Consider the following 57,671-nt stretch of genomic DNA (forward strand, 5'->3'; position numbering starts at 1 on the left):
GATACGGTAGCCACTTGTCTGAAAATTCCACCCCATTGGAGCCATATCAATATGTATCCAAGGATAATTCGTGAAATGTTCCAAAAACTTTCCCGCCGTAATTGCTCCCGCAAACTTCCCCCCAATATTCTTCAAATCAGCAATATCGGATTTCAACATGTCTTTATAATCCTCCCAAAGCGGCATTTCAACCAAACGCTCGTGCACATTAAAACTACTTTCACGCAGCATAGTCTTGACCGAATCTTCTGCATTGCCCATCATTAACATAGCACTCGTACCAATAGTCATCAACGCTGCACCAGTAAGCGTAGCGATATCAATTACCAATTTTGGGTTCAGTGATTGTGCATAACTCAGTGCATCTGCCAACAACATTCTGCCTTCCGCATCCGTGTTCAATACCTCAACTGTCAGTTTGCTGTGCATCAATACCACATCACCAGGCACATATGCATTTTGCCCAGGGCGATTATCCGTAGCAGGAACCAAACCAATCACATTTAGAGGAAGTTTGTTTTTAGCAATGGCATATAATGCACCTACAACCGCAGCACCTCCCCCCATATCGCTTTTCATAAAATCCATCGAATTTTCCGTAGGCTTCAAACTCAATCCACCTGTATCATACACCACTCCTTTTCCAATTAATACAATTGGCTGCTCGTTAACCGCATTATCAGGTTGCCATTTCAAAATAGAAAAAGAAGGTGGGTCAATACTTCCACGATTCACTGCCAAAATACCTCCCATTTCAGCCGCTTCAATTTGAGCCTTATCCCAAACCTCAACTTCAAAACCCACTTCAGCCCCTAAATGCTGCACCAATTCTCCAAATTTTGAAGCAGTGAGGTAAGACAAGGGTTCATTCACCAAATCTCTTGCAAAGAAAACTCCTTCAACTAAGTATTGTAATTCTTCAACTTGTGGTTTAGACAGACTATTCTCCAAAATATATAAATGCTCAAAAAGATTTTTTTCCTTTTCCGAATTCTTTCGATACTTCAAAAACTGGTAACTAGACAATGCTAAACCTTCTGCAAAATACCAAGTAACCATTAATTCTCTACTAAGATTGCATAAATTGACTCCCGACAATTTTAAATCATTAATGCTTTTGCTTAGTTTCGCACCCTGATTTCTCCATTGCTCTTGTGCGTCACAAACATCCGCTTTTGCTTCAATGATTACTATAAAAGTAGAATGCCCAGATTCATTGAGGTGAATGAAGTTTATTTTTTGTTCAATACATTGGTGAATATAGGCTATTTGCTGGGAAGACAAGGATGATTGCTCCCAATCTGTACCTTCATCTGCTAAATAAATACAGGTGAATGGCTTGTAGATAGAAGGCGTACTATATAATTGCATAGTTGCTATTTTGGATAAAAGAAAGCACAAAGTTAAGGAATTAAAGAGATGAAAAAGATAAAATCATTAGGGCAACATTTTTTGAATGACCAGGATATTGCACAACGCATTGTTCACAGCCTGCAATTGGGTGAAAATCCAATGACAACAGTGGTAGAAATCGGGCCAGGAGAAGGTGTTTTAACTCAATATTTATTAGATTTGCCCAATATTGAACTCTATGTAGTAGAATTGGATAGGCGACTTCCTGCATTATTACTCAAAAAATTTCCACAGTTAGAAGACCATATCATTCACGAAGATATTTTAAAAGTTGACTTAGAAACTATTTTTACACACCCATTTTGCGTTATTGGCAATTTTCCGTATAATATCTCAACAGAAATAATTTTCAAGATGATTGAATACCGCCACAAAATACCACAAATGGTCGGTATGTTTCAAAAAGAAGTAGCACAACGTATTGCTGCAAAACCTGGTAGCAAAACTTATGGTGTCACCAGTGTACTTACACAACTTTACTTCGATGTAGAATACCTTTTTGAAGTGTCTAATGATTGTTTTACACCACCTCCTAAGGTGCAATCAGCCGTCATTCGTTTACAGCGTCACACCCGTTTTGATGAAAAATACACCTACAAAAAAGTGAGGCAAATAGTGAAGCTGGCTTTTGGACAAAGAAGGAAAAAACTGAGCAACGCATTGAAGGGAGTTTCCTTTTCGGATACGATATTTTTTGATACCTTAAAAGATAAACGAGCTGAACAATTAAGCGTAGAAGATTTTGTTGAGTTGTCATTATTTTGTCAGTAGCAAAATATGTCTTTTCAACGAATATCATTTTAGCAGATAGCAACTATTAGACAATTTACCCTTAATTTTATTGCGCTATTGAAACGATAAGTTTAAATATGTGTTTGAAGATAAAAGGTTGAATACGAGCATCTATAATTAGATAATTCTATTAAGTAAGAGATGAATTTGCTTTGATAAAGGTTAAATAAAGTATTTTTTTTTTCAACAAAAAAGCAGTTTTTTCGCCATTGGGTGAAAGAATCAAAATCTATTTCGACATTTGTAAGACAGATTTTGCAATATTAAAGTCAATTGATTGCAACTAATTGATGCACTTAGTTGGTCATAAAATAAACAAACAGGCATTCTATCTAAACAGGAAGCCTTATTATTTAACTATATTTGTGGGACTTTCCTACAACAAAAAATAAAATTTAGTCATAGGTTCAATATTAACCAAAAAAGTACACTTATGATAAGACGATTATTACTCTTGTTTTTTATGCCCTTGCTATGTGCAAGTTTCGCTTATGCTCAAACTGGCGAAATCCAGGGCAAAGTTACGGACGCCGAAACAGGCGAAACGATTCCGTTTGTGAATGTATCTATAAATATCAGTGGCAACTTAGTGGGTACAACCACTGATTTTGATGGTATTTATTCGCTCAATTCCATCAGACCAGGTGCTTACACCATTACCTTTTCTTATGTGGGGTTTCAAACCAAACAGGTAGATGGTGTACAAGTGAATGTGGACAAAACAACATTTTTGAATGCAGAATTGGGAACTTCAAGTGAAATACTTGATATTATTGAAGTAGTAGAGTATAAAGTTCCTCTATTGCAGTCCGACCAAACTTCAAGTGGACAAACAGTTACTTCAGAACAGATTAAGTCTATGCCTACTCGAAATGTAAACTCCATTGCAGGTACTGCTGCAGGTGTATTTCAAGCAGATGAAAACAGTGGACTGAATGTAAAAGGTGCACGTGAAGAAGCTACTGACTACTACATCGATGGTATCAAAGTTCGTGGTACAAGTGCGATTCCCGCTACTTCTATTGAGCAGTTGACAGTTGTGACAGGAGGTGTTCCTGCAAGATATGGAGATGCTACAGGAGGGATTATCAACATCACTACCAAAGGCCCTTCTACTACGTTAGCAGGAGGATTAGAAGTAATCACATCTGAAGGATTAGACCCTTATGGTTATCGTTTGGGTAACTTTAGTTTGTCAGGTCCAATATTGAAAGCCAATAAAGGACAAGACGGAGAAAGAGCCATTCTTGGATTTTTCATGTCGGGTGAATACCTCTATGAGAAAGACGATGACCCTTCAGCTATCGGTACATGGAAGGTGAAAGACGATGTTTTGCAAAACATCATCGACAACCCTTTGAGTCGTTCAGAAACAGTCAGTGGTTTCCAAAAAAGTTCAGACTTTGTGACTTTTGATGATTTGGAAAAAATTGATGCCAAAAACAATGTAGCAAAAACGGAATACAGTTTTGCAGGTAAAGTAGATTTTCAACCTGTTGAAAACTTCAACTTTACACTCGGTGGTAACTTCAACTACAATAGTGGAGGTACTGGTCGTCGTTCTGTAGCCTTTAGAGATTTCATGCGACGTTATGAGTTATTCGATGCAGACCACTCTCCTGAAATCGCCAATACCGTTTATCGAGTGTATGGACGATTTACGCAGCGATTTGCCAATAGAGAAGCCGTAGAAGGAGAAGACCAAAAACCATCGGTACTTCAAAATGCGTTTTATTCGCTTCAATTTGACTATACCAAAGCATTACTCAAAGCACAAGACCCAATTTTTGAAGACAGACTCTTTGAATACGGTTATGCAGGACAGTTCAATACTTACAGTGCGCCCAACTATGCCCAAACGGTGAAACAGTTGGCGAATGGCGTATCTATTCAAGGATGGGAGTTGCAAGGTTTCCAAGATACCTTGGTGACTTATACACCTTCGGATATCAACCCTGTGAAGTCCAGACACAATGAGCAGTATTTTCTTTTGGCTGGCGACAACAAAGAACAGTTTTACCAAACTCGTGACCAAATATTATTGAACAATGGTATTTTAAACGGGCCTGTTTCGACTTCTCTTTCTACGACCTACAACCTTTGGTACGCTCCAGGCAATCCTTATGGTGTTTACCAAACAGATGATTCAGATCAATACCGATTGACTTTTAATGGTGCTTTTGACCTTAGAAAAACTGGAGCATCTGATAGAAACAAACATTCTATCCAATTTGGATTTGAATACGAACAGCGTGTTGACAGAAGTTGGTTGATTACACCCAATGATTTGTGGACACTCGCAGACCAGTTGATTGCTGCTCCTCAAAGGGGGTTGGCATTAGACAAGAGTGCTGAATCTACTTATTTGATTATTGATGGTGAGCGTATTCCCTTTAGTGAATACAATGGTATAGACAAAATATTTAACTCCAATGATACCATTACTTATGACATCATCAATACATTGACAAATGACCCCAACAATTATTTTGACCGAACTTTCCGTCAAAGATTGGGTTTTGGGGAAACAGAGTTCATAGATCCCTTCAATGTGACACCTGACCGCTATTCATTGGATATGTTTTCTGCGGATGAATTGTACCGAACAGGTGGGAATTCTGGTGTAGTAGATTATTATGGTTACGATTATTTGGGTAATAAATCTTCTGACCAACCTACTTTCGAAGATTTTTGGCGTGCAACCGATCCTTCAACAGGTATCAGAACACGACCTATTGATGCGCTTCGACCTATCTATATGGCAGGGTACATTCAAGACAAATTCTACCTGAAAGATTTGCTTTTCAATATTGGTTTACGTGTTGACCGTTTTGATGCAAACATTCAAGTTCCTAAAGATAAATTTTCGCCTTTGTATGGTGTGAAACGAGCTGCCGAAGTTACGCAAGTAGGTGGACAAGCTGTTTCACATCCTTCAACTATTGGAGAAGACTTTGTGGTATATGGCAATGCAGATGCTACGGATATAGTAGGATATAGAAATGGAGATCAATGGTATGACGAAAATGGTGAAGCTTTGAAAGACCCACGGGTATTGCTTCAAGGAGGTTCTTCTCCTATTCCGTTTTTGATTGAAGGACAAGCAGGCATTAGAGATGATGATGACTACAATCCTTCATTGGCTTTTGAAGATTATGAGCCACAAGTGACCTTTATGCCTCGTATTTCTTTCTCTTTTGATATTTCTGACGAAGCTATTTTCTTTGCCCACTACGATGTACTTTCTCAACGTCCACAAGACCGTTTCCGTGCTACTCCTGATATTTGGTACTTCTTTGAAGCCAATGCATTGAGTGGTGTATTGGACAACCCTAACTTGAAGCCAGAGAGAACGATTGACTATCAAATTGGTTTCAAACAAAAATTAACCAATTCTTCTGCTCTTACTTTATCTGGTTTTTATAGAGAGTTGAAAGACATGGTGCAAGTACAAAGTGTGCCATTCGCTTATCCAAATGAATATTCCACGTATGCGAATATAGATTTTGGTACGGTAAAAGGTCTGGAGGTTGCTTACGACCTGCGTAGAAGCAAAAACGTACAATTGACTGCAAACTATACTCTGCAATTTGCAGAAGGTACAGGTTCTGGAGATCGTTCACAAGCGAACTTAATTCAGTTTGGACAACCCAACCTACGTGCTATCTTCCCGTTGAGCTATGATTCTCGTCACATGCTCAATTTGAATTTTGACTTCCGTTATGGTGAAGGCAAAAACTACAATGGTCCTAAAATTGGCAACAGTGATATTTTCGCCAATGCAGGTTTGAATCTTATTGTGAGAGGTCGTTCGGGTACACCTTATACCCAACAGGCCAATGCAACACCAGATGCTCAGTTTGGTGTTCAGACTCGCCCTTCAATTGACGGAACTGTCAATGGTGCACGTTTGCCTTGGAGCTTTAGAATGGATGCTCGTTTAGAGAAAGATTTCAAAATCGTGAATGGCAAGAAAGAGGGTAAGTCTGATATTTCTTTGAATGCATATCTTTTAATACAAAATGTATTGGATGCTAAAAATATCATCAATGTGTATGATTATACAGGTAGTCCATTAGATGATGGTTATGTTTCCTCTCCAGATGGTTTACAAACCTTGGATTCTCAAGTAAGCACACAAGCATTCTTGGATCAATACTATATCAAAGTACAAAATCCAAACAATTACAGCATTCCTCGACGTATTCGTTTAGGGCTGATTTTCGGATTTTAGTATATAAGATGTCAGAAATTAGGGGGCTGATTTTGTTAAAAAATCTGACCCCTGATTTCTAATATTTGAAGTTTATAGAAAAAATACAATTTTAAAAAATAAACATGTCCTATGTATAATAAAAAAATCATACTCTTAGTTTTGGCTTTCTGCTATTGCTGGACACTTTCTGCAAAGGAAAACATAGGTATTCCGAGCGTGCCAGCAAATACAGATGCTCCGATTGGAAAGGTAGCGGACTGTAATGCTGCTACGGCTCAGGTTGATTTGAACATCAACAATGTAAGAGCAAGGGTACTGACAGGCGGTGACGTTTGGTGGGATCCTGTTTCTACTCAAAATCACTACGAAGTACCTAGAGTTCCTCCTGGTTCTGATGAGGTTTCTAAAAATTCTCTTTTTGCAGGAGCACTTTGGATTGGAGGTATTGACCAATTCAATCAGTTAAAAATAGCAGCGCAAACGTACCGTCAAAGTGGTAATGACTTTTGGCCTGGGCCTTTGGATTCAAATGGTGAAATTGAAGAAGCTGTTTGTACCCAGTTTGATAGATTCTGGGAAGTAAAAGGTACAGACCTAAATTTATACCTCGGTCGAGTACAGGAAGCAAAAGAAGCAGCTGGCGGTAGCAATAATATTAGTATTCCTCTTGCTCAAATTCCTGCAAGTATTTTGGCATGGCCTGGTAAAAACAATCCGTGGTTTATCGAACAAAATGGGTTTTCTTTGCCTGCCAATAAAAACTTGGCTCCTTTTTGGGACAACGACGGCAATCCTGATGAATATGATCCAACAAAAGGAGATTATCCTGTATTGGATTCAGAAGTAGAAGGAGTTTTTGGTGACCAAATGATTTGGTGGATGTTCAATGATAAAGGTAATGTACATACCGAAACCAATGGTGAAGCCATTGGTTTGGAAGTAAGTGCATTGGCGTTTGCATTTGCGACCAATGATGAGGTGAACAACATGACTTTCTACAAATACAATGTTGATAATAAATCAACCTTTGCAACAGATAGTACCTTTTTTGGACAATGGGTAGATCCTGACTTGGGACAGTTTGACGATGACTTTGTTGGCTGCATTCCTGAGGAAGCATTGGGTATTGTCTATAATGGAGATGCTCAAGATGGTGACTATGGCAACAGCCCTCCTATGTTAGGTGTGGACTTTTTCCGAGGCCCTAAGCGTACCTTTATTAACAATCAAGGAGAAGAGGTTTCGGAAGAAATCGGTATGTCTGCCTTTGTGTATTATAACAACGACTTTACCGTAATTGGTAATCCTGAAAACGCCTCTCACTTCTATGGTTATATGGCAGGTGTTTGGAAAGATGGGCAACCTTTTACATGTGGAGGTAATGCACGTGGTGGAACTGAACTGTGTGACTATATGTTCCCAGGTGATCCAACTGATAGCGAAGGTTGGTCGGAGTGTTCTGAAAACAATTCTCCCGCTGACCGTCGTTTCTTGCAGTCATCTGGGCCGTTCCGTTTGGAGCCAGGTGCAGTCAATGATGTGATTGTTGGAGTAGTTTGGATTGACAAAGGTTTTCAATATCCTTGTCCTTCCTTCGATGCTTTGAAACAAGCTGACCGTAAAGCACAGGCTTTGTTTGACAATAATTTTAAATTGACAGATGGTCCTGATGCTCCTAATATTGCAATTAGAGAATTGGACCAAGAATTGATTTTATCTCTTTGGAACAATGAAACTACTTCAAATAACGCCAATGAAGGATATGAAGAAGCAGACCCTATCTTGGCAAAGCAAGGTTTCCCTGATTCTACGTATATTTTTGAAGGTTATAAAATCTATCAACTCAGCGCACCTACTGTGACTGCGTTGGAAGACCCAGACAATGCTCGTTTGATAGCGATTGTGGATATCAAAAATGGAGTAGATAGATTGATAAACTACAATACAGATGCCAACATTGGAGCATTGATACCAGAAGTAATGGTAGATGGACCTGATCAAGGTATTCGTCATACGTTCCGTATTACCAATGACTTGTTTGCATTGGGGTCTTCAAAACTGAACAACAATAGCAAATATTATTTTACTGCAGTGGCATACTCTTACAATGCACATACGCCTTATGATCCAAACGCACCTGACGAAACTTCTCAACGCATACCTTATTTGGAAGGTCGAAACAACGTGCGGGTTTATACAGGTATTCCACATATTCCTACACCTCAATCCAATGGTATCACCTTGAATGCAGCTTATGGCGATGGGCCTGATGTCATTCAGGTTTCAGGTACTGGAAATGGAGGTAATAGTTTGGAATTGACCCAAGAAAGTATTGACGAGATTTTAGCAAATGGCTTTGCAGTAGATCCAACGTATGTAGGTGGTAGCACTCCAATTGATATCAAAATTTTTGATCCTGCAAGGATTCCCAATGCTGAATTTGAATTGACCATTAATAATGTGGGGTCTCAGACGATTGTAGATGGAAATTCTGGATGGGTTTTGAAGAATTTGACAACAGGAGATTCTGATAACTCTTTGCGTCCAATTAGTCAAAGTAATGAGCAGTTTGTAGGTGAATGGAAAGGAGATATTCTTGAAAGTTCCATTGCAGGTTTTACTGTAAATGTAAATCAAGTACCTGAACCTGGTAGAGATGTAGATGGTGTGTTAGGCGCAACTGTGACTTTTGCAGATGTTCAGAATGTGTGGGTAACATTGGTTTCAGATGATGACAATACTAATTCTATCTTCAACTGGATTCGTTCTGGCACAAGTAAAGATGAGATGAATAGTGTAATCAATGACAATGGTTGGACAAAAACGGAGTTCCATGATGCAAATCAATACTATGAAACCATTGGTGGTGGTATTATCGCTCCTTATTCTTTGACCAATGCCAACAGCGCAGCTCTGGGTGGCTTTAGAGCCAATTCTCCTATTGCTCCTGCCTGTACTGATTGTTATGGTGCGAATCCTGATCCAACTTATACCCTTCCGCAAACTTCGAGCATTGATATTGTATTGACTGCCGATAAAACAAAGTGGACCAAAGCAGTGGTGATTGAAATGGCGCGTGATGCAGCCTTATCACAAGGTAGAGCTACGAAAAACGGAATCAGAAGACATGCAAGTTGGGATGCTCAGGCAAGCGGGAATACACCGAGTTATGTATCTCCTGTAACTAGTATTGAAGCTGGACGCACCTACTATGTCGTCGGTACTTCTGCTTCTTCCATTACTTATCAAAATAGTAGTGATCAAACAATCACTATAAACGCCAATACTTTCTTCAAACCAACTGATATCAATGGAGCTACAAGTATTAATGCCCTAAATGAAGGAGAGTTGTATGATGCTGCAAATATTGGACGTTCTTGGTTTCCTGGATACGCTATCAATGTAGAAACGGGTGAGCGATTGAACATCATGTTTAGTGAGAACTCTTTCTTAGGGAGTGAAAATGGAAAAGACATGATCTGGAATCCTACTTCTACACTGATTACTTCTTCTGGTGCTTTTGGTGCAAATGCAACAAGAGTTGGGGGAGAGCATTATGTGTATGTGATGAACTCTCGATACGACGAAGGAGAACGCTACCGCAGCATGTTGGTAGAATCTGCTCTATCAAACAGCATTAGCATGAAAAAAGCAGTGTATGATGAAGCGATGTGGGTAGCAATTCCTTACTTGACTCCTGGTTTTGATTTGGCAACTTTGGAGAACGGTATCGTTCCTTCAACGGTAAGCATGAAAGTGCGGGTTGCTAAAGCTTACAAAGAAACAACAGCAGCAGAACCATTGAAGTATCGCTTCAATTTTGCGAAATACGCTCCTTTGGTAAATCAAACGGATGTAGCTGCAAAAGCGGTAGATTTGGTGAAAGTGGTTCCGAATCCATACTACGCATTCTCTGCTTACGAAACAAGTCAGTTGGATAACCGTGTAAGAATCACTAACTTGCCTACTCGGGCTAATATTGATATTTTTACCTTAGACGGTTCTTTGGTACAACAAATCAAAGTTGACAACAATGGCGTAGAAACGGGTGTGGGGAATCTTTCTGGTACAGAAAATGTCAATTCTGTTGATTGGGATTTGAAGAACAACAAAGGTATTCCAGTAGCTAGTGGTGTTTATCTTATCCGTATATCAGCTCCTGATTTGGGCGAAGAAACAACCATTAAGTTCTTCTGTATCAACCGCCCATTAGACCTTGATATTTTCTAACAAAGAACAGCAATTAATCATTTATCGAATGAGGAGTTGGAGTAGCTCAACTACCATTATTTTGATGCCGACTCCTCATTTGTTTCTAAAATAAAAAATTCGATATGAAGTATATCAACTATATTATTTTATTCTCTTTATGCGCTATCCTGTTCGTAGCCGATGCGCAGGCAGGAAATACAGACAGGGTAGGACAAGCAGGAGCAATGGAGTTGTTGTTGAACCCGTGGGCGCGTAGTAGCGGCTTCAATAGCATGAATTCAGCGACGGTACAGGGCATTGAAGCCATGCGCCTCAATGCTGGTGGCTTAGCCCGTATGGGTTTAGGAAGTATGAATGAAGAATCAAAAACACAAGTGCTTTTTTCAAGTACACAATACTTGAGTGGTAGCGGTGTTTCTCTGAGTGCTTTTGGTTTTGGACAGCGCATGGGTGAATCAGGTGTTTTGGGGCTCAATGTGGTATCTATGGGCTTTGGAGAACAGGATGTTACGACCATTTCTGCACCCGAAGGTGGCACAGGTGCTACGTTTGAGATTCAATTGGTGAACTTGGGGGTTTCTTATGCTCGCTCTTTCTCCAATAGTATTCACGTAGGTTTTGTGGGTAGAATGATTAGCGAATCTATTTTTGATGTAACCGCTAGTGGTATTGCCTTTGATATGGGGATTCAGTACGTCACAGGGCCTCAAGACAATGTTCACTTTGGCGTATCTTTGCGAAATATTGGAACTCCATTGCAGTTTAAAGGAGATGGGTTGTCTGTAAAATTACCCGTTAATGGTGGTTACAACATTACGGTGAACAATCAAGCAGACCGTTTTGAATTGCCTTCTGTATTGAACATTGGCGTTGGCTATGATATGCACTTAGATTCTGCTGATAGGCATGTATTGAGTTTTGTAGGAAACTTTACCTCAAATGCTTTCAACAAGGATTATTTAGGTGCTGGTATCAGTTATACTTACAACAAAAGATTCTCGGTAAGAGCAGCTTATCGCTATGAGGATGGAATAGATGGCGATTTAGACTTTACCCAGCGTACTTCCGAATTTACAGGATTGAGCGCAGGAGTAAGCGTAGAAGTACCCATCAAAGAAGGTGGATCTTCTATTGGCTTTGACTATGCTTATAGAGGAACAGCTTCTTACAACAACAATCACACGATTGGAGTACGACTCAACCTTTAATGAAGTTCAAAAAACTGCTCATTTCTATAAGAATTGATAGAATATGTGCTGTTTTGGGAATTGATTATGGATGAGAGTTGGAATAAAAGCTTTTTTTAATTCCAACTATATTTGTTAATTTTGCGTTATAGAGTAGAGAAACGTTTCTGAATTCCAGAAACGTTTCTTTTTTTATGTTAACTTATCAAAAATCTGTTCGAAAATGGCAGTTAAATATTATTCGCCAGAAGGCTTAGAGAGACTCAAGAAGGAACTGCATCACATGAAAACCAAAGGTCGGGCTGCTATGTCCAAACAACTTGCGGAGGCTCGTGAAAAGGGTGATTTGTCGGAAAATGCAGAATACGATGCGGCAAAAGAAGCACAAGGACTACTAGAAATGAAGATTGCAAAATTGGAGGAGGAACTTGGCAATGCTCGTTTGTTGGACCCCAGTAGAATGGATACTTCTAAGGTGATGATTCTTTCGAAGGTAAAAGTGAAAAACCTAAAATTCAATAAAATCTTTGACTACCAAATCGTTTCTCAAAGTGAAGCAAACTTAAAAGAAGGTAAAATTTCGTTTAGCTCTCCTATTGCCACAGGCTTATTGGGGCATAAGGTGGGGGATAAAGTGGATATCAGTGTGCCTGCGGGTTCTATTAGTTTTGAGATTTTAGAAATTACGATGTAGAAACACTATGGACGCAAGACCAGAAATTTCAACTAACGAATAGCCAACAATTTAAGTCCATAATTTAGACTTTTGAAGTTTTGTTTTGAAAATGCATCTATCACATTGGAGGATAACCAGCCTTTTTCAAAAAGTAAACTTCAAAAGTCTTCACTTCAAATACGGAACTTAATTTTTTACCATTCTTCAATTGTTTACAGAACTATGTCCAGTATTTTCTCAAAAATTATTGCAGGGGAGATTCCTTGCTACAAAATTGCAGAAGACGAGCATCATTTTGCCTTTTTAGACATCTTTCCTGTTACCAAAGGGCATACCTTGGTCGTACCCAAAAAAGAAATTGACTACTTTTTTGATATACAAGACGATGCCATGAGTGCCTTGATGGTGTTTGCCAAAAAAGTGGCAGCAGCTGTTGAAAAAACCATTTCTTGTGAGCGCATTGGTATGACCGTGTTGGGTTTGGAAGTACCTCATGCCCATATTCATTTGGTGCCATTGGACGAAAAAGGAGTCATCAACTTTGGTAAAAAATTGAAGTTGAAGAAAGAAGAATTTGAAGAAATTGCAGAGGCTATCAAAGGGAATTTTTGACGAATTTTCTGGTTTATTTTTTTTGGATAAATGGTGAATAGCCCTTCAAAAATTGACTTCAAACTCACCCCATGCACCACTTCAACCAATATCCCAAGCCAATCCCCAAATAATTTCCAATCGCATAACCCACCAATCCTGTTGCCATTCCCGAAAAAACGAGGCTTTTGTTGTTGATAACACTGGCAATTTGGCCGACAAAAACAGGCCCGTAAATCGCTGCTGTTGAAGTAATCATGACTGTATCTCGGTCAATGCGAAATAACAAAGCCAATCCATAATGCAGCAATATGGCTAAGCCCATCACAGAGGCAGTAAACAGCAAAACCGTTCCACCTTCTTCGATTAATTTGGAGAAATCTGCCAACATTCCAATTGCCACGCAGAAAATCAGGAGCAGGTATTCCCCAATTTCAAAACTGCCTTTGATGCACCGAACAACAGGTAAAAGGGAAGCCGATACGCTGAAGGTTGTCAGTAATAAGATAATCAACACAATATTCTCCAATTCTCCACTGACCCAATACGTGGTGCCAACAGAGGCTGCAATGATGAGTGAGGTCAAACCAAAGCATTGAAGGAAAGATAAAAGAGTAGGTATTTGAGAATGAGGCTGATTGTTGGGTTGTATGGGAGTGTTTTCGGAAGATGTATTTTTTGGAAGTTGAAATTTGGGAAAGAATCGGGCGAGTAGGGTAGGAGCGAAGGAGCTTAGAAATAGAATATAAACTGCCCCACAAACGGTATCAGCAGCATTTAGCAATACAAAGGTAGATTCTTCTGCCTTCAATGCCAATCCAATAGCATTGAGGTTGGGCGTACCTCCCGTGTAAACTCCGACCAACATAGCCGATAATTGCCACGTATCTTTTACAAAATCATGAAATACAAAAGCCATCAAAGCCGAACTGATAGTACCTGCAATAACGCACAGTCCAAAAGAAAGCACTGTATTTCGTGCGTGTTTGAACCAAGCAATCAAATCGGTAGCGTATAAAAGCATTGGAATGGCCAATAGAACTGCTACTTGGCTGATTATGGTAGCTATTTGTGTGTCAATCGAAAAAAGGTGAATATTGACCAAAATAATGCCCAATGCATAAGACCAAACGACAGGGCTTAACCACTTGATGGTCGGAAACAATCGAAACAAGCGAATACCAATGTAAGGCCCTAAAAAGATGGTAAATAGTTGGACAATGACTGCCATTTGTAGAAATTAGACGGTGTTTGTTTGTATATTAGGTTACAATCTTCATAAAATCCGATTTTGATAACTGCTTCAATATACTACAAAAACAAGAAAAACGCAATTAATAAATTTTTCCGAAAACCTAAATTCTTGTTTCGATATTCCGTTTAACTGTTGCCAAAATTAAAAATTGTACCGACTTCTTCGGAACATTTCTAAAACTTGGCAGCGTTTGAGTGAACTCACTCCACCACCAGTTTCCCTCCCTTGAAAACACGCCACCATTCGTCAAACTATCCGTTCAACTGTTGGCAACGGTTGGAAACCGTTGCCAAAGTTTCACTCCACCACCAGTTTCCCTCCCTTCAAAAACGCCCCGCCACAAGTCAACCGATACAAATACATCCCCTCCACAAAATCCCCCAAATCCAAATCCACCTGCGAATATCTAATACCTAATATCCAATTCCCCACCTCTTTCCCCTGCAAATCATACAATTGCAGCAATCCTTCCTTAGGTAAATCGTACTCCAAAAACACCTGTCCACTGCTTGTAGGATTCGGATACATTTTGAAGGAAAAAGCAGGCAATCCGTCCACTCCTTCAATGCCTACAATTTCTTCTCCTGTCACCACTTTGATGTCAAATCGAGAAGTATCGGAACAAACGATGGCGGTCAAAGTCACAATGCGAGATTCGCCTTTCTCCGCAAAAGTATGACTCGGATGCAATTCCTCCGAAGTCGCACCATCGCCAAAATCCCACAAAAAATGTCCGCCGTCTATGCTGTCGGGATAGACGTATTCGCTGTGATTCGTGAAGTGATAGGTGAGAGGGTTTTCGGGGTCTTGTTCGGCGGAGAAGGAAGTGAGGGGTTCGGTGAGGAGACCCATGCAGTTGGTTTTGACGAGATAGACGTTGGCGCCAGGTTCGGGTAGGCTCTCGGTTCTTCCGCTAATAATAAAACCATCCAGTCCATCTGCTCTTTCATTGGTCAATACCAAATCATAGCCCAAATCATTTCGATTACCTCCATAATGTCTCGACCACAATACTTCTCCTTTTGGGCTTAATTTCGCTATCATTACTTCAAAATCTGTACTTGTCTGCCCGCTAAGATAATAATCACTTGCATGTCCACTAACAATAATCGTACTATCTGACAACTCTACTAGTCCTGTCACCGTACCATTAAAAAACAATTCGTCATCTTTTCGCCATTCTTCAAAAGTATGTTTATTGAGTTTGATGATAGTACCATAATTGATAGGAAGACCGCTGTGTCCTGACAACAAAAAACCACCGTCCATAGTGAAATTCATTTTGATGCCCCAATCCTCATAACCCAAATTAAAAGTACGCTCCCATATCACTTCCCCTTCTTCATCTATCTTCAACAACAGTATATCTCCATGCTCATATCTGTATTCAATCGTACCTATCAGATAATATCCATCGCCTTGTGGCGAAACTTTGATTTCTCGAAACCAACTAAAATAGGGATAAGGATATATTTTGTTCCATACTTCATTGCCCAGAGAATCCAACTTAATTAAATAAGGGTTGCTATAAAAAGAATTGACATCAATTGGGTCAGACCATATTTCACCTGCCAATAAATAACCTCCATCTGTAGTTTGTGTAGCACTTAAAGTACGGTTATTGTAAATCACATCACCTAATCCATTGAAGGACAATATATTAAAATCAAAATCAAGCATAATGCTATAACTAGCTATTTTTTGAGTAGAAATTTTACGAGCATCCCCTACTAATAAATAACCATTTTTTTTCTGTAAACTTGATTGTATAATAGTTTCATAATCATCTATATAGTAAGTTTTAAGGTTTAATGTATCCCCATTATTATTAAATTGAAAGCAGAAGGAATTAATCTTTGTTACTTCTGAATCTGCAAAAGAGCCACATAGCCAATAATAATTGTCAGCTATATAATTCACATCTCTCCCACTATGAATATCTGACCATCCATAGTTTTTAGTAAAGTATTTAGTCTGTGCCATCAAAGGCATAATCATATACATCAACAACACAAAAACAATGATTTTTTTCATATTAAAAATAAGAAGAAGAAAGACGATAAGTAATCCTTATCGTCTTTCTATTTGAAAATGAATTACTTGGTAATTAATATTTTTTGTTGAGCCAGAATCTTTCCTTTTACCAACAATCGGCAGAAATACAACCCATTGGATAGGCTTGTAGTATCTATCCAATGGGTTGCTGTTCCACTGACAGTTACTTCAGTAACCAAATGACCATTTACATCATACAATTGCAGCACACCTTCTTGACTATCAGGCAGAATATAGTGAATAATCCCTTGTTGAAGTATAGGATTGGGGGTAATTTGCATAAAGCGATTTCTTTCTATAACTCCTCTATGTTTATTCCCTCCTATCTGCAAAAAGCTCAAATCAGGCAATGTCAAAGGATACAATTCTTCATCAGCCATATACAATAATGCTTGCGCTTTGTAAGCGGTCTTTGTTTGATGCTGAGCAATATTCTGTAAAATAACATATTGAGCAGTATTCAATTCATAAATACTTTTGTTATTTTGTGCTAAGGACAACAACAAATTGTGTACATCATAGAAGTCTTGCTCAGCTTGTGTATTTCTTTGTAAAGTACTCAGTAGTTGGCTCACACTGGTCAGATCTCCTTCTGCCAACTTATAGGGAATCTGCTTGCGTTTGGTAACCTCTGTATCTGCTACTTCTAACACATATAGAGCGCTGTCTATTTCGTCTATTTCTATAAAATAGCGGTACCATTCAGCAGCAGCTTGATTTTTAGCAGCAGCAGTCTGTAAAGTAGGAATGTCATCAATCCTAACACGTCTAAGTTCCTCTTCACACAGCATTTCTATATTTCCCTGAAAATTATCACACTCCACTAAATTAACAAGTGGGTTTGCGCTCAACTGACTGGCATTGATATCGTGATAATCAAACCCGAGAGCATTTCCTCCTAAATAAATATCCTCTAAAAAACCTGTTTGTTCAAAAAAGTTGCCTGCTGGTCTATCGAAAGAACAATCACCTTGTTGTGGCAATATTCCAACTCCCCCACTTATCCATCCAGTGAGCCCAATTCCAACTGACTGATAATTGAGTAAATCGTTGCAAGATATTTGTGTACCAATATTTCCTCCCCCTCCAATAATACTCAACCATGTATCCGCAATTACATTGTTCCGTACAACACCACTCCACGCATCATTTTCTATGAGAAGCACACCAATTGAGACATTATTAATCGAATTCGACGATTCTTGTTGTCCCCCAATTTCAAATTCACTTCCTCTTGCAATTATGCCCGCACTATAATCTACCATAGAAACGCCTGTAATCTCATTTGAGTGAATAGCAATACTTGTATTGCTTGCTTGAATGCCTACGTCACAACTAGAAAATTGACTATCTCTCACCCAAAATACATACACGTCATTTTGATTTGCAGCAGTTATTCCTCGATGACAATCCGTAAAACTACAGTTGGTGTACCGCTCATGAGGAGCTAAATTAGCAAATACGCCATGTTTTAAGTTACTAAAATTTGCTTCTTTAACATTTACCAAACACCTTACTCGGAGTTCTAAGTTATATATTCCTGCTTCCGTTCGGTTAGTAATCGCACTCAATGGATATCGTATCGCACCGCTAGAATTGAAGGAAACCGAATTTTCTACCGAGAACCTATTGGAAATACTCTGTATTTGTGTGTCTAAACCTGTAATTGCTTTATCATAAAAACCAAAATGAAGGCCATAAAAACAATCTTGAAAAACAGAATTATTGGTAACCTTAATGTAGCCACCACCATTTGAAGCAGGTTCTAATAAAGCATTTAATATCAAATGGTTTTCGCTTACTAAAACATCACTTGAAACTACGTCCTGCCAACTTTGAATATCGAGATTATCCAAAACCAGCAAAGGTATTTCCCGTCCTGCGGCCCCTACCAAAGCATGTTCTATACGGCTATTATCTACAAGTAAGTACCCCGTATTAGGAAAGTTTTGAGAAATTCCCATGCCAGGTCCCCATACTTGAACTCCTTGCCACATAGTTTGACAATCAGAATCTCCAGTAAAAATACTGTTAGAAAGTATCAGTTTAGCTCCCTGTTCTACAATCACTCGACCATTCATTCCAAACTCAAAGGTCATTCCGTCAATTCGCAAATCTGCACCTGAAGGAACTACAAAATCGCCATTGATGCGAACAGGACTATTCAAATTAAATGAATTATTAGCATCTGTCCACGTTTCTGACCCTGTATTGGCGGTTAGAGAAGTATAGTCAAATTCGACATTTCCAAGGCAACAACCTATTCCGTTATCTTCTGGAAAATCTGATACATTTACAGTTATTATTACATTCTCATCTTCTACACAAGTAAAATCTCCAATAATATTGTAGTCTTCTTCCGTTTCAATTTTTCTGCTAAATCGATAAAAAGTGTTTTGAGTAGGGCTAATTTCTATGAATTGCTCATCATCTACTCCCTCTATTCTTGTCCAGTTAATGCCATCTACCGATTCTTCCCATATATAGTGCATATCACTAATACCTGTACACAACAATTCTTCAAATACCCCAATGTAAATAAACTCTCCACACTCAACTGTTTCTTCATAATCTTCAATTTTACCAAAAGTATCTTCGATTAATTCTATTTGATCCAAATAAGCAAATGTCAGAGTAGAATTTGGCATCTGTTCTACATAAACATATAAAGCATCCCACACCTCATTTGAATTCGTTTCAAAACACACTATATTTTTTTCCCATCCAGTATCAAGTAGATTTGTTTCAGTTGTCAAATTTCTAAAATTAATGGGTTGTTGAGTCAAATCATAAGAATTGCTGCTCCATGTTACCTCAGAAAAATTAGTCAAGTTAACTTTTAAAAAATCTAAGGGGTCAGTGGCTTGTTTCTTTTTGCCATCGTCAGGATCTTGAAAAAACAAAGGAACTTGTCTTATATATGTCAATATATATTTTTTATTTGGCAAAATATTAACTTGATTGACAAAACCTTCACCACAGCTATTTGAGAAACAGTTAAGTTCGGGAACATCATTTCCCAATGCCCCAATAGCTACTTGATTATTATCTGTTGGCGTATCCAAAGCGTCATTATTAGCATTTGCATTTGAATAATCAGGTGTTCCATAAATACTTTCCCAACCAGGTAACGCTATACAGTATTGTTGATTTTCAGGAAGATTGTCAAAAATTCCTCTGTAAAAAGGAATAACTCCTACTTGAGGGTTGTAGACAAGTTCAGTACATTGTAGTGCTTCAAAATTAGGATTACATATCATGGAACATTCGGGAAGTCCAAGGTTTTCGCAGGGCGGAATGGGGTCTATCTGCCCAAACAAATTACCCCCCCCCTATAATACCTAAACCCATCACAAACAACAAATAATACAAACGAATCCACTTAAAATAATAATTCATCATAACAAAAACGATTTTAGAAATTTAATACTATATGGTTTATTAGCACCTTCAATATACTACAAAAAAACAGAAACCACAATATTTAATCTTTCCATATCAAATAAATTGACATCATTTTTGTTATGAAAAATAACAAAATGATTCTTGTCAAAAAAATATGAATTGCAGAAAAATAGTTTTGTTTGGATATATGACTATAAAATGACAAATATTAAAATAAATACTATTTCCCTCCACCACCAATTTCCCTCCCTTCAAAACACGCCACCATTCGTCAAACTATCCGTTCAACTGTTGGCAAGGTTTCCAACCGTTGCCAAAGTTTCACTCCACCACCAGTTTCCCTCCCTTCAAAAACGCCCCGCCACAAGTCAACCGATACAAATACATCCCCTCCACAAAATCCCCCAAATCCAAATCCACCTGCGAATATCTAATACCTAATATCCAATTCCCCACCTCTTTCCCCTGCAAATCATACAATTGCAGCAATCCCTCTTTCGGCAAATCGTAGTCCACAAACACCTGTCCACTGCTTGTAGGATTCGGATACATTTTGAAGGAAAAAGCGGGAAGACCGTCCACTCCTTCAATCCCTACAATTTCTTCTCCTGTCACCACTTTGATGTCGAATCGGGAAGTATCGGAACAGACGATGGCGGTCAAGGTCACAATGCGAGATTCTCCTTTGTTGGCATAAGAATGTGTCGGATGCAATTCTTCCGAAGTCGCACCATCGCCAAAATCCCACAAAAAGTGTCCTCCGTCTATGCTGTCGGGATAGACGTATTCGCTGAGATTTGTGAAGTGATAGGTAAGTGAATTGTCGGGGTCTTGTTCGGCGGAGAAGGAGGTTTGGGGTTCGGTGAGGAGGCCCATGCAGTTGGTTTTGATGAGATAGACGTTGGCGCCAGGTTCGGGTAGGCTCTCGGTTCTGCCTGTCATTAGATAGCCACCGTCAGGTGTTTGAATCATATCGTAAAAATAATCATCGTCTTCTCCTCCATATTTTCTTTCCCACAATACATTTCCTGCTGCATCCATTTTAGCAATTTTTGCATCATTTTTTTGGGTTTCTCCATCCCATTCATAACATCCTGCGCTTACAAAACTACCATCTTCCAACTCTATAATTTTAATCATATAGCAATCGGGATATACCTCCTCTGATATCCATTCTACTTCAAAATTGTTGTCCAATTTGATGAAAGCTGAGATGTAATTCTGAATTTGACTGCCCAACAACAAGCCGCCATCAGAAGTATGAATGAATAATCCTGCTTGGTCGACCTCTCCAAAATTGTAAATTTTTTGCCATTCTTTATTGCCTTCTTCGTCTATTTTCATCAACAATATATTTCCTTGTGGGGGACTTGTAAAGAAATTTAAATTGTTTAAGATTAACAGATAATATCCTCCTCCTTTTGCAGGTAGTAAGTCTCGTATGCTATGATGATTACTGGAATTTAAAGGATAGGTTTTCTCCCAAAGTTTGTTACCATCTTCATCTATTTTGATTAAATAAGGAATCCAAAAACCCGACTCTTTCGTAATATGTCCTCCTAACAAAAATCCATTGTCGGTCGTTGGTGTTATAAAATCAGCTATGCTGCGATACTCTTCATTACCAATTAACATCGTTTTTTGATACTCTCGTTGATGATTCAACTCAATAAGTGCGCTTGTACAGGAATCTCCTATATGCTCATAACATCCTGTCAGTAAATAGCCTTTTGATGTAGGAACAATCTCTGCAAAGTAAAAAGGTCTTGAGGTAGGGTAAACCTCACGTTGAACGGTATCACCATACTGATTTAAAAATACACCAAAACTTTTTGCAAAATTCTCATTTACTGAAAGCTGCCGTCCCAATACAAAATAGGTGGTATCATTAAGAGCAACAATTCTATGTCCTTGCTGTACATTCGTCCAACCAATAGACTTCTCGTAGTACTTAGCTTGACTCAACATTTCATTCCAAAAAAAAAGTCCAATTAACAATACATAAATATTTTTCATACTATAATTCTGTTAGAAATAAAAGAAAAACCTGTTTGAAATAAAACTTTCAAACAGGCTTGAAAAAATTATTTAAGGAGCATCAGCTTATTTGTTTCTAATAGCTTATTCTCTACAAAAAACTGATAATAATAAATCCCATTGGGCAGCGAGCCTATATCAAAATCCAATATATCTTTTGTAGAAAAAGAATGGGACAATACCATTGTTCCATCTGCTCGATATAGTATTATATTTCCTGTTTCTAATGTCTCTAATGAATAGTTGATTTGAAACAAACCTGTTGTTGGATTTGGGTAAACCAAAAAGTCGAGATTTTCTATTTGTGTTTTGTGACTTCCGCCTTGTCCTGCCATTTCTGGTAAAGGAATGGGATAAAAGACACCTTCAATCGTACTCAATAAATTTTGAGCCTCAAACCCCATCTGAGTATAGGTTTCTGCTATGCCTCGAATCGTCTGTTTTTCAGCATAGTTTAGTTGAAACCAACTTCTTCCTCTTTGTTTTATGTTGAGGTAAATGGAATGTAAATCCTTAAACTGCTGGTCGTTCAATGAATGAAGAGGGAAACTGGTTAAAATTTGTTGGGCAGGCGTAAAGCTGTTGTTTTCAATGTAATAAGGCAACAAAAGTTTATCTGCTACTTTGGTATTCAAATTTTCCAACAAATCTACTCCCGATTCCACATCATCCATCGAAACATAATATTTTACCTTGGCAATTGCAGCTTGGTTTTTTTCTTTTTCATTGGGAATATCCAATATATCTTCGTCGCTTTTTAACCCAGTTATTCCACAATTAGCATTGTAGTCAGAAGCACCAACACATGACTCTATTTCCACAATAATAGGGTTATTTACACTTGGAAGATACTCATTGCCATCATTAATAGAGCGATGACTGTAAGTAAATCCATCATCTGCGTTGGGATTTGAAGTATCTGCCAACCATTCAATATCGAAAGTGACATTATCGGAGAAAAACCTATTGTCTGCTGGTAATTGTATAAATGGATCTCCACAATCTCCTTGGTCATCAAACATTCCCAAAGGGTCAAATGTACCAAACGGATAGTCTCGAATTTGTATAGAGTTAGCCTCTGTATCGTAAAAATCATTACAGGTAACAGCAGCCGCATCATTGTCTCCAAAAATAGAAACATCGTAGAAATTACCAAAGTACTCATTGTTTCTAACAGGCATTGCCCCTCTACCTGGATGGGCTATTAAGGTAGTAGCAAGAACTGTTTTGTGAATATCATTATTGGTCACTTCAAACTCACATCCTGCTAGTAAAATACCCAACATTTCTTGACTGGGAATAATATCTTCATTGATTCGATTCTTATCAATTTCAATATCTGTTCCTCTTGCTTGAATTGCAGTCAAACAATTGTCAAAATCATTGTCAAATATAATATTAGTCGAACTATTGAGAATTGAGTTTAAAAAGTTTTTGAAAGAAACTCCAACCTCACAAAATTCAAATGTATTGATAGCACTTACATTTGCCCCTTCATCTTTTAAATGAATTCCACTTGCATGTCTGCCCCTTACTCCATACTTGATACCACTAAATGTATTAGCTCCTATATCTATAAAATTGTAGGTATCTAACTCTACTCCACTTTCCATGAATACAGGTTCATTGAATTCTGAAAAAGGATATGGTAGAGAGTTTTGCACCTCAAAATTTGCAGATCGTACATAATCTGTATTTCCTGTTGCGCCTGTGTTGAAATAATATCTAAAATAAGCACCATGAAAACAGTCTATAAAATTTGCTTCTTTGCTAATTTGACAAACTCCGCCAGCAGTATTGTAATTTTCGATTATATTTTCCTTATCAAAAGTATTGTTCAAATGGAAATCACTTGTCATGGTAAACTCATTGAAGTTTTGCAATTCATTTACTACTATCTCCTCCATATTCATCACCTTCCAATTTGCATTTGCCACTCCTATGAGCGCATGTTGAATCGTTGTTGTAGATACTCTTAAAAAGCCATAATTCACATTTGTTATTCTTTTAACACCAAAACCAGGCCCCAACACTCGAATACCCTGCCACATACTGTTACATAAGCCGCTCAAAGTGCTGAATTCCAAAAACAATACTCCCCCTTGTTCTACCACAATTCTACCATTCGGCCCAAATTCAAATTCCATGTTATTTATGGTTAAATTAGTGCCATTGGGAATAAATAAAGTGCTATTCATTTTTATTGCACTTCTCGAAGGTAAAGAGAAAGCATCCATTAATCCATTATTAACAGCAGTCCAAGTAATAGGATTGTTATCATTGGCAGTCACTACAAAATCCTCATTGATTAAATTTTCTGTTTGCTCCAAACAACACGCCACAGTTTCTGCTGTGGGTATATCTTCTGCACAGCATCCATCTTCAATAAAAATAGTCTTACAAACAAAATCAACACAATCTTCAAATTCATTTATGATGGAATAACATATTTCATGTTGCCCCACTTCACCCTTGAAATTCACAGCACCCGTATTGGAATTGAGTGTATCAAAGGAGGCATTTGAAGTGCTGGAAAAAGTGCCCCCTACTATATTGGGGGTAATAGTGGGAAAATGCCCAAAACAAAATATATCTCCATTGTCTAGGTCAAAATCAAGGTTTAACTCAGGAGGACAACAATCTTCTGGTGTCTTGACCATAATTGTAGCCATTTCATTTGGAAGAGTTGGTTCACTATTTAAACAATCTCCAACATACCTCAATCCGTTGGCACTTGGTAAGATATTTCTTCTTAGTTCATATTGGGTCGGTATTTTCGGACAAACGGTTATTTGACTTTCAGAACCGTTCAAAGGGTTTCCCAAGCCGTCCAATTCCAAAATTTCTCCCGTATTGACATTTCGCCATTGATACGCCATATTTGATATACTACCACATATCTCCTTCCCTATAGTAATACATTCTCCACAATTTACAATATTCAAAGTTTGATCTTCTAAATGTTCCCATTCAATCAATTCTACTTGGTCTAATAAAAGGTAGGTTCTTTGTGTTTGATTCACTCCTACAAAATACAAGGAATTGTACTGTCTTTGTGGGTTAGGATGTTCTTGTGCTGTAAAACAACTCACTACTTGTAGCCAAGTGCTTCCTTGCGGGAGATTTTGCATAGCAACTCCTTGAATTAATACTTGACGATTCGCAGGAAAATTGCCAGACTCTCCTGAAGCCGTCCAATCTGTATTGTCCACCAACAAGACGTTGAAATCTTCCAAACCGCCAGTATAATTACCATTATTACCATTACCCCATTGAAGGAAAGATAGATTTATAAAAACAGACAATATATAATCCTCGCCTTCTACTGGAAAAGTCGGTGTAAAAACGCTTTCACCATTAAAATCATCTAAGGGACTAATTGGGTTCGTTCTCATACCAATAAAACCATTATTGGGAGGATTCGCATTCCATGAATTTACGATAGATATAGATCCATTAATAAGTATTGGTACTTGATCCAGCTATTCTCGGTTTAAAATAATTTTAATATGACAATATACAAAAAAAAGCTTTTATTTGTGCTAAAAAGTTGAATGATAGATAATTTAATCGAAACAGTACGTAGTAATTTTGAGGAAATAAAAGACCATAGAGCATCTAATTCGACCTATACTTTGGTAAATTTACTAATGACAGGTTTTGCAATGTTTTCTCTCAAAGACCCTTCCTTATCGCACTTTCGAGGGCTATACCCTATTCGTTCAGCCAACCTTGAAAGAGTGTATGGTATAGATTCATTACCTTCAGACATAGCTCTTCGAGAAGGCTTAGATGGTGTAAGTCCATCCGATTTGCAATCGAAATTCAAAGCTCCAATTGATTTATTATCAAAAAAAGGAGTGTTTAAAAGCCGTTATGTTTTAGATGGTTATGTAGCAATTCCTTTCGATGCGACGGGTCATTATTGCTCAAATAAAAAAGGTTGTCCTCAGTGTTTGGTAAAAAATCATAAGAATGGGAAACAAACATTTTATCATCAATTATTGGGAGCCGCAGCGGTACATCCTAAGCAATCTACTGTTTTTCCAATTGCTTGTGAAGCAATCGTTCAGCAAGATGGAAATCAGAAAAATGATTGTGAGTTGAATGCTTGTAAACGCTTGATTCCTAAGGTGCGTAAAATGTTACCCAACGAGAAAATCATTGCTATATTTGATGCCTTATACCCCAATGGTTTTCATATCAAGGAGTTAGAAAAAGAAGATATGCGATATGTGATTGGCATTAAAGGTCAAAGTTATGTCAATATTCAGGTTCAAAGACTTCGGGAAGCAGGCAAGTTACAAAGCCGTACTTGGCAAAAAGACAATAAAACCTGTACTGCCTACTTTACAAATGGTCTTATTTTGAATGGAACTCACTTAGATGTTAAAACCAACTACTTTGAATATAAAGAAGTAGATAATCAAACAGGAAAGCAAGTTTTCTATAGCACTTGGATAACAGATATACCTATTAATGAGCAGAATATAGAGGAATTAGTTGCAGTAGCCAGAGCCAGATGGAAAATCGAAAATGAAACTTTCAATACCTTGAAAAATCAAGGCTATCATTTAGAGCATAATTATGGGCATGGAAAAAAGCATTTAACGACCAATTTTGCCTTGCTGACATTCTTAGCATTTTTAGTCGACCAAATAGCTCAACATATGGATACTTATTTTCAAAAAGCAAAGGCTACTTGTGGAACTTTCAAAGCTTTTTGGGAGAGAATTAGGGGGATTTTCTATCTAATTCCAGTGAAATCAATGAGGGCAATTTATAAATTTATTTGCCTTAATAAGCAGTTAAATATAGTTCCTTTAGAGTAAAATATATTGACCTTTTTATAAACCGAGAATAGCTGTACTTGATCTACCCAGTAGTCAGGTGAGCCATTTCCTCTATTCCAAGCATCTACCGTACAATTACCACCTAATTGGTGAGGGGTGATAATCGGTTGTGTTGAATTACAATTAGTATTAGAAGTTGAAATCTGACTATTGCAAATCAAATTACAGGCATCAATAAATCCCTCTGAACAAAAATCTAAACAAGGAGAAACAGATATATAAATGAATTCCATATTGGTCTTATTCCCTTCATTATTTGGAATATATCGAATAATATTAAGGTCTAAATTTCCTGGTTGAAAGCTTATACTATTTTGGTTAACAGTAATTTGCCCTCCTCCTTTTACTATTTCAAAACAAGGGTCGTAAGTCCCGAATGAAGATATATTTACATCGTTTGCTAAAATATCATCAAAAAATATTTCTAAGGTTTCACACTGAGCAATTATATACCTATGCTCACAATTTTCTGTTCCAGAATCATAAATACCTTTGTCACCTGCTGCTGCTGCTGTATTCTGACCACATTGATAATCTGGCGAATAAGAAATAGCTCCATATTCCCCTGTTGTCTCATACCCCAAAGCACACAAAACTTTTACTTCTTCAACAGTAGGTACTCTGATAGGTTGGTTATTAGCATTATTTTGAACAGCAGGGTTCATAACAAAATGCCAGTTTCCACATGAATTGTCAAAATGACTCAAACTACTACCGGGTTTCCATCCTGTTGTAGGCGCATAAATAGGTAAGTTTAATTGGTTTGTAATAAATCGAATTTCATTGCACCCTGCAATAAGATTTGTACTTGGGGTACTGAAAGTAGCTTCATAACAACCGTCCTGTAATGCTAATAAATTAAGCCCATTACTTTGCAAGAACAAATCAAAAGGGGAGTACAAACCTGCCTGCCCAACTACATTGTTGCCATACAAGCTACTCCCATCTGAATCAATAAAAGATGCAATACCCAACATATGCAGCATTTCATGTAAAATCACTTGGTAAAAATCAGTATTGGTACTGCTATTTGGAGATAAATCAGATAAATTATAATTCCAATTAATAGATTCATGAAAATTTACATTTAGTAAACCATGATTCGTTTTTTCTATTATGGAGGTGAGTAAAGGAAATTCAGTAGGGTCAACTCCACTATTGATAACTTTCCAAACATTTCCATACATCACTCCTGGAAGGCTATTGTTTTCATTGGAAAAATTGTAGTAAAATGAACTCGCACTTGCTCCTTGCACACCACTTCCTAATGGGATGTACTGAGCCTTTAGCTGAATTCTTAATTCGGGAGGTGTATCTTCATTTACATTTCCGTCACAAGAAAGAGGTGTTTCTACCAAAAGAACAGAAATATCTCTCAAAACTTGTTCAATGACATCTATTGCTGCTTGTGGGAAATCATCTGCTAATTCCAATACAAAGTTCATCCCTTCTCCCGAAAACTCATGAATACCATCAATTTTTGTTATCGAATTGTAGGATATGTCTTTAGGCGAATATACATTCCCAAATCTATCATAAATTTGAACTATATTATTTGACTCTTCTGAGTTTTGTCCAAACAAATCCCCCCCCCCCCTATAATACCTAAACCCATCACAAACAACAAGTAATACAAACAAATCCACTTAAAATAATAATTCATCATAACAAAAACGATTTTAGAAATTAAATAATTCATGGTTTATAGCACCTTCAAGATACTACAAAAAAAGAAGAATCACAATGCTTAATTTTTAAACATCAAATAAATTGACTATTATTTTGTTATGGAAAATAACAAAATGATTCTTCTCAAAAAAATATGAATTGCAGAAAAATAGTTTTGTTTGAATATATGACTATAAAATGACGAAATAGAAAAAGCCTTTGGATGAGTTTATAGAACCCATTCCTTTTTTCTAATGGCTGAGTTGTCAAAAGCAGAGAACTATTGAAAATTCCTTAACTTTGGCGAAAATATCTCCCAAATGGAACCACATCCTTTTATTGGTATCAATCAACGTTCTTATGGCTCTCAATTCCTAACATTTACATTCATTGTATTGTCATCGTATGTTATATTCAGTCTGATAGGCCTGGGGGTATTACTAATCATAGGTGGCCAAAGTTTAGAATCTATTCAGTCAATGGACTTTGTGAATATGTCGAAAGGAGATATCAACCTATATAAGGTGATGCAAGTGTTGTCTTCAATTGGTATTTTCATCATCCCTGCGGTTATTTTCAGTTATTTAAAAACAGGCGATGGACTGCAATACCTTCAATGGAAAAAAGGGGCAGAAATCAATCCTACTATTTTGTCGGTTGTCATTATGGTGGTAGCCTTTCCCGTCTTACTTGTATTAATGATTGCAAATCAGGCAATGGTACTGCCCGATTTTTTGCAAGGGATGGAAACTTGGATGAAAGAACAGGAGTTGCAATTAGCAGGTTTGACAGAGGTATTTTTGCAGATGGATAGCATAGGAGATTTTCTCTTGAATTTATTGATGATAGCCATTATTCCTGCTATTGGAGAAGAGATGTTGTTTAGGGGAGGACTCCAAAAACTATTGCAGGACTGGACAAAAAAGCCACATCTGGCGATTTTTATCAGTGCAGCGATTTTTAGTGCCATACACGTTCAGTTTTACGGTTTTGTGCCTCGTATGATCATTGGTATGTTGTTGGGTTATTTGTTTTATTGGAGCAATAACTTATGGTATCCCATCATCGGGCATTTTATCAACAATGGCGTACAAGTAGTAGCAGTATATGCAGGACAAATGGATATTTCGAGCGAAACACCTACATTTGAAACCATGCCAACAGATGCAAAAACGAGCTTGCTTTTTATGGTTGTTGGTAGTTTGGTACTTGGGTCGGTTTTACTGTATTTGTTTCGGAGTAACTTTAAATATGCGGAGGCATAAAAAAATAACAATCTTTTGATTATACTTTAATTTGGATTTGTTTTATGGATAATACTTGGGTAAAAATATACAGCACACCACAACATCATTTAGCAGAAATCGCTAAGGGTGTATTGAAGGAAAATGACATTGACAGTGTGATACTCAACAAGAAAGATTCTGCCTACAATATGTGGGGTGAAGTAGAATTGTACACTAGCGAAAAACAAGCTGTAGAGGCAATGAGCATCATAAAGCAGCATGATTTATGAGCAATTTAGCTACGCGCTTCTTAACGGCAGTAGTTTTTGTGGCAATTATGTTGGCAGGAATTTACTACAGTCCGCTGAGTCTATTCTTACTGTTTTTACTCATTAATTTTGGTGGTTTTTGGGAGTATCAAACATTGATAGACCTTTATCCCATTAACAAACACGAGAAACCTCGCCGTGAAAGATTGGGTATGAGTATCGTAGGTTCTTTGGTCTATGCCCTTCTTGTGGCGGCTTACCTTCAATGGATTCCAACTCCTTTCATGGCATTGATACTACCCATCATTTCAGGTTTATTCCTCAAAGAATTATTTGCACCCAAGTCCAAAAGCCCCTTCATTCGGGTGGCACTCAATCTAATGGGGCCTGTCTATATTGCAGTACCTTGTGCATTTATCAATGTGATTGCCAACTATCATGGAATTTTTGAGCCCAACCGTTTGATAGGTATTTTTTTGGTGATTTGGGCAAACGACGCTGCCGCTTATTTAGTGGGGCGAATGATTGGAAAAACTCCTTTATTTCCACGTATTTCACCCAAGAAAACATGGGAAGGAAGCATTGGCGGAGTGCTTGGAGGATTGGCTGTTGCAGTAGCAGTTCCGTATGTGTTTCCAAATGATTTTGGTGAATATGTGTGGTACGGTGTGGCAGTTACAGCCATTTTGTTCGGGAGTTTAGGTGACTTGGTAGAATCTATGTTCAAGCGAAGTTTGAATGTCAAAGATTCGGGAAACCTATTGCCAGGACATGGTGGCATCTTGGATCGTTTTGATGCACTATTTTTTGCAGTTCCGTTTATTTATACGGTTGTGGTCGTTTTTGGATAGTTGTTTTACTAATCCACCATCGCCGTAATCGGGTATTTCAAACCTTCGTAGTCTGTCAGATGTACTTTTACCTTACCAATCGTCACAGGCGATTCAATCAATACAGGCAGCTTATTGGCATCATCCGAAGCATAAATAATCATTTTGTCTTCACCTCCTTCTCCAAAGGTGTCACTGTTTAACAAATAAGGAGAAAGTTTGATGCAGCGCATTTTACCCAATTTGGTTTTGACCACTTCCTTGCCCAAATACCGAAAGAACACCTCTTTTGTTTTTTCGCTGGTAAACAAATCAATATGAACCGTTTCGCCTACTTTGAACTTAGAAAAATCAAGCGAACGGGTATAATAAAGAATAGAAACGATGTCTTGAACACAGCTCGAAATGGCCACATCTTCGTTCTTCGTTTTCACCTCTCCTTTTTTGATGCGGTAATTGACATTCGCCCTGTTGTTGTCGTGAAAAAACTCGTATTGTGTTTGTTCTGAATATTTTCCTTCGTTGATGTCCAAAGCAAATTTTACAGGACGCATACTTTTTTTGTCAATGTAACTTTCATAGCTATCATCAACTTTGTAGAACCAATTGAAGGCAGAAGCCGTTTGACCCACACATTTCACATGGTAAGTAGGTTTGCCCTTGTAATTGACTTCATTGAGATTGAAGGTTGCATTGCCTGCGGTCATATTGATGGCAGACCACTTATAGTTGATTCTGTAGGTCAAGGATTCCCCTACTTGAAAAGTATTGAGATCCATATAAGTACCACAAACATCATTTCGATTGCTCGTGTTTTTATTGCCAACAGCCACACTGCTGCTCATCAAAATGAGAGAGGTTGCAGCCAACAGAATAGCAAATCTGAGACCAAACAGGGAAAGAAATGAGGCCTTGAAGTGGTATCGAAGCGTATCGAAGAAAGATAGATTTTTCATGTTGTATTATTTTATTTTAGCATCCAAAGGATACACCAAGTTTTCATATTCATCCAAGTAGGCTTTTGCCCAGCCTACCCTCAAAGGGGATTCAATTAGCAAAGGCAGCTTATTGGAATCGTCCGTCACCCAAATCACCATCGTTTCTCCACCCTCACCGAAAGCATAACTCGACAACAGCAAAGGTGCAAATTTGAGGCATCTATACTTACCCCCAATATTGGCTTTCAGTTCATCTTTGCCCAGATACCGCAGATGTACATTGTAGGATTTGCCATCCAAAAAAACATCAATCGGGATTGTGTCGCCAATCGTTAAGTTGCTGTTTTTGAAGTCAAAAGCACGAGCATAATATAAGGTTGAAAGCACATCTTGAGTACAAGATTTGATAGGTGCTACCTCATCCTTTGCTTTCACCTCACCCTTGCGAATCCGATAGTCAATATAGACTTCATTTCGGTCATGGAAAAATCGAAACTGGTTCTTTTTCGTAAATTTTCCCTGTTTGATATCTCGGATGTACTTCAATGGCAGCAAATTAGCAGGGTCAATATAGGTTTCATAATGGTCATCCACTTGATAGACCCAATTGAATGCCGAAGCAGTTTTACCTACACAATCAACATGGTAAACCGTTTTGTTGTTTAGATAAGCATCCGAAACATCAAAAGTCACATTACCTGCTTTCATCCAAATTGCCGACCAATTGTAGTAAATTTTGAAGGTCAATTTTTCACCCGATTGAAAGGTATGGTAATCCATCGGAAGCGAACACATTGCTTCTTTTGAAGGAGAAACCTTCGATTTTTTTTCAAGTTCTTTTGTAGCATGAGCATGGTAAATAACACCCATACAAATCGCTAAAGACAACAATGCCCACTTCTTCATCCAATGACATTTTTTTATTAGACAAAAATAACAAAGGTTGGTTTATTTCTACTCCTCCAATTTTCCATTCCAACCTTCCAAAATATTCAAACGACTAATCAACCACCAACCCACCAAGGCAGGCATCACCAAATTGACCCACCAAAGGCTAAACGTTGCAGCAATAATCGCTAAGTGATTGGCAGTCACATATCCCCAAAAAAACAGCGCAACATTGCCACGAATCCCCAATTCTATAAGGGCAATACTCGGGATAAATAGTTGCACAAAAAAAATAGTGTTCACCACCGTCCAAGCCGTCCAAACATCCACTTCCATATTGTAGGTCCAACACAAGCCAATATATTGCAGCGTAAAAACCATGTTTCGCAAAAAAGACCAGCCCAGCACTTGCCTCAACTCTGGAGTATTGTAGGCTGCAATGGGTGCAAAATACGTTTTGTAGCGGCGAAAAAACGGAATTTTGGCAAGCCATTGTTCCGATTTTTGTACTTGAAAATAGACCAAAAAAAGAGCAGTGATAAGTAGAATTGACGCTCCAACTGCAATACCTATTTGCCAAGACTGCCACTGCAAATAAAACGCTGCAAAGCTCAGAAAACCAATAGCCCCAAGTGTTACATTCGCTATAATTTGACTCAAACTACCTACCAAAGTAACAGCAATGGCCTGCAATCTATTGGCGTGCTGCAAAATCAATACCCGCCCACCGTATTCCCCCACCCGATTGGGAGTAAAAAGTGAGAGGGTAATGCCACACAAAATGGCTCTAAAAGCGTCTTTGAAAGAAAGACGTTCCATTTTCGACAACAGTTGTCGCCATTTTTGGGCTTCAATGCCCCAATTGACAAAAGTAAAACTGCAAACGCCTAATAGCCAACATACATTCTGAAAACGAAAAGAACTTAAAAAAGTCCATGCAATGGCCTCAAAATCTTTTTGTCGGGCAATCTGCTGGTAAATCGCCAAGACCAAACCACTAAAAATGAGTACCTTTAGCAGTCGGGTAAGGTTCTTTTTGAAAAAGGAATTGGTCAATATTGTATTCATCAAATTTGCTACTCGGATGGACAAAAATAAGAAAATCATAGGAATAGACCCTGGTACAGTGGTGTTGGGGTACGCAGTTATTGAAGTGATGGGAAAAAATGAGGTAAAAATTCACAGCTTGGGTGTGGTGCGCCTCAACAAATATCCCGATGCCTATACCAAATTGAAGGTGATTTACGAAAAAATAAGTTTTTTGGTTAATGCTTATGAGCCTGAAGAGATGGCGATTGAAGCTCCTTTTTTTGGTAAAAACGTACAGTCCATGCTCAAGTTGGGAAGAGCGCAGGGGGTAGCGATTGCGGCAGCAATGGTCTATGGAATGAATGTACAAGAATATGCTCCTCGAAAAATCAAACAGTCCATCACCGGGAATGGCAATGCCTCGAAAGAACAATTATCAGCTATGTTGAAAAGTTTGTTGAAATTGGAAACGATGCCGAAATACTTTGATGCAACAGATGCGCTGGGTGTTGCGGTTTGTCACCACCTTCAATTGCAGTCGCCTATTCCTTCAGGCGGTAACAAGGCTGCAAATTGGAAGGCTTTTTTGGCGGCAAATCCTGATAAGGTGAAGAAGAAGTAGATTCTATCAATACAAAACCCTATCGAAAGTCTTACGATGCTTTACAGTGAGTTCATGCTCATTACCCAGTAGATGGAAAAAAGCGATGCTTGCTCGACGGGGCAAATCTTTTTGGTAGTTTTTATCAATAGTCACCGCCTCAATTAGGTATTGAAGGGCGAGGTCAATATCGTTCTCCGCAGCAGCAAGGCGAGCAGATTGCAGTTTGCGGCTGACTTCCGTATTTTCGGTCAAAGGCAAGGTCATCAATTTAGCCAAAGTTCGGATGTCTTCTGCAAAATCATACAAATCATGTCCAATTTTAATGTCGCTTACCAACTGCATTGCCCGTTCGGGTTGTTGCAAAATGATTTCTTTGGCTAAAAATAGATGAGCGTCCAAAAGGTCGGGATTGCGAGCTACAAAATCCTCTAAATCAAATAATCCTGCTGTATAATTTACCTCTAATTTGATTTGAATCTCTAAAAACTGATTGGTGCGTTCATCCGGCATAAAATCTTTTATCCACTGCAAAATCCGCTGTTTGGGGAGAGAACCCATAAACTCTGCAATTTTTTTGCCTCGATGGTACATTTTCACAGCAGGAATACCCCGCACTTTCTCCTGAGCAGCCAAGTCTGGATGTTCGTCAATATCTACCTTCACCAATTCCCAATTGCCATTCGCTTCATCTGCAACTGCTTCAATCACAGGCCCCAATGTTCGGCAAGGCCCGCACCAAGGTGCCCAATAATCCACAACGACGGGAACTTCATAACTGCGTTCCAAGACTTGTTCATTGAAGTGAAAACTACTCATGTAATGAAAATATTAAGGTGTAAATTTAAATAAAAAGCGATATTCATCCCACTTTGCAGTAAAAATGAATATCGCTTTATTGGATTCAACTATCTGTCAATTGCTTATTTTTCAGCGTCTTTTGAATCATCTGTGTGAGAAGTCAAAATATCATCTACCTCCAAACTCTCCGCTTCTGCATCCTCTGCTGAGGGTGTTTCTTCTTCAATCAGTGGAGTGATAACAGAGGTCATTTCCATGGCATCTTCATTTGCAGGAAGTTCCTCAATCAATGTTGAATTTGTTTCTCCTTCTGCAATCACTTCTTCAATAGCATGTTCTGTTATTGCTTCATTTTCAGCAGCTTCTTCACCTTCTACGGCTGTTGTTGCTTCATCCACCACACCAGCTTCAACTGGAGTCATTGGACTTTCAACTATAGGAGTAGTTTCTTCTGCAATCACTTCTGCAATTTCATCGGTTAGACCAGCATCTTCTGCTTGTTTCTCAATGGTTTCTTCCATTGCAGCAGCTTCTTCAACTGTAGATTTTGTTTCTTCTTGTACCACAACTTCTTCCATTGTAGTTTCAGTATTTACCATATTTTCAGCCGTTTCTTCCATTGCCACAACTTCTTCTACTACCGTTTCCTCAGCTTTTGCAGCAGCTTGAGCCTCTTGTTCTTCTTTCAGTTTTTGTGCTTCTTCGGCAGCCTTTGCTCTTGCGGCTTGTTTGGCTTTTCGAGAAGCCTCCCTTTTGGCTCGTTGCTCTGCTTTTTCTAACTCCGCTTTCTCTCTTGCTATTTCTCGGTCTTCATCTTCTTTGACTCTGTCTTTCAACTCTTTCAGTGTTTTGTGCATATCATCCAACTTCACACTTTTGGAGTTAAGTCGTTCTTGAATCATGACGATTTTTGCTTCACGCAATTGTTTTTCGAGTTTTCCCTCCGATGCCTGAACCCTTCTGTTTTGAAATGCCAAATCTTCCTCATCTCTTCTTGCAGATTTTTCCATTCTATAAATGGCACTTTCCAAACCTTTGATCCGATTTGTCAAACGGCTATTTCGGTGGTTTCTACGTGCTTCTTTTACTTGTTGGAAGGTTTCATTCATTTTATCTCGAATGACATTACTCAGCTCTTGGGTAAATCGTTGTTTTTTTAGGTCTGACTGCATTTGTTTCAAAGTGTCGAAAAGCCCATTTAGGTTTCGAGAATCTGCTACTTGATCCGCAATCGTGTTGATCTTCTTTAAGATAAGCTCTGCATTTTCTTTGGCTTTTTGCTCAAATTCTTCGTTAGAATTTTTGCGGAGTTTTTTTAATTTATCGAAAGCCGTATTGATCATATCTCGCAGAGAGGCAGTTTGCTCACGCGATAGATCTCTACTCTGAAAATGTTGATTGATTTTGTCCCAGTAGTCTTTGGCAAGTGTCCAAACATCTTTGTCGTATTTCTCCATCCCACCTACCTGTTTGACAAGTTGAACAACCTCTTCCTCAAGTTTCATCGCAAGTTTGGATGCCAATATTTTCACATACCATTCTTTTTCAGCACGGTTGATCATTTCCGTATTGTTTGCTAAAATGGTATCGGGTAAAATGCTGGGCGAGGACATGTCGTGTTCAAGATATTCATAAGGTTCGGGAAGTGTATCTACTTCAATGTTGTCCCAATCTTCAAACATTTTGTCAACAAACTCTTGGCTAACTGTGGATTTTTCAAACATCCATATATCTACCTTATTATCAGCGGCTCTGAGGCGAAGTGTCACTAAAACATTCTGATTCTTTTCGTTCGTTCCCCAAAATACAATTTTGTCTTTCATTGTAATGTAATCTCGTTAAAACTATTGTGTCTTGCTTGTAATGAATAATCAATCAACTAATAATGAAAATGGTAATTCATGTATCCAAAACCTAAACGTTTGTAAGGTGTCTAAGTTTTTTATGCTGCAAAGGCAATGACCGAAATTTCTACGTTCACTCCTTTTGGTAGTTTGGCTACTTCCACACATTCTCTTGCAGGAGCAGTGTCTGCATTGAAGTAACTTCCATATACTATATTGACACTATTGAAGTCATTCATGTCACTTAAAAAAATACTTGTTTTCACAATATTTTCAAAAGTTAAATTTGCGGCAGTCAACATGGCCTCAATATTTTTCATGACTTGGTGTGTTTCTGCTTCAATATTATCAAGAACGAGTGTTCCTGAAGCAGGGTCAATGGCTATTTGTCCCGATAAAAACAATAGGTTGCCCGCCCAGACTGCTTGGCTATAAGGCCCAACAGGAGCAGGTGCTTGGTTAGTAGAAACTATGTTTTTGTGCATTTTATTGGAAGGTTTAATCAATAAACTTCATAAATTTAGGCAAAAATAACCATAATGAAGATATTACTAATGGGAGATGATAGCAGAATTGAAGAATTTCAAGAAAAAAACTACCAGATTCCAAAACAAAACATTACAATTGCCATAAATAAAGATTTTGAATTCAGTGAATTCGATATTATTATAGATATGACTGCTGCTGAAAAAAAATCTTTTCATTTATTAGAAAGGTATGCTGAACTCAATCAGAAAGTGGTGATTTTGGGTGGTGTACAACAATCTTTGGCGGCTGTCACCAAACTCATGCCTAAACCCATACGCTGCCATCTTATAGGCATGAATATGCTGCCAACGTTTATCAACCGTAACTTGTGGGAAATGAGTGCTCTCAATGAAACCTCAAAATTGGCGGCAACTAAACTTTTGGAGCAAATGGGAATCTATTGTCGGTGGGTTGCTGACAGGGTAGGAATGGTCAGCGCAAGGGTGGTATTGATGATTATCAATGAGGCCTTTTATACGCTGCAAGAAGGAACAGCGAGCAAAAATGATATTGATTTGGCAATGAAACTTGGCACAAGTTACCCTCACGGTCCTTTTGAGTGGGCAGAACTTATCGGTATTCAGTACGTTTATGAAACATTGGAGGCACTTTATGAAGATACGCATGATGAGCGTTATCGAGTGTGTCCCTTGTTGAAGCAAACCTACTTTTATGCTTTAGGAACGATATAGACTTCCGAAATTTATTCTCAAAAGATGGCTGATTTTTTTTGTGGTTCAGTTCTTTTTAAAACAAAAATTTCGGAAGTCTTTGCTCCAAATTACATCACTATTTCATTCGCAATTCTCAACAAATCCTCAATCTATGAAACATAATTTACTTTTTATTTTGTTCTTAACAAGCTTATCTACATTAGCACAGCCTCCAACTGAGGTTGTCAATATTTATGACTACGAAAAGGTCATTATTTTGGAACTAACTGCCAATGGTAATGATTGGAACATTGATGTGCAAAAAGTCTGCGAAGGAATTCCAACCAAATCACTTGTCTCGGATCGTTCTATCACCATGAATTTTATGGATGAGGAAGGGAAAGAGTTGTATTCAGTAAGCGTGAGCAACCCAAAATTGATGCAAATGCACAGTGAAAGCAATGCAGTTCCTACAACACGAGAATTTCCTGCTTCCACTACTATTGTCGTTCCTTATAGTCCAAAATGTGTGAAAGTAGTGTGTAGCAAAGAGCATGAAGCAAATGAGGATATCGAATGGATAAAATCATTTGACATTCAAAAGGCGGTACAAGAGGCTTACGAAACATTTGTTTCGCAGTAAATTAGACATCATATTCCTTGGTAGCATACAGAAATCCAAATGCTTTGCTATTTTCTTTTTCGAGGTGTTTGTGGTGTATTTTGTGTGCTCGAATCAAACGTTTGAGGTAGCGATTTTGAAAGCGGTAGCTGAATTTGATGCGGCGGTGAATGACGATGTCATGTAGGATAAAATAAAAAACTCCGTAAAAACTGATACCTGCTCCAATCCACCAAAGCCAGTGATTTTTTTCGTACCCGTAATACATCATAAACAGAGTGGGAATGATATAAACCAATACCACCAAATCATTGACTTCAAACCATCCTTTGTGTGGGCGATGATGGCTTTTGTGAATGAACCACAGAGGCCCATGTAGTATATACTTGTGCATCCACCATGCAAAACACTCCATAAAAACTACTGTTCCAACAAAGACAAATAGATTGGAGAATAATTCCATTTTCCAAAGGGTCATGAGGTGTATAAAAACAAGCATATTTGAAGATTATTTTGAAACGCTATTTTTGGGGGTGGGATAAAAGTAACATAACTACTCAATTCAATAAAAGTTTGTCCCGATTTAGACTTTATTTCTTCAAAAGATTTTGTAATCTTCTCAAGGCATTTTCTTTTTCTTTGGTTTGTTTTGACTCTAAAAATTCATTCATTAATTCAACTCCTTCTACATAATCCACCAAATGGATTGCCAAAACTCCGCTACTCCAAAAATCTACTTCTCCTCCCTTAGTTAGCGAGTTGAATTCTACTTGATTAAGGCTTCCAAAATCGCCTTCTTCAAAGTATTTGTATTTTATTTCAAACTCGCTTAAAGTAGGTTCTATTTTGTTTTTAAACCATTGAATATTCATAATAATATTTGACAATAAATTTACAACTTTGTACCTCAAAGAGCTAAATGTAGGATTACAGTTTACTAACAAAAATTAATCAGCATACCATTGTTGAAGTTCCCCAAAATTCTCAAAATCATACCTTCCAATACTGGTTTCCAGTATATCTAATTCATTATGATACAATCCAAAGCAAAAGGTATTTATGAAATACTCTTTTTTCTGAGTATCCTTTATCAAAAAAATTCGATTATCATAGTCAATATTAAAATCAAACTCATTTTGAAGAAATTTTATTTTTTCTTCATTAGTCAAGATAGATATTTCTATACCCCTAAATTCTGTTGGAAGTATTATATGACTTACTCCCTTCAAAATTATATCAATATTATACCCTCTCTCTCTTGTCTTTAGGCTTCTTAAAAGTAATTGTCCATGTGTTGCTGAGAAGTCTATGACTTGAAAAACATATTTACAATTAAAATATATTATCATTTTTTCATTTTATTGATATTATTATCCTCTCCTTTCTTCTTTTGATGGAGGTCTAACATCGTCTAAAAATATTAACTCCGTTGCACCAAACTCTCTATAATTTTTGCGAGCTTGATTTAGGCTAATATGGTTGGCACCTCCTTCATAATTAGGATCATTTAATTGGACACCGTCATCTTCCCAAAAGCAAACAGGACAAAGTTGAAAGGTATTATCTGGTTTAACCTCTAAAGTATAGTGTTCGCAGCACAGGCATTGATATTTGCAATGTTTAATTTCCATATAAATTAACCTGATTTATTTCCTTTATGACGATATTTCGCTAAAAATTGTTCCCATTCGTAGCCCATGAATTAATTCATGGGCTATGAATGGAGTTTACAATCAAGTAACAATTAAGCCCATTTGTGGGCGAGTGGCCTGTTAGAATTATTCTTCTATTACCAACTCCATAGCAGTAGAATTAGGGTGATTATTGATGAAATGTTTTTTGGTTTCATGGTTGGTATATTTTGTGTTTAAGATTAAAATATAGCAATAAAAAATATATCAAATTGAATATTATTAAAATAATAGCCCTTTTTTACTTATGTTCCGCACCTCTTTAAAAATCTTTGGATAATTCATTTTTTTTACAGTTCACCCTTAACAAATAATACAATTCAATTTTAAAAATCTAAAAATCAATTGTTTGTAGAATAAAAGTCAAAAAACAGTTTGATTCTCTTAGTTAAAGAATGTTTATTATACATAGAGTGTTTGCTTAAAATTGGAGGTCGATGCCAAATAATGAATTTATAAAAAATAAGTTAAAAATTATTGATATTTATAATTCAATATTATTAAATGAATTGCAAAAATGAGTTAATTGCTTTTTTGAAAAAAAGGGTGCGAAGTGTGAGTTTTTATTCTACTTTTATTTTTAAAATCTGCTTAAATAAACCTTTTCTCCTTTTTTGGAAATAGAGATACATTTCTTTTTTATCTGTCATTGAGATTGTATCCTTACTCGTTATTATCTCAATCTTATTCACTTGAGACAAATAATCTCGGATACCATCATCAGTCCAATGCTGACCAAATCCAAATAACATTCCTTTAGTTTGATTTGGTGGGATTTCAATAATAATAGTATCCTTGATTCCTTCTGCTGTTTGTGAATAAGTTAAATAATATGCATCACTTTTAGTACAGTTTTTTACATCTAAATATCCAGGAATATCACAGCTAGTTAAGGTTAAGACTCCGCAAATAAAAATAAGTTTATATATATTCATGGTTTTGATTTTAAGGAAATATTATTCTACGATTGTTGAATGTCTCGTAGTAGTACCCTACTTTATTAAAGGCATATTCCTTGCTCAAATGAGTGAGGTCTATGGTCTTTGAAGTGTAATTTTGCTGCCACAATACCCGTCCAGACATATCAAAAACCCTGATGATGGCTTGTGAGGAATATTCGGCTTCAATGCTGAATTTTCCAGAGGATGGATTGGGAAATACAATCATTGGGCTTAAATCGTTTTCCTCGGCATTGAGTTGTTCTACAACTTCTTCTTCTTCAACACCTGTATTCTCCGTAAGTCCTTCAACTAAATCAGCAGGTAATTCATTGTCTGCTGTTTTTCCCGAACCTCCTGAAATACAGAGTGAGCGTTTGATGCGGTTGCCTGCATTGTCGTAGGTGTAATTGATGCCGCAATTGGGTTGGGCATTTAATAAGCAGGTGCTTCCTAATAGTAGTAGGAGTAGGGTGATTATTTTGGGGATGTTTTTTGGTTTCATGATATTGTCGTGTTTTTGAAAAAATTAAAAATGTATTTGCTGCTTGAAAGCAAGATTATTTTTCATCCAATAATTGATTTTATATAATTGAACTTTGCAGTTGGAACTTCATTACAAATTTGAAGTAATTTATCCCTTTGTATCTTATACTTTCTCTTACAAAACAAATACAAATAAAAATAAGGAACTAAACTTTCATCTTCTTTATGATCTAATATCAATTGCTCACATTCTTGTTGAGTAAATTTTTCAAAAAAAAGACGATAATGAAGGTATCTCCTCCAAAATTTTAACTCCAAACTATTAGGGTATTTTTTTAATCCCTGTTCAATAACTTCTTTATATTTTTCGCCCCCAATTAAGCTCCATTCGTCAGAAATATCATTTGGCTCATTAAAAGATATTTGCTCCGCTGCAAACTCCCAATATAAAAAAGCCAAATTTGTATAAATTACTAAAGAAGCATAGTCACTATTGATAATATCCTCATATAATCTAACTGCCTCAATATAATCTTTATTTATATCTTTTATAATTGCTAGTTCCATTAAACTATTTGATTTAGTAATCTGAATTTTAATATTTTAATAAAAAATTTTCATTTCCTCCAAAAAAATTCTTATTTTTTTGTTGCGAATCCCCATTTTACCATCAATCTGGTGTATTTGGTTGTAGCTACCACAATAAAAGATATTATTTTTATCACATTCCATACCGTCGTCTAAATTCTAATTTTGTTGCTATCTTGCAAAAACAAAAACAAAAACCTAAATATTCACCCCTAAACCTTCACTTCAAAATGCTAATAGTCATAGACCTTGGCAATACCAATGTTGTTATTGGAGTATATGAAAATGGTGCATGGACACATGAATGGCGGATGGAAACCCAAATAGGACAATCTGGTGAAGTCTATCAGCAGCAACTTCACACGAAAATTGAAGAAACGAATTTGGATATACGCTCTGTTCGTCAAATCATTATGAGTAGCGTCGTTCCTGCGCTTACCGATGTGATTGTAGATTCGGCGGTCAAGGTTTTTGGTGTTGCTCCTTACCTGATAGGCACTAAAACGTATCCTCATTTACCCCTTCACCTTCCTTCCTCCGAAGAAATCGGAACAGACTTGGTGGCGAATGCTATGGCTGCAATGACACATTTCCCGAATCGCAATTGTGTGGTAGTGGATTTTGGTACTGCGCTGACTTTCACTACCGTTTCTAAAGAAGGAAAATTGCTGGGCGTTGCGATTGCACCTGGCATCAAAACCACCATCAAAGCTTTGTTTTTGAACGCTGCTCAACTACCAGAAGTGCCTTTGGTCGTTCCTGATTCGGTGATGGGTACAAATACGTTTCATGCCATACAAGCGGGAATTTTGATAGGTTTTGAAGGTTTGGTCAGTCATTTATTGAAGCGACATCGAGCAGAATTGAAGGAGGATTGTGTGGTCATTGCTACGGGTGGATTGAGTGGTGTTTTGGAAAATTTGAAGCCCGAATACGATTTGATTGATAGGAAGTTGACTTTGGATGGTCTGCGGATTATTGCAGAGTTGGTGAACAGGGTCAAAGATAAGTCACTATAAATATGCTTTTTACAATAGAAACAGACAGGTTAAAATTGGGCATATTGAATGAAGGTTATGCCTCTTTAGTACTTGATTTTCACCTCCGAAACCGAACATATCTAAAGCCGTGGTCTGCCAAAAGAGGAGAGGATTATTATACACTTGAAAAACAAGCAGTCAATCTGCACCTTCAATCTGAAGACTTCAAACAAGGAAAAGGTCTAAGGTTTCACCTCTTCAAAAAAAACCACCCCGAAAAAATAATTGGCAATGTCGGTATTTCCAACATTATCAGAGGAGTATTTTGGTCTTGTCATTTGGGCTACCAAATAGACAAAGAGGAACGCAATCAAGGACTGATGACGGAGGCATTGAAGGAAGTGATTCGCTATGTTTTTGAAGAACTTCAATTGCATCGAATAGAGGCCAATATCATGCCCCGAAACTTACCTTCCATTGAAGTGGTCAAAAAATTAGGCTTTGAAAATGAGGGGTATGCTAAGAAATATTTGAAGATAAACGATACTTGGGAAGACCACTACCACTTTGTTTTGCTGAATGAGGCGGTAGAATGAGTACACAATTATTGGTGCTCACATCGATTGGTATTTTAAACAATCCAAGAAATACCTTACTTTTGAAAGTGTTGGTAAAATTTTATTTCATCCATTTAAGTGAAATCACCATGTACAGGCTTCTATTGTTGTTTATGTTTACACTGCTATCCCAGTTGTTATTTGCTCAAAACTTAGAGGATTGTTTTTTTCCAATCAATAAACTGCAAAAAACAAAGGTTTATCAATTTGAAGTAGCCCAAAAACCCGAATTGACGCAATATTGGAAAATGAAATCAGTGGAAAAAAACGAAAAATGGATACTGACGACACAGGTTTACAATGCTGATTTTCAGATTACAGAGTTGGCAGTAGAATGGATAGATAGCACAGGTAGCAAACTAGAACAACTGATTCAATTTGATGAAAAAGGCAAAGGTGATACGGTTGAATTGGTAGAAAATGATGTTTTTCGTTGGCAACAAAAAGCAGATGAAACCATTAGATGGTCTATGCTCTTCAACAATGACGAAAATGAAACCTTATTTTTTGCGAAGGAAAGAACACACATAAACAGCTGCAGTCCACCGCAATATAGAGGAAAGAACTATTATACCGTTTGTTTTAAAGATGCCCTACACAGCGTGAATAGTGATACTTACGAAGAACTATTCACCTTTAGTCAAATTAGTTACTACGCTAATCATCTGGGATTGATAGGTTTTGACAGGTCATTTGAATACGATGAGCAGAAAAATGTGAATTTTCGTTTGGTTAAAATTTTGAAGGAAAAGAAGTGGCGTAAACTAAAACCTTAAATCCGTGCTTCTTTCTTTGCCTTTTTCAATCGCATCATACACCACTTCGTGAATGCGCTCTCGAACCTTGCTTTTCACCAACTTAAAATTGTCCATATTCGGAAAAGTGCGGTTAGACAAAAACACATATACCAAATCTTGTTGAGGATCTGCCCATACACAAGTTCCTGTAAATCCAGTATGTCCAAAGGTTTCACCGGATGCTTTGCGGGTAGTGTTTGCCAGGTTTCGGGGATTTGGTTCAGGTTTGTCAAATCCCAAGCCACGCCGATTTCCCTCTTTTTGGTAAGATGTGAATTTTTGAATAGTTCCTGCATTGAGGTATCTCTGACCGCCATACCAACCATTGTTGAGCAACATTTGCATCAAAATAGCGAGGTCGTTCGCATTGCTAAACAAACCTGCATGTCCACCTACTCCTCCCAACATAGCTGCACCCATATCATGCACATATCCATTTACTTCTTGTCGTCGCCATTTACCATCATATTCTGAGGGGACAATGCTGTAATTACTGAATCTTTTGGTAGGCAAATAACCCATCGTACTCAATCCAAGCGGCTGATAAAATCGTTGTTCAACATACTCGTTTAGGGGTTTACCTGTTTTATTTTCGATGTATTTTTTGAAGTAAAAATAACCCAAATCGCTGTACTTGTATTTGCCAACTGTGGGTAAATCAGAATCATTGATAGTGGAAAATATTTTGTCCACGTAGCTTTTATCCATATACATATTTTTAGCTACTTCAATGCTAAATTGTTCATCAGGCTGGGTTTTATAGACTTTGCTGCGAATCGGAATGGTCTCTTCATAAAACGGAATCCATGCCCTCAAACCCGATTCGTGTATCAAAATATCCCGTAAAAAAAGATTGCTTTTATTGGTGTATTTCAATTCTGGAAAATTGTTTCCCAAAGTACTGTATAAGTTCAATTGCCCCTGTTCTTCCAAATCCATCAAAACAGGAATCGTAGAAGCAACCTTGGTGATAGAAGCCAAGTCGTAAAGGTCTGTATCTTTTACGCTGACACGCCTTTTGTAGGTGTGATAACCAAATGACTTTTGGTAAATCACTTTGCCATCTTTCGCTATCAAAACCTGACAACCAGGAGTATCGCCATTCCTTACTGCGCCTTGAGCAATGAAATCTATTTGCTGCAAATCGTCTCGGCTAATGCCCACATCTTCGGGGATGGTGTATTTCAATCGAAGACCACCGCTTGTGGTCAATCCTTGTCCATACACATAGTTGGAGGAAGCAGTGATAGGCAGTTTTCCCTTAGCTGCAATCGCTCCAAAAAGCAACTGAGCAGAAAGGTCTTCGGTCATTTTATTTTCTTCATACGCCATCAAAACCGTTTGGCTATTGTCGAAGTTTTTGAGGCTGTAAGGACTTCCAAAAACGGTAATCACTACATTGGTCACTTGCTGCAATCGCCCAATCAACTTGAGTGCTTGTGGGCTAATACCAAAGTTTCTGCTGAACGATTTACTCATGTCGTGAATACTAATGACCACAGGGTCATAGCTTTTTAAGGCATCAAATTTGGCATCAAAAGCAGCGTTACTGTCCGACATTTTCAAAGTATGGTGTGCAAAAGGAGCGTATTTACCCAAGGTTTCTTGAAACGTGGATAAAGTAGATACGCCAATGGATAAAGATGCAAAACGTTTTTTGTCCAACTCATTGAAGGGAATCAAGCGGCGATTGTTTTGTACCAAAGTGAGTGCATTTTCATACAGATGCTGCTGCAATAATTCCACATGAGGCATGGATATATCTTGTTGAATACCAGCAAGAGGAATAGATTCAGGAGTATGCAAACCTACTCGATATTTGGCTTTGAGGATTTTACGCACTCGGCTATCTATTTCCTCTTGCGTGATTTCTCCTCGTTTGATGGCTTTTTGGATTTCTTCAATGCCTTTGCCCACATCTTGCGAAAAAAGCAATACATCGTTGCCCGCCAAAAGTGCCTTTACATCCACAATTCCTGGCTCAAAATACTTCGCCACTCCCTGCATATTCAACGCATCGGTGAATACCAAACCTGTATAACCAAATTGGTCTTTCAACAAATCGGTCACAACTCGTTTCGACAAAGTAGTTGGCATGGTCGGTGTATTTGCGCCAATGCTCGTTCCAGATATGGGCGTATTGTCCAAAGCAGGAACAGATAAATGAGCCACCATCATACCGCCAATTCCTCGCTGCGCCATTTCTCTAAAGGGATGTAATTCAACACTCAATAGGCGGTCAAGACTGTGTTTGATGATCGGAAGTGCATGGTGAGAATCGGTGTCAGTATCACCATGCCCAGGAAAATGTTTGGCACAAGCGATGATACCTCCCATTTCCATTCCTTGCATATAGGCCAATCCTTTGGCAGTCACATTGTATTTGTCCTCGCCAAAAGAACGGTCGTTGATAACAGGGTTATTGGGATTGTTGTTGATGTCCACAACGGGTGCAAAATTGACGTGTGTACCAATTCGCTTAGATTCACGGGCTATTTCTCTACCCATTTCATAAATGAGGCGATTATCTTGTATTGCACCCAAAGTCAATTGTTTGGGGAATCTTGGGGTGTCGTTCAGACGCATATTCAAACCCCATTCAGCATCCAAAGAAACCAGCAAAGGAATTTTGGAAACAGCTTGGTAATAGTTGGTCATTTGGGCTTGTTGAAGTGCCGTTCCTTGCATAAAAATCACTCCTCCAATGTTGTATTTCTTCAACAAGTTGGCGGTAAATTGCTTGTGTCCTTCATCTTTGTTGGAATAAGTTGCTATCATAAACAACTGCCCAATTCGCTCTTCTGGGTTCATTTTCTTCATTTGCATTTCGACCCAATTGGCTTGTGCCAGTGGATATTCAGTTGAAGCAGAACTAGACGTTACCTGTGCTGCAGCCCCTGTTTGGCAGATGATGGCAGTAAACAAAACACATATTCCAACAAAAAATTTACACAAGGTCATAGTTTTTATAGCTGTTTTAATAATTCATTGCATTGTCTATCAATACTTAAATTTGGTAATAATCAAACGAAATTTAACTACTCAAAAATATCCTTTTTGCAGGTTTTTGGAAGTCAAATTTGTAATTTATATTACAATGGTATAAACTTGGAGGTTAAAAAGATTAGAAAGTGAAGAGATTCAACTATTCACAAGAGCCAAATGTACTTCAATTTAATCAAGCAAACTATTTGCCAAAATACAATTACACAATAGCTTGGTCAATTGAAATGTTGAGTGTGAGATACAGCAACTTTTGAAATTGCCCCTTTAAGTTAGGCAGCTATTGTGGGTTTTCCAAATTTATGGGTATTATTTTTTTCAATAAATGCAGTATTTGAAACTTGTATTTCTTTATATCAGCTAATCAAAAAATTATGCTTAAAACTTGAATGTTTTATTTGAAGTGAGGTGGCGACAAAGCGGATGAAGAAACTTTTAGGGTGTATAGTAATGGACAAGAAAAGTCGGAATGGGTTTAGTGTAAAACGAGGTTTTGCTAAAAAACAATGGAAGGCCCAAAAAAAGAAAGACTCATGCGGATATTTTAACGCTAAATAAACTTACTTTTTTTAATGCACAAATATTTTATTATATTAGCGGTGTTATTCGTTTTACATATTCAATACTGCAAAATTTTATGAAAAATAGGCTTATTATCAAACTGTTGTGTTTTACACTTGTATTCTCTTCCTTCAATAGTTTTGCCGAACACGAACTCATGACTTGGGGTGAAATTGACGAAGAACACCTCAAAATGACCGCTTACGAACCCGACCCTGATGCTTCTGTATTGTATTTGGGGGATTATGGAGAAGTTTTTGGGGAAGACATTGACTATGATAGTTATACAGCACTAAAATATTTTATCCGCATTAAAATTCTTACCGAAGAAGGATTGGAATATGCTTCCAAAAAATTGTCCTATTACCATTCACAAAAAGAAGAAATCAAATACATTGAAGCACAGTCTTTCACGCTTCAAGAAGATGGCACGGTGAAAAAAGTAGTGTTGGAGAAAGACGATATTCACACAGAAAAGGCAAATGAATATTTAAGCTACAAAGTGTTTTCGATTCCAGGCGCACAAGTAGGGTCGGTAATTGAGTACCGCTTCAAAAAGTTGACTGATGTTCAGGTATTTATTGATCCGTGGTATTTTCAAGGCACTGAGCCAAGACTTTGGAGCGAAATTCGTTTTATGCCTCCCAAATATACGTCCTATGTGACGATTCCAACGGGTGTACTCATCAACAAGATGGTCAGTGAACAATCAAACATTACGCTTGGTAGCCCGAATGCCAAAGGAGAAGTTTATCGCTACTATTTAGAAAACATACCCGCTTTTCGCTCAGAACCTTACACCAAAAACCTGCGAGATTATTACGCAAAGGTAGAGTTCCAACTACATTCTTATGTATCAGGTACGGGGTTCACCAACGCCCTGTTTCATAAATGGGAGGAGTTGATTGAAGACCTATTGGAGTCGGATAACTTAGGAGCGCATTTGAAGGGGAACAACAAGCTGTTGAAGGAAGTACGACCGATATATGAAAACATAGCGGATACAGAGCAAAAGATGATTGCTATTTACGACCATGTTCGAGCGAATATCAATTGGAGTGAGGATTATGGTTTGTATAGTTATGAAAAACTGAATGAAGTCTATGAAAAACGAGAAGGTTCGGGTGTTCAAATCAATTTATTGTTGGCACTGATGCTGCAAGATGCTGGTATTGAAACAGATTTGATGCTCATTAGTACCCGCAATCATGGGGCAGTGGTTAAAGGTTATCCCTACTTACTGAGATTTAACCATCTGATTTGTCGGGCAAAAATTGGCGATAAATACCATATTTTGGATGCTAAAAACAAATACCGCCCTTACAATATTGTCCCACAAAATCTTGTCAATTGTACGGCTCTTGTGCTGAAAAAGCCTGATGTAGAATGGGTAGAAATCGAGCCAAGTACGACATTGACCGAAACCGTCAACGTGCATATCAAATGGAACGATGAGGCGGAAGTGACGGCAATGGTGATGGAAAAAAATGAAGGATATGGGGCGGTTATGGAACAAGAAAATTTGGATTTGATGGGAGAGAAAGAATACCTCAATGCAATGATTGAAGATTGGACAGATGGGGAAGCAAGGAATTATAAATTTCAAAACAAAACAGAGCCTAAAAACTTGTTGGTTGCTCAATATGAAATCGACAGTGATAAATTTGTGACAGGTGACGGCACTAGGCTTTACTTCAATACCTTTGCAACAACGGGTTTCTCCAAAAATCCTTTCACCTTGAAGGAAAGATTGTTTCCGATTGACTTCAATTATCCCTTAAAAATGGTGAGTCGTTTTATGATTGACCTACCCAAAGGCTATAAGGTAGAGGACATTCCTGAAAGTTCAGCCATTACGATGGAAGGTGAAGGAGCAACTTTTCAGGTCGTTTACAGTCCACAGCCCAATCAGGTTCAGGTAATCAGTACACTGCAAATCAACAATGTAGGTTTTAGCACACTCGAATATCCTGCACTTCAAACGTTTTTTGATAAAGTAGTCGAAAAACACGCCGAGTTGATTGTGTTCACCAAAGAAGAGTGATTTCTAAACTCCAATCAAACTTCGCAAAAACGCCCCAATCGTTTGAGTTGCTTCAACTTCGTAGGCACTTGCCAAAATATAGGCGGTGAACACAACATAAATGCCCAAAAGCAAAAAGGCCTTGATTCGACCCATTTGGTCGCCAATGTAGTAAATCAAAAACGCAACAATGGTAAGCAGTAACAGCAGCACCCAAAGTTCGCTTACCTGCTCTATGGTTTCTTGGTTCATCTCAATCGTTCCATTCACCATCGTAAACAAAAACAAGGGTAATCCAAGCGCAAAACATATATCGAAAATATTGCTACCCAAGGCATTGGCTACTGCGTCATCGTATTCACCTCGTTTGGCATCCTTATACGAAATGATGGTATCTGGCACACTCGTTGCAGCCGACGCAATGACAACCGCCACAAAGAAAGTATGAATGCCAAGCGTCTGACCCAATTCTTCGCAGGCATAAACCAATGCTGCACAAGCACTTCCCATCACAAACACCGAAACCCCTATCAAGAGCCAAGCATTAGCAGTATGAATAGATTTTCGCCCCAAGAACATGGCCTCTAAATCCAATGCCAAAAGTGCGTTTTTGAAGCTTCTGCGCTCCACATTGTCCAAGTCCTCATCCACTTCCCCCCCAAATGCTTTCAATTCTGATTTGGTCATCGTTTGCAGCATAAAAAACACATATACGCCATAAATTCCCATCAACAACATGCCATGCCACCAATAGAGCGTATTACCGCTAATAATTAAAATAAGCAGTATTTCTGCAACAATGAGCGACAAGCCATCTCTCAAAATTACCTTTTTTGATACCCGAATGGATTTCGTAATGCCATAGCCTACAACGGCTAAGATAACGATTGCAGGAATAATCATTCCATTGAAGATGGCACTTCCCGCAGTTGTACCGATTCCACCCGAAAAACCATCTTTGTGTTCTAAAGCAAACAAAAACCAAAGCGTTGTAAACAATTCAGGCATCGAACTCCCAATTGCATTGATAGTTGCGCCCCGTACTCCGTCCGAAAGATTGCGCCCCAAGTATTGAGAAGCCGTTTCAAAACCGTCGCTTGCCCGCCAAATAATCACACAACACACCACAATGATCAACAAATACAAGGTAATACCCATGAAAATAATTGTTTCCGATGAATTAGGCGAAGGTAGCTTTTTTACCCTCTTTCTGCAATACAACATACTTGAACCATGAGAAAACAAGGACAAAATACTAAAAAAACCTCTCGTTCTCAGCGTTCAAACTTCAAAATCATAGAAGCCAACAAACCCCTCCCTGTTCATTTCTCCGCCTCCCACTCACTAAAGTTGAACGGCACGACCATCGAAACCCCCTGTTGCTGCATCGTAATGCCATACGCCACATCAACTGCCGCCATAGTAGGCTTGCGGTGCGTCACGATGATGAACTGCGAATCTACCGAAAAACGCTCAATCAAACGAGTATATTTCCCCAAATTGTTGTCGTCTAAAGGCGCATCGACCTCGTCCAACACACAAAAAGGGGCGGGCTTCAACAGGTACAATCCAAAAATCAGGGCCAAAGCCGTCAGCGATTTTTCACCTCCCGAAAGCTGATCAATGCTTTGAGGGCGTTTGCCTTTTGGTTTTGCGATAATGTCAATGCGAGATTCGAGTGGGTCGTTGGGGTCTTGCAAGATGAGGTCGCATTGGTCGTCGGGTGTAAACAAAGAACGAAACACTTCCACAAAATTCTCCCGTATTTGCTCAAAAGCCTCCATGAATTTGTCGGTCGCTTTCACTTCAATTTCTTGGATGGTTTTCATCAGCGACTCTTTGGCAGTCAGCAAATCGGCCCGCTGTTCCATGATGAAGTCATAACGTTCCTTCATTTCCTTATACGCTGTGACCGCCAACGGATTGACCTCCCCAAAACGCTCCAATTGAGATTGTAGTTTGTCGACTTTTGCAGTCAAATCCGCTTGTTCGTATTCGCCCGAAGGAGATTGGTCGAGTAGGTCATTGAGTTCTATTTTGAAGGCAAACGATAGGCGTTCTTTGAGTGAGAGCAGTTGGATTTTGAGTTGATTCGTGCGGTCTTTGATGCTCGTTAGGAGTTCTTCCACCAAGTTTCGATTGCGGTTCAAGGTGCGGATTTCTTCTTCCATTTCGTTCACCTGACCACGTAGTTTGTAATACACCGTTTCGGATTCGTTGACCTCTTTTTCCAACACCGTTTTTTTGTCGTACAATGCGCCCAAGCCTCCTTCAATGACTTCCAATTTGGCTTCAATCTCTACACTTTCGCCATCGCCTTTTTGCAGGATTTGCTGGTTTTGTTCCAGTTGACGTTGTGTATCCTGGTACTGCTTGCGCTTGAATTGCAGGTTTTGTTGGATGCTGTTGAGGCGGTTCTCTTGCTTGTGAAATTCGATGTTTTGCTGATTGAAGCGTTGATTTGCCGCTTGCATTTCGGTTTCCATTTCCCGAAAATGCGTTTCACTTTCCTCCAATTTTCCTTGCTGCAATTGCAGTTCCGCTTTTTTTTCCTCCAAACTTTGCTGCAATGCGTCCACCTCTTTGCCGATGGCTTCAATGCGGTTTTTTAGGCTTTCGGTGCGGTCATTGCTTTCACCCATAAACTTAGTGGCGTTCTCTACCTTCAGCCGAAAACCCACCAATTTGTTGTCCAGTTTGTTGATTTCGGTTTGTTGGTGTTGATAGAGTTGTCGCTTGTTGTTTAGCTTTTTGCGGGTTTGGTGAAATTCGTTTTGCTGTGATTGAATGGCGGTTTGCAGCGACTGTTGTTTTTCTTCGACCTCCTTGATGCTTTTCTGCAATTGCTGCAATTGTTGTCGGCGACCAATCCGTTTTCCTTCATACGCTCCTACCGAACCGCCACTGATGCTTGCTTTTTGGCGAATGATGCGACCGTCTTGGGTGATTAAGTTGATATTGGAGAGGTGAGAAGTGGGAAGCGAGAGGTGGGAAGTAGGGAGGATATAGACGTTTTGAAGGAGGAGGTGTAAAAGTGGTTCGTACTTTTTTTCTACCTTCAAAATGCTGGTAGCTGCAATAGTTTCTTCTTGTATGATTTGTGATGTATGATTTTTGATATTTGAATTTTGATGTTGAAGAGAGATATTTGGTTCTCCATTCTCCTTCTTCTCACTTCCTACTTCTTGCTTTCTGCCTTCATTCTCCTTCTTCTCACCTCCTACTTCTCGCTTCTTGCTTCCCGCTTCCTCCTCAAAATCACTCAAAATAAAAAAGCTCGCCTTTCCTTTTTGCGCTTGCTGCAAGAGGTCAATGGCTTGCATAGCCGTTTCTACATCCTCCAAAATATAGCTGTTCAGATGGGGCGAAAGGTAGTTTTCGAGTGCCACTTTGTATGCTTCCTCACAGTTCAGAATATCGAGCAGAAGCGGTGCATCGGTTTGCCATTTTTTGTGGGTTTTGAGGAACTTGACCGAATCGGGGAATCCCTCCAAACTGTCCACCAAGCTTTTGGTGAGTTTGTATTCGTTGCGGTTGGAGTCCAATTCTCGGTTGAGTAGGTTGGCCTCTTTTTGTTGCTTGTCAATGTCTTTTTGCAGTTGGCTCAGTTGTTTTTGCAGTTCGGTTTCTTCTGATTTGTTTTGTTGAAGTTCGGTCATTGCAGCCGTTTTTTCGGCTTTCGCTTTTTCCCAATTTTCTTTGAAAACCGCTAATTCACTTTGTTGAGATTCAAATCGAAGGTGATTGGATTGTATTTCTCGCTGCAAATTTTCTTGTTGGGTCTGCTGAACGGCCATTTTTTTCTCTACTTCAAAAACCGCTTTCTCCAACTCTCGATAGCTTCGCTGCAATAGGTTTCGGTTGGCAGTCGCTTGTTGGTGTTCGGTTTTGATGGTGTCAACGGCTGCTTTGAAGGTTTGCAGTTGTTTTTGGATGTGGTCAAGGCTGCTTTTTTCGATTTCCGTTTTTTCTTGAAGCGTTTTGATTTCGCTCTGCAGACTGTTGGTTAGCTGTGTAGCAGTGGTGATCTGCTGTTGAAGATTGGTATTTTTTTCTTGCAGAAATTGAAGGTTTTGGCGCAGCAGTTTCTTTTGATTTTCTTGCTCTTGCAGGTGTTTGACATGCTCATTGAGGGCTTTCTGAAATTCGCCCAATTGCTGTTCGTTGGCAAGTACGGCTTGTTTTTTTTCAGAAATGGTGGCTTCCAATTGATGGATTTGCGTTTGCAGCTTGGTTTTTTTGTCCTCCTCTTGTTTTTGTTCTTGCTGCAATCCCGCAAAACTTTTTTGGTGGTCTGCAATCTGATACAATGCCAATTCGATGCTCAGTTCCCTAAATTCACTTTTCAGTTTTTCGTGTTTTTCTGCCCGTTTTGCTTGTCTTGCAAGGGTTTTGAGGTTGGCTTCAATTTCAAAAAGTAAGTCTTCAACTCTCTCCAAATCTCCGTCTGTTGCCTCCAATTTGGAGAGGGTTTCCTTTTTTCGGAGTTTGTATTTGGAGATGCCAGCGGCTTGTTCAAATAGTCGGCGGCGGGAGTTTTCTTTGTCTTTGAGGATGTCGCCAATCATGGACAGTTCGATGATGGCGTAGGAATCGCTGCCTATGCCTGTGTCGAGAAACAAATCGGAGATGTCTTTGAGGCGGCAGGCAACGTTGTTGATGCGGTATTCGCTGTTGCCTTCTCGGTACAAAATGCGGGTGACGGCAACGGTGGTGAATTCGGTAGGCAGTAGGTTTTTGGTGTTCTCAAAAATCAGCGAAACTTCTGCTCGCCCTGCTGGTTTTCGGTTTTGAGTGCCATTGAAGATGAGGTTGTCCATCTTTTTGAGTCGCAAACTGCTGCTTTTCTGCTCACCCAATACCCACCGAATCGCATCTACAATATTGGATTTACCACAGCCGTTCGGGCCGATGATGCCCGTCATGTTTTGATTGAAGTGAATCACTGTTCGCTCCGCAAAACTCTTGAAGCCTTTTAATTCAATGCTTTGTAATCGCAACTTGGTTTGGTTTGTGTATTTGTAGAGACGTTTTACTAAAACTTCTCTACGTGTTTGGGTATTTAAAAAAACGGCTGCAAAAGTACGGAGAATTGAGGGAAAATGAGCGAATGGGAAATAAAATGATGCGGTTCTACAGCTCTATGATTTGAAGGGCAGAGAAGTGAGGCATTGAAGGTTGGAAAAGCGACTTGTGTTTGTACGGAGTCAACATTGAAGGAAAGGAAACCAGAGAAGAAGTTGGTGATAGTATAAATTCTTGCTATTTTTATTCAAACTTCAAATAATGAATACCATACGAATATACCTATTTCTGCTGCTTTTTACTACAACTCTTTTTGCATAAGAGAAAGTTTACTTCAATTATATGTATGATTATGAACATGCAAATGAAACTTGTAAATCTATTATCTTATTAAACAATTCCTTCGTTAGCCTTCATTTAACAAGTGATGCCCTAAATAGAAATGGCTACATCGTCCAAAGAAATGATTTTTAAAATTTGCAAAATGAAACCTCGGAAGTTAGTGATAGCGGAAACTTCCGAGGTCTAAATCAAAACTTTTTTAGAACCACTTAATGGTCAAGTCAATCAATTTTTGTTTGGTGTTGTTGTAGGGCGGCATTAGGAGTTCGAGTGCGCCAGGTATTTTTTGTTCATATACACTTCGAGCATTGGAAAACGCTTGGAATCCATAGAATCCGTGGCTTTTGCCGATACCACTGTTGTTCACTCCGCCAAAAGGAAGGTGGGTATTGAAGAAATGCACATCGTTGTTGTTGATACACGTTCCGCCAGCCCTCGTATTGTCCATGATACGGTTGATATTTTTTTTGTTTTTGGAGTAGATGTAGAGTGCCAAAGGTTTCTCGTTGGCATTGATGAAGTCAATCGCTTCTTGCAAATCAGTGTATTCATTGACGGGCAAAATGGGGCCAAAAATTTCTTCTTCCATCAATTTGGACTTCAATGGTACGTCCGTTACCACCGTTGGGTCCATATAATTGGTGGCAATATTGGATTTCCCGCCATACGCTATGTTTGCCCCTTTTTCTACCGAATCCTCCAAATAAGAGCGAACTCTCTCAAAGTGTTTGCCATTGACAATGCGGTTGTAAGCGTCAGATGTCGAAGCATCGTCGCCATAAAATTCCTTTAATTTTTTACCCACCAAATCCACAAATTCATCCTTTTTGGATTTGTGGACAAACACATAATCGGGCGCAATACATATTTGACCATTGTTGAGGAATTTTCCCCATGCAATACGGGCAGCAGCTTGCTCCAAATTGGCGGTTTCGTCCACGATTGTAGGCGATTTCCCCCCCAATTCAAGTGTTACGGAGGTCAAATTTTTGGCAGCAGCTTTCATCACAATTTTGCCGATACTCGGTGCGCCTGTGAAAAAGATGTGGTTGAAGGGCAGTTCCAACAGTTCGGTCGAAGTCTCTACGCCTCCTTCAACGACTACAATCTCGTTGGAAGGGAAAAGCGTTTCGATGATTTTTTTCATCACTGCCGAAGTATGTGGCGTATATTCTGAAGGTTTAATCATGACGGTGTTGCCTGCTGCAATGGCAGAAACAAGAGGCCCGAAGGTGAGGTTGAGCGGAAAGTTCCACGGCGAAATAATCAAACATACGCCTTTGGGTTCGTAGTGAATCCACGAGGAAGAACCCATCATGGACATCGGCGTGCTGACCTTTTCTTTGCTCATCCATTTTTTCAGATGGCTTTTGGCGTGCTTGATTTCGGTGGTAACGACATAGATTTCGGTTAAATCTACTTCCGAAGGATGCTTCTTAAAGTCTTTATACATAGCCTCTCTAAGTGCTTCTCGATAGGTGGTTTCTACCGCAACATGTAGCTTGTCCAGTTTGTGGATGCGCTCTTTTGCAGTTGTGTTTCCAACTTTGTATTGGTTTTCTTTATGAGAATCAAAAAGTTGCTGAATGTTCGTAGTATTTGCTTTCGACATTGTGAGTTCCATAGTACCGATGATTTATGTTTTGTAGAGGAGGAATTATTGCTCTTGTATTCTAAGGAAAAATTGGGTAAATAGTTCACTTGCAAGACGGAAATTTGTAGCAGCGTCTTTTCCTCAAATCCACACTGCAAAAATCTCCTTATCTTCATACCTAATCCATTCCTTGCGCCAAGTTTTGGCGGTACGGTACTCGAAAATCACCAAAAAGCCTTTTGTTTGGTTTTGAAGGTCGAGGTAGTCCGCCAACTGTTTTACTCCTTCTTCATGCAGTTGAGGTCCATTCCACCGCTTCAATTCTGCAATGTATTGGCGTTGGAAAAAGGTAATGACCACATCCAAGCGTTTCTCTTGTGAGATTTGGGGTTCTTTGAAGGTGTAGCCACTGCCATTCACAATCGGACGGATAAATG

General features: G+C 38.5%; 42 protein-coding genes (2 of these 42 cut by a window edge). 17 read left to right on the forward strand and 25 right to left on the reverse strand.

What is annotated here, in order from left to right:
- Positions 1–1,371, reverse strand: partial view of a leucyl aminopeptidase gene (locus tag R3E32_22045; protein ID MEZ4887430.1) — the 5' portion only. It extends 66 nt beyond the left edge of the window; the window shows 1,371 of its 1,437 coding nt (coding positions 1–1,371); its start codon is at positions 1,369–1,371; its stop codon lies off the left edge, out of view.
- A gap of 48 nt (positions 1,372–1,419) precedes the next feature.
- Here R3E32_22045 and rsmA point away from each other — a divergent pair, with 48 nt between their 5' ends.
- From rsmA to R3E32_22075, 6 genes are all read left to right on the forward strand, one after another.
- On the forward strand, positions 1,420–2,184 hold the full coding sequence (gene rsmA, locus R3E32_22050; GenBank protein MEZ4887431.1) for a 16S rRNA (adenine(1518)-N(6)/adenine(1519)-N(6))-dimethyltransferase RsmA: 765 nt from the start codon (positions 1,420–1,422) through the stop codon (positions 2,182–2,184).
- Positions 2,185–2,638: 454 nt separating this feature from the next.
- Positions 2,639–6,439: a carboxypeptidase-like regulatory domain-containing protein gene (locus R3E32_22055; GenBank protein ID MEZ4887432.1), complete on the forward strand. Its 3,801-nt coding sequence runs from the start codon at positions 2,639–2,641 to the stop codon at positions 6,437–6,439.
- Between the two features lie 111 nt (positions 6,440–6,550).
- Positions 6,551–10,651 carry a hypothetical protein gene (locus R3E32_22060; protein MEZ4887433.1) on the forward strand — a complete coding sequence of 1,367 codons (4,101 nt, stop codon included), beginning with the start codon at positions 6,551–6,553 and terminating at the stop codon, positions 10,649–10,651.
- A 104-nt stretch (positions 10,652–10,755) separates the two neighbouring features.
- A complete protein-coding gene (locus tag R3E32_22065) occupies positions 10,756–11,841 on the forward strand; it encodes a PorV/PorQ family protein (protein MEZ4887434.1) in 1,086 nt (361 codons plus the stop codon).
- 202 nt (positions 11,842–12,043) lie between these two features.
- Positions 12,044–12,514: a transcription elongation factor GreA gene (gene greA, locus R3E32_22070; GenBank protein ID MEZ4887435.1), complete on the forward strand. Its 471-nt coding sequence runs from the start codon at positions 12,044–12,046 to the stop codon at positions 12,512–12,514.
- Positions 12,515–12,718: 204 nt separating this feature from the next.
- On the forward strand, positions 12,719–13,108 hold the full coding sequence (locus tag R3E32_22075; protein MEZ4887436.1) for an HIT family protein: 390 nt from the start codon (positions 12,719–12,721) through the stop codon (positions 13,106–13,108).
- A gap of 64 nt (positions 13,109–13,172) precedes the next feature.
- On the opposite strand, the gene R3E32_22080 is transcribed toward R3E32_22075, so the two are convergent.
- The 5 genes from R3E32_22080 to R3E32_22100 form a co-directional block, all read right to left on the reverse strand.
- Positions 13,173–14,318 (reverse strand): DUF819 family protein, encoded by a 1,146-nt coding sequence (locus R3E32_22080; protein MEZ4887437.1) that lies wholly within the window; start codon positions 14,316–14,318, stop codon positions 13,173–13,175.
- Positions 14,319–14,639: 321 nt separating this feature from the next.
- On the reverse strand, positions 14,640–16,376 hold the full coding sequence (locus R3E32_22085; GenBank protein MEZ4887438.1) for a T9SS type A sorting domain-containing protein: 1,737 nt from the start codon (positions 16,374–16,376) through the stop codon (positions 14,640–14,642).
- 62 nt (positions 16,377–16,438) lie between these two features.
- On the reverse strand, positions 16,439–19,717 hold the full coding sequence (locus tag R3E32_22090) for a T9SS type A sorting domain-containing protein (GenBank protein ID MEZ4887439.1): 3,279 nt from the start codon (positions 19,715–19,717) through the stop codon (positions 16,439–16,441).
- Positions 19,718–20,123: 406 nt separating this feature from the next.
- A complete protein-coding gene (locus tag R3E32_22095) occupies positions 20,124–21,818 on the reverse strand; it encodes a T9SS type A sorting domain-containing protein (protein MEZ4887440.1) in 1,695 nt (564 codons plus the stop codon).
- Positions 21,819–21,886: 68 nt separating this feature from the next.
- Positions 21,887–25,234 carry a T9SS type A sorting domain-containing protein gene (locus tag R3E32_22100; protein MEZ4887441.1) on the reverse strand — a complete coding sequence of 1,116 codons (3,348 nt, stop codon included), beginning with the start codon at positions 25,232–25,234 and terminating at the stop codon, positions 21,887–21,889.
- 159 nt (positions 25,235–25,393) lie between these two features.
- Between R3E32_22100 and R3E32_22105 the strand changes: the two genes are divergently transcribed.
- Positions 25,394–26,671 carry a transposase gene (locus R3E32_22105; GenBank protein MEZ4887442.1) on the forward strand — a complete coding sequence of 426 codons (1,278 nt, stop codon included), beginning with the start codon at positions 25,394–25,396 and terminating at the stop codon, positions 26,669–26,671.
- On the opposite strand, the gene R3E32_22110 is transcribed toward R3E32_22105, so the two are convergent.
- Entirely contained in the window at positions 26,620–28,275 is a 1,656-nt protein-coding gene (locus R3E32_22110; GenBank protein MEZ4887443.1) for a hypothetical protein, read from the reverse strand. The two genes, R3E32_22105 and R3E32_22110, sit on opposite strands and share 52 nt — an antisense overlap.
- Positions 28,276–28,680: 405 nt before the next feature.
- Between R3E32_22110 and R3E32_22115 the strand changes: the two genes are divergently transcribed.
- The 3 genes from R3E32_22115 to R3E32_22125 are packed head-to-tail and all read left to right on the forward strand — an operon-like array spanning position 28,681 to position 30,706.
- Positions 28,681–29,625, forward strand: coding sequence for a CPBP family intramembrane glutamic endopeptidase (locus R3E32_22115; GenBank protein ID MEZ4887444.1), 945 nt, complete (start codon positions 28,681–28,683; stop codon positions 29,623–29,625).
- Positions 29,626–29,669: 44 nt separating this feature from the next.
- Positions 29,670–29,876 (forward strand): DUF2007 domain-containing protein, encoded by a 207-nt coding sequence (locus tag R3E32_22120; GenBank protein MEZ4887445.1) that lies wholly within the window; start codon positions 29,670–29,672, stop codon positions 29,874–29,876.
- Complete coding sequence (locus R3E32_22125; GenBank protein ID MEZ4887446.1) at positions 29,873–30,706, forward strand: phosphatidate cytidylyltransferase; 834 nt, start codon at positions 29,873–29,875, stop codon at positions 30,704–30,706. The genes R3E32_22120 and R3E32_22125 overlap by 4 nt, the downstream gene beginning before the upstream one ends.
- Before the next feature lie 8 nt (positions 30,707–30,714).
- On the opposite strand, the gene R3E32_22130 is transcribed toward R3E32_22125, so the two are convergent.
- From R3E32_22130 to R3E32_22140, 3 genes are read right to left on the reverse strand one after another with little or no spacing between them, the layout of a single operon-like run.
- A complete protein-coding gene (locus tag R3E32_22130) occupies positions 30,715–31,641 on the reverse strand; it encodes a DUF3108 domain-containing protein (GenBank protein MEZ4887447.1) in 927 nt (308 codons plus the stop codon).
- A gap of 6 nt (positions 31,642–31,647) precedes the next feature.
- Complete coding sequence (locus R3E32_22135; GenBank protein MEZ4887448.1) at positions 31,648–32,529, reverse strand: DUF3108 domain-containing protein; 882 nt, start codon at positions 32,527–32,529, stop codon at positions 31,648–31,650.
- A 48-nt stretch (positions 32,530–32,577) separates the two neighbouring features.
- Positions 32,578–33,579, reverse strand: coding sequence for a lysylphosphatidylglycerol synthase domain-containing protein (locus R3E32_22140; protein MEZ4887449.1), 1,002 nt, complete (start codon positions 33,577–33,579; stop codon positions 32,578–32,580).
- A gap of 16 nt (positions 33,580–33,595) precedes the next feature.
- Between R3E32_22140 and ruvC the strand changes: the two genes are divergently transcribed.
- Positions 33,596–34,162: a crossover junction endodeoxyribonuclease RuvC gene (gene ruvC, locus R3E32_22145; protein MEZ4887450.1), complete on the forward strand. Its 567-nt coding sequence runs from the start codon at positions 33,596–33,598 to the stop codon at positions 34,160–34,162.
- Positions 34,163–34,168: 6 nt separating this feature from the next.
- Here ruvC and R3E32_22150 read toward each other — a convergent pair whose 3' ends face one another.
- From R3E32_22150 to R3E32_22160, 3 genes are all read right to left on the reverse strand, one after another.
- The gene (locus R3E32_22150) at positions 34,169–34,960 is read right to left on the reverse strand and encodes a tetratricopeptide repeat protein (GenBank protein MEZ4887451.1); all 792 of its coding nucleotides are present in this window, start codon (positions 34,958–34,960) and stop codon (positions 34,169–34,171) included.
- A gap of 104 nt (positions 34,961–35,064) precedes the next feature.
- Entirely contained in the window at positions 35,065–36,765 is a 1,701-nt protein-coding gene (locus R3E32_22155) for a hypothetical protein (protein ID MEZ4887452.1), read from the reverse strand.
- Positions 36,766–36,884: 119 nt separating this feature from the next.
- Entirely contained in the window at positions 36,885–37,271 is a 387-nt protein-coding gene (locus R3E32_22160; protein MEZ4887453.1) for a RidA family protein, read from the reverse strand.
- A gap of 54 nt (positions 37,272–37,325) precedes the next feature.
- On the opposite strand from R3E32_22160, the gene R3E32_22165 reads away from it, so the two are divergent.
- Both R3E32_22165 and R3E32_22170 read left to right on the forward strand, forming a co-directional pair.
- Positions 37,326–38,006, forward strand: a complete 681-nt coding sequence (locus R3E32_22165; protein ID MEZ4887454.1) for a 3-hydroxyacyl-CoA dehydrogenase family protein — start codon at positions 37,326–37,328, stop codon at positions 38,004–38,006.
- A 133-nt stretch (positions 38,007–38,139) separates the two neighbouring features.
- Positions 38,140–38,610 (forward strand): hypothetical protein, encoded by a 471-nt coding sequence (locus tag R3E32_22170; GenBank protein ID MEZ4887455.1) that lies wholly within the window; start codon positions 38,140–38,142, stop codon positions 38,608–38,610.
- A gap of 1 nt (position 38,611) precedes the next feature.
- Here R3E32_22170 and R3E32_22175 read toward each other — a convergent pair whose 3' ends face one another.
- From R3E32_22175 to R3E32_22205, 7 genes are all read right to left on the reverse strand, one after another.
- Entirely contained in the window at positions 38,612–39,088 is a 477-nt protein-coding gene (locus tag R3E32_22175; GenBank protein MEZ4887456.1) for a sterol desaturase family protein, read from the reverse strand.
- A 91-nt stretch (positions 39,089–39,179) separates the two neighbouring features.
- A complete protein-coding gene (locus R3E32_22180) occupies positions 39,180–39,461 on the reverse strand; it encodes a hypothetical protein (GenBank protein MEZ4887457.1) in 282 nt (93 codons plus the stop codon).
- 75 nt (positions 39,462–39,536) lie between these two features.
- Positions 39,537–39,938: a hypothetical protein gene (locus tag R3E32_22185; protein ID MEZ4887458.1), complete on the reverse strand. Its 402-nt coding sequence runs from the start codon at positions 39,936–39,938 to the stop codon at positions 39,537–39,539.
- Between the two features lie 21 nt (positions 39,939–39,959).
- The gene (locus tag R3E32_22190) at positions 39,960–40,220 is read right to left on the reverse strand and encodes a CPCC family cysteine-rich protein (protein ID MEZ4887459.1); all 261 of its coding nucleotides are present in this window, start codon (positions 40,218–40,220) and stop codon (positions 39,960–39,962) included.
- A 623-nt stretch (positions 40,221–40,843) separates the two neighbouring features.
- Positions 40,844–41,215 (reverse strand): hypothetical protein, encoded by a 372-nt coding sequence (locus R3E32_22195; protein MEZ4887460.1) that lies wholly within the window; start codon positions 41,213–41,215, stop codon positions 40,844–40,846.
- Between the two features lie 10 nt (positions 41,216–41,225).
- A complete protein-coding gene (locus tag R3E32_22200) occupies positions 41,226–41,723 on the reverse strand; it encodes a T9SS type A sorting domain-containing protein (protein MEZ4887461.1) in 498 nt (165 codons plus the stop codon).
- A gap of 62 nt (positions 41,724–41,785) precedes the next feature.
- The gene (locus R3E32_22205; GenBank protein MEZ4887462.1) at positions 41,786–42,271 is read right to left on the reverse strand and encodes a hypothetical protein; all 486 of its coding nucleotides are present in this window, start codon (positions 42,269–42,271) and stop codon (positions 41,786–41,788) included.
- A gap of 251 nt (positions 42,272–42,522) precedes the next feature.
- Here R3E32_22205 and R3E32_22210 point away from each other — a divergent pair, with 251 nt between their 5' ends.
- From R3E32_22210 to R3E32_22220, 3 genes are all read left to right on the forward strand, one after another.
- Positions 42,523–43,311, forward strand: coding sequence for a type III pantothenate kinase (locus tag R3E32_22210; GenBank protein ID MEZ4887463.1), 789 nt, complete (start codon positions 42,523–42,525; stop codon positions 43,309–43,311).
- A gap of 2 nt (positions 43,312–43,313) precedes the next feature.
- Positions 43,314–43,868, forward strand: coding sequence for a GNAT family N-acetyltransferase (locus tag R3E32_22215; protein MEZ4887464.1), 555 nt, complete (start codon positions 43,314–43,316; stop codon positions 43,866–43,868).
- Positions 43,869–43,978: 110 nt separating this feature from the next.
- On the forward strand, positions 43,979–44,665 hold the full coding sequence (locus R3E32_22220) for a hypothetical protein (GenBank protein ID MEZ4887465.1): 687 nt from the start codon (positions 43,979–43,981) through the stop codon (positions 44,663–44,665).
- On the opposite strand, the gene R3E32_22225 is transcribed toward R3E32_22220, so the two are convergent.
- Positions 44,654–47,641, reverse strand: a complete 2,988-nt coding sequence (locus R3E32_22225; GenBank protein MEZ4887466.1) for a glycoside hydrolase family 3 N-terminal domain-containing protein — start codon at positions 47,639–47,641, stop codon at positions 44,654–44,656. The two genes, R3E32_22220 and R3E32_22225, sit on opposite strands and share 12 nt — an antisense overlap.
- A 685-nt stretch (positions 47,642–48,326) precedes the next feature.
- Here R3E32_22225 and R3E32_22230 point away from each other — a divergent pair.
- Positions 48,327–50,294, forward strand: a complete 1,968-nt coding sequence (locus R3E32_22230; GenBank protein MEZ4887467.1) for a DUF3857 domain-containing protein — start codon at positions 48,327–48,329, stop codon at positions 50,292–50,294.
- Between the two features lie 3 nt (positions 50,295–50,297).
- Here R3E32_22230 and R3E32_22235 read toward each other — a convergent pair whose 3' ends face one another.
- The 4 genes from R3E32_22235 to R3E32_22250 all read right to left on the reverse strand — a co-directional run.
- Entirely contained in the window at positions 50,298–51,431 is a 1,134-nt protein-coding gene (locus tag R3E32_22235) for a hypothetical protein (GenBank protein MEZ4887468.1), read from the reverse strand.
- A gap of 164 nt (positions 51,432–51,595) precedes the next feature.
- Positions 51,596–55,273 carry an AAA family ATPase gene (locus R3E32_22240; GenBank protein ID MEZ4887469.1) on the reverse strand — a complete coding sequence of 1,226 codons (3,678 nt, stop codon included), beginning with the start codon at positions 55,271–55,273 and terminating at the stop codon, positions 51,596–51,598.
- Positions 55,274–55,839: 566 nt separating this feature from the next.
- A complete protein-coding gene (locus tag R3E32_22245) occupies positions 55,840–57,264 on the reverse strand; it encodes an aldehyde dehydrogenase family protein (GenBank protein MEZ4887470.1) in 1,425 nt (474 codons plus the stop codon).
- Between the two features lie 111 nt (positions 57,265–57,375).
- On the reverse strand, positions 57,376–57,671 hold the 3' portion of the coding sequence (locus R3E32_22250) for an AAA family ATPase (GenBank protein ID MEZ4887471.1). The gene runs 1,273 nt beyond the window's last position; only the last 296 of its 1,569 coding nucleotides appear in the window; its start codon lies beyond the right edge, outside the window — the gene reads right to left on this strand; it ends in the stop codon at positions 57,376–57,378.

It is taken from the genome of Chitinophagales bacterium, from assembly GCA_041392475.1.
In the GTDB taxonomy this organism is placed as follows: Bacteria; Bacteroidota; Bacteroidia; order Chitinophagales; family UBA2359; genus JAUHXA01.

What these genes read in the sequence shown, in the direction of transcription:
- R3E32_22220 (MEZ4887465.1), top strand. Translation starts at nt 43,979, where the DNA reads ATGTACAGGCTTCTATTGTTGTTTATGTTTACACTGCTATCCCAGTTG.
- R3E32_22200 (MEZ4887461.1), bottom strand. Translation starts at nt 41,723, where the DNA reads ATGAAACCAAAAAACATCCCCAAAATAATCACCCTACTCCTACTACTA.
- R3E32_22195 (MEZ4887460.1), bottom strand. Translation starts at nt 41,215, where the DNA reads ATGAATATATATAAACTTATTTTTATTTGCGGAGTCTTAACCTTAACT.
- R3E32_22215 (MEZ4887464.1), top strand. Translation starts at nt 43,314, where the DNA reads ATGCTTTTTACAATAGAAACAGACAGGTTAAAATTGGGCATATTGAAT.
- R3E32_22205 (MEZ4887462.1), bottom strand. Translation starts at nt 42,271, where the DNA reads ATGGAACTAGCAATTATAAAAGATATAAATAAAGATTATATTGAGGCA.
- R3E32_22135 (MEZ4887448.1), bottom strand. Translation starts at nt 32,529, where the DNA reads ATGAAGAAGTGGGCATTGTTGTCTTTAGCGATTTGTATGGGTGTTATT.
- R3E32_22175 (MEZ4887456.1), bottom strand. Translation starts at nt 39,088, where the DNA reads ATGCTTGTTTTTATACACCTCATGACCCTTTGGAAAATGGAATTATTC.
- ruvC (MEZ4887450.1), top strand. Translation starts at nt 33,596, where the DNA reads ATGGACAAAAATAAGAAAATCATAGGAATAGACCCTGGTACAGTGGTG.
- R3E32_22060 (MEZ4887433.1), top strand. Translation starts at nt 6,551, where the DNA reads ATGTATAATAAAAAAATCATACTCTTAGTTTTGGCTTTCTGCTATTGC.
- R3E32_22100 (MEZ4887441.1), bottom strand. Translation starts at nt 25,234, where the DNA reads ATGAGAACGAACCCAATTAGTCCCTTAGATGATTTTAATGGTGAAAGC.
- R3E32_22140 (MEZ4887449.1), bottom strand. Translation starts at nt 33,579, where the DNA reads ATGAATACAATATTGACCAATTCCTTTTTCAAAAAGAACCTTACCCGA.
- R3E32_22105 (MEZ4887442.1), top strand. Translation starts at nt 25,394, where the DNA reads ATGATAGATAATTTAATCGAAACAGTACGTAGTAATTTTGAGGAAATA.
- R3E32_22185 (MEZ4887458.1), bottom strand. Translation starts at nt 39,938, where the DNA reads ATGATAATATATTTTAATTGTAAATATGTTTTTCAAGTCATAGACTTC.
- R3E32_22160 (MEZ4887453.1), bottom strand. Translation starts at nt 37,271, where the DNA reads ATGCACAAAAACATAGTTTCTACTAACCAAGCACCTGCTCCTGTTGGG.
- R3E32_22245 (MEZ4887470.1), bottom strand. Translation starts at nt 57,264, where the DNA reads ATGGAACTCACAATGTCGAAAGCAAATACTACGAACATTCAGCAACTT.
- R3E32_22180 (MEZ4887457.1), bottom strand. Translation starts at nt 39,461, where the DNA reads ATGAATATTCAATGGTTTAAAAACAAAATAGAACCTACTTTAAGCGAG.
- R3E32_22235 (MEZ4887468.1), bottom strand. Translation starts at nt 51,431, where the DNA reads ATGGGTATTACCTTGTATTTGTTGATCATTGTGGTGTGTTGTGTGATT.
- rsmA (MEZ4887431.1), top strand. Translation starts at nt 1,420, where the DNA reads ATGAAAAAGATAAAATCATTAGGGCAACATTTTTTGAATGACCAGGAT.
- R3E32_22055 (MEZ4887432.1), top strand. Translation starts at nt 2,639, where the DNA reads ATGATAAGACGATTATTACTCTTGTTTTTTATGCCCTTGCTATGTGCA.
- R3E32_22080 (MEZ4887437.1), bottom strand. Translation starts at nt 14,318, where the DNA reads ATGGCAGTCATTGTCCAACTATTTACCATCTTTTTAGGGCCTTACATT.
- R3E32_22075 (MEZ4887436.1), top strand. Translation starts at nt 12,719, where the DNA reads ATGTCCAGTATTTTCTCAAAAATTATTGCAGGGGAGATTCCTTGCTAC.
- R3E32_22065 (MEZ4887434.1), top strand. Translation starts at nt 10,756, where the DNA reads ATGAAGTATATCAACTATATTATTTTATTCTCTTTATGCGCTATCCTG.
- R3E32_22095 (MEZ4887440.1), bottom strand. Translation starts at nt 21,818, where the DNA reads ATGAAAAATATTTATGTATTGTTAATTGGACTTTTTTTTTGGAATGAA.
- R3E32_22150 (MEZ4887451.1), bottom strand. Translation starts at nt 34,960, where the DNA reads ATGAGTAGTTTTCACTTCAATGAACAAGTCTTGGAACGCAGTTATGAA.
- R3E32_22155 (MEZ4887452.1), bottom strand. Translation starts at nt 36,765, where the DNA reads ATGAAAGACAAAATTGTATTTTGGGGAACGAACGAAAAGAATCAGAAT.
- R3E32_22210 (MEZ4887463.1), top strand. Translation starts at nt 42,523, where the DNA reads ATGCTAATAGTCATAGACCTTGGCAATACCAATGTTGTTATTGGAGTA.
- R3E32_22125 (MEZ4887446.1), top strand. Translation starts at nt 29,873, where the DNA reads ATGAGCAATTTAGCTACGCGCTTCTTAACGGCAGTAGTTTTTGTGGCA.
- greA (MEZ4887435.1), top strand. Translation starts at nt 12,044, where the DNA reads ATGGCAGTTAAATATTATTCGCCAGAAGGCTTAGAGAGACTCAAGAAG.
- R3E32_22130 (MEZ4887447.1), bottom strand. Translation starts at nt 31,641, where the DNA reads ATGAAAAATCTATCTTTCTTCGATACGCTTCGATACCACTTCAAGGCC.
- R3E32_22115 (MEZ4887444.1), top strand. Translation starts at nt 28,681, where the DNA reads ATGGAACCACATCCTTTTATTGGTATCAATCAACGTTCTTATGGCTCT.
- R3E32_22170 (MEZ4887455.1), top strand. Translation starts at nt 38,140, where the DNA reads ATGAAACATAATTTACTTTTTATTTTGTTCTTAACAAGCTTATCTACA.
- R3E32_22165 (MEZ4887454.1), top strand. Translation starts at nt 37,326, where the DNA reads ATGAAGATATTACTAATGGGAGATGATAGCAGAATTGAAGAATTTCAA.
- R3E32_22085 (MEZ4887438.1), bottom strand. Translation starts at nt 16,376, where the DNA reads ATGAAAAAAATCATTGTTTTTGTGTTGTTGATGTATATGATTATGCCT.
- R3E32_22190 (MEZ4887459.1), bottom strand. Translation starts at nt 40,220, where the DNA reads ATGGAAATTAAACATTGCAAATATCAATGCCTGTGCTGCGAACACTAT.
- R3E32_22230 (MEZ4887467.1), top strand. Translation starts at nt 48,327, where the DNA reads ATGAAAAATAGGCTTATTATCAAACTGTTGTGTTTTACACTTGTATTC.
- R3E32_22120 (MEZ4887445.1), top strand. Translation starts at nt 29,670, where the DNA reads ATGGATAATACTTGGGTAAAAATATACAGCACACCACAACATCATTTA.